The sequence below is a fragment of the Shewanella algicola genome (assembly GCF_014648035.1).
Lineage (GTDB): Bacteria > Pseudomonadota > Gammaproteobacteria > Enterobacterales > Shewanellaceae > Shewanella > Shewanella algicola.
In genome coordinates this window covers 1-50,775 of the sequence record NZ_BMQI01000036.1, presented here as the reverse complement: position 1 = coordinate 50,775, position 50,775 = coordinate 1, and the positions used below count along the sequence as shown (strand labels likewise).

At 43.5% G+C, this 50,775-nt stretch carries 43 protein-coding genes; 5 read left to right on the top strand and 38 right to left on the bottom strand.

Translation table 11 applies throughout. The annotated features are described in order from the left end of the window. Positions 1-22: 22 nt before the first annotated feature. Together IEY42_RS15140 and pmbA are read right to left on the bottom strand one after the other, a co-directional pair. Positions 23-1,015, bottom strand: coding sequence for a hypothetical protein (locus tag IEY42_RS15140; RefSeq protein ID WP_188926026.1), 993 nt, complete (start codon positions 1,013-1,015; stop codon positions 23-25). A 216-nt stretch (positions 1,016-1,231) separates the two neighbouring features. Beyond that, entirely contained in the window at positions 1,232-2,611 is a 1,380-nt protein-coding gene (gene pmbA, locus IEY42_RS15135; RefSeq protein ID WP_188926025.1) for a metalloprotease PmbA, read from the bottom strand. A gap of 147 nt (positions 2,612-2,758) precedes the next feature. Between pmbA and yjgA the strand changes: the two genes are divergently transcribed. The 4 genes from yjgA to IEY42_RS15115 all read left to right on the top strand — a co-directional run bounded on the left by yjgA (position 2,759) and on the right by IEY42_RS15115 (position 7,733). Continuing rightward, positions 2,759-3,292 (top strand): ribosome biogenesis factor YjgA, encoded by a 534-nt coding sequence (yjgA, locus tag IEY42_RS15130; protein ID WP_188926024.1) that lies wholly within the window; start codon positions 2,759-2,761, stop codon positions 3,290-3,292. Between the two features lie 47 nt (positions 3,293-3,339). Continuing rightward, entirely contained in the window at positions 3,340-5,817 is a 2,478-nt protein-coding gene (locus IEY42_RS15125) for an Ig-like domain-containing protein (RefSeq protein WP_188926023.1), read from the top strand. 213 nt (positions 5,818-6,030) lie between these two features. Continuing rightward, positions 6,031-6,432 (top strand): hypothetical protein, encoded by a 402-nt coding sequence (locus IEY42_RS15120; protein WP_188926022.1) that lies wholly within the window; start codon positions 6,031-6,033, stop codon positions 6,430-6,432. A 410-nt stretch (positions 6,433-6,842) separates the two neighbouring features. Then, positions 6,843-7,733 (top strand): LysR family transcriptional regulator, encoded by an 891-nt coding sequence (locus tag IEY42_RS15115; RefSeq protein ID WP_229780097.1) that lies wholly within the window; start codon positions 6,843-6,845, stop codon positions 7,731-7,733. Positions 7,734-7,794: 61 nt separating this feature from the next. Here IEY42_RS15115 and IEY42_RS15110 read toward each other — a convergent pair whose 3' ends face one another. Then, positions 7,795-8,187: a hypothetical protein gene (locus IEY42_RS15110; protein ID WP_188926021.1), complete on the bottom strand. Its 393-nt coding sequence runs from the start codon at positions 8,185-8,187 to the stop codon at positions 7,795-7,797. A 221-nt stretch (positions 8,188-8,408) separates the two neighbouring features. Between IEY42_RS15110 and IEY42_RS15105 the strand changes: the two genes are divergently transcribed. After that, positions 8,409-8,918 carry a hypothetical protein gene (locus IEY42_RS15105; RefSeq protein ID WP_188926020.1) on the top strand — a complete coding sequence of 170 codons (510 nt, stop codon included), beginning with the start codon at positions 8,409-8,411 and terminating at the stop codon, positions 8,916-8,918. Between the two features lie 153 nt (positions 8,919-9,071). On the opposite strand, the gene IEY42_RS15100 is transcribed toward IEY42_RS15105, so the two are convergent. The 35 genes from IEY42_RS15100 to IEY42_RS14930 all read right to left on the bottom strand — a co-directional run bounded on the left by IEY42_RS15100 (position 9,072) and on the right by IEY42_RS14930 (position 50,743). Continuing rightward, entirely contained in the window at positions 9,072-10,220 is a 1,149-nt protein-coding gene (locus tag IEY42_RS15100) for an ABC transporter permease (protein ID WP_188926019.1), read from the bottom strand. Beyond that, a complete protein-coding gene (locus IEY42_RS15095; RefSeq protein ID WP_188926030.1) occupies positions 10,220-11,389 on the bottom strand; it encodes an ABC transporter permease in 1,170 nt (389 codons plus the stop codon). Before IEY42_RS15095 ends, IEY42_RS15100 begins: the two co-directional genes overlap by 1 nt. 21 nt (positions 11,390-11,410) lie before the next feature. Next, positions 11,411-12,397 (bottom strand): HlyD family secretion protein, encoded by a 987-nt coding sequence (locus IEY42_RS15090; protein WP_188926018.1) that lies wholly within the window; start codon positions 12,395-12,397, stop codon positions 11,411-11,413. Beyond that, a complete protein-coding gene (locus IEY42_RS15085; protein WP_229780096.1) occupies positions 12,387-13,883 on the bottom strand; it encodes a TolC family protein in 1,497 nt (498 codons plus the stop codon). Before IEY42_RS15085 ends, IEY42_RS15090 begins: the two co-directional genes overlap by 11 nt. A 130-nt stretch (positions 13,884-14,013) precedes the next feature. Beyond that, positions 14,014-15,462: a metalloprotease TldD gene (gene tldD, locus IEY42_RS15080; protein ID WP_188926017.1), complete on the bottom strand. Its 1,449-nt coding sequence runs from the start codon at positions 15,460-15,462 to the stop codon at positions 14,014-14,016. Between the two features lie 58 nt (positions 15,463-15,520). Next, positions 15,521-16,357: a carbon-nitrogen hydrolase family protein gene (locus tag IEY42_RS15075; RefSeq protein ID WP_188926016.1), complete on the bottom strand. Its 837-nt coding sequence runs from the start codon at positions 16,355-16,357 to the stop codon at positions 15,521-15,523. After that, positions 16,281-20,438: a YhdP family protein gene (locus tag IEY42_RS15070; protein ID WP_188926015.1), complete on the bottom strand. Its 4,158-nt coding sequence runs from the start codon at positions 20,436-20,438 to the stop codon at positions 16,281-16,283. The genes IEY42_RS15075 and IEY42_RS15070 overlap by 77 nt, the downstream gene beginning before the upstream one ends. After that, positions 20,438-21,928, bottom strand: coding sequence for a ribonuclease G (gene rng / locus IEY42_RS15065; protein ID WP_188926014.1), 1,491 nt, complete (start codon positions 21,926-21,928; stop codon positions 20,438-20,440). Before rng ends, IEY42_RS15070 begins: the two co-directional genes overlap by 1 nt. A 90-nt stretch (positions 21,929-22,018) precedes the next feature. Then, positions 22,019-22,606 carry a Maf family protein gene (locus tag IEY42_RS15060; protein ID WP_188926013.1) on the bottom strand — a complete coding sequence of 196 codons (588 nt, stop codon included), beginning with the start codon at positions 22,604-22,606 and terminating at the stop codon, positions 22,019-22,021. Between the two features lie 46 nt (positions 22,607-22,652). Continuing rightward, the gene (gene mreD, locus IEY42_RS15055) at positions 22,653-23,144 is read right to left on the bottom strand and encodes a rod shape-determining protein MreD (protein ID WP_188926012.1); all 492 of its coding nucleotides are present in this window, start codon (positions 23,142-23,144) and stop codon (positions 22,653-22,655) included. Beyond that, positions 23,141-24,163, bottom strand: a complete 1,023-nt coding sequence (gene mreC / locus IEY42_RS15050; RefSeq protein ID WP_229780095.1) for a rod shape-determining protein MreC — start codon at positions 24,161-24,163, stop codon at positions 23,141-23,143. The genes mreD and mreC overlap by 4 nt, the downstream gene beginning before the upstream one ends. A gap of 61 nt (positions 24,164-24,224) precedes the next feature. After that, positions 24,225-25,274: a rod shape-determining protein gene (locus IEY42_RS15045; protein WP_188917049.1), complete on the bottom strand. Its 1,050-nt coding sequence runs from the start codon at positions 25,272-25,274 to the stop codon at positions 24,225-24,227. 193 nt (positions 25,275-25,467) lie between these two features. Further along, positions 25,468-30,051, bottom strand: coding sequence for a DUF6701 domain-containing protein (locus tag IEY42_RS15040; protein ID WP_188926011.1), 4,584 nt, complete (start codon positions 30,049-30,051; stop codon positions 25,468-25,470). Continuing rightward, positions 30,041-30,496 (bottom strand): MSHA biogenesis protein MshP, encoded by a 456-nt coding sequence (locus tag IEY42_RS15035; protein WP_188926010.1) that lies wholly within the window; start codon positions 30,494-30,496, stop codon positions 30,041-30,043. Before IEY42_RS15035 ends, IEY42_RS15040 begins: the two co-directional genes overlap by 11 nt. Beyond that, complete coding sequence (locus IEY42_RS15030) at positions 30,486-31,313, bottom strand: PilW family protein (RefSeq protein ID WP_188926009.1); 828 nt, start codon at positions 31,311-31,313, stop codon at positions 30,486-30,488. Before IEY42_RS15030 ends, IEY42_RS15035 begins: the two co-directional genes overlap by 11 nt. Next, positions 31,313-31,837, bottom strand: coding sequence for a type II secretion system protein (locus tag IEY42_RS15025; RefSeq protein WP_188926008.1), 525 nt, complete (start codon positions 31,835-31,837; stop codon positions 31,313-31,315). Before IEY42_RS15025 ends, IEY42_RS15030 begins: the two co-directional genes overlap by 1 nt. Next, positions 31,827-32,339: a type II secretion system protein gene (locus IEY42_RS15020; RefSeq protein ID WP_188926007.1), complete on the bottom strand. Its 513-nt coding sequence runs from the start codon at positions 32,337-32,339 to the stop codon at positions 31,827-31,829. Before IEY42_RS15020 ends, IEY42_RS15025 begins: the two co-directional genes overlap by 11 nt. Positions 32,340-32,531: 192 nt before the next feature. Beyond that, positions 32,532-33,044: a type II secretion system protein gene (locus IEY42_RS15015; RefSeq protein WP_188926006.1), complete on the bottom strand. Its 513-nt coding sequence runs from the start codon at positions 33,042-33,044 to the stop codon at positions 32,532-32,534. Positions 33,045-33,115: 71 nt separating this feature from the next. Further along, the gene (locus IEY42_RS15010) at positions 33,116-33,721 is read right to left on the bottom strand and encodes a pilin (RefSeq protein ID WP_188926005.1); all 606 of its coding nucleotides are present in this window, start codon (positions 33,719-33,721) and stop codon (positions 33,116-33,118) included. A 6-nt stretch (positions 33,722-33,727) separates the two neighbouring features. After that, complete coding sequence (locus IEY42_RS15005) at positions 33,728-33,871, bottom strand: hypothetical protein (RefSeq protein ID WP_188926004.1); 144 nt, start codon at positions 33,869-33,871, stop codon at positions 33,728-33,730. A 57-nt stretch (positions 33,872-33,928) separates the two neighbouring features. After that, complete coding sequence (locus IEY42_RS15000) at positions 33,929-34,513, bottom strand: hypothetical protein (protein WP_188926003.1); 585 nt, start codon at positions 34,511-34,513, stop codon at positions 33,929-33,931. A 32-nt stretch (positions 34,514-34,545) separates the two neighbouring features. After that, the gene (locus IEY42_RS14995; RefSeq protein WP_188926002.1) at positions 34,546-35,760 is read right to left on the bottom strand and encodes a type II secretion system F family protein; all 1,215 of its coding nucleotides are present in this window, start codon (positions 35,758-35,760) and stop codon (positions 34,546-34,548) included. Between the two features lie 2 nt (positions 35,761-35,762). Continuing rightward, a complete protein-coding gene (locus IEY42_RS14990; RefSeq protein WP_188926001.1) occupies positions 35,763-37,523 on the bottom strand; it encodes a GspE/PulE family protein in 1,761 nt (586 codons plus the stop codon). Then, positions 37,520-38,836, bottom strand: coding sequence for a tetratricopeptide repeat protein (locus IEY42_RS14985; protein WP_188926000.1), 1,317 nt, complete (start codon positions 38,834-38,836; stop codon positions 37,520-37,522). Before IEY42_RS14985 ends, IEY42_RS14990 begins: the two co-directional genes overlap by 4 nt. Then, positions 38,836-39,771, bottom strand: a complete 936-nt coding sequence (locus IEY42_RS14980) for an ExeA family protein (RefSeq protein ID WP_188925999.1) — start codon at positions 39,769-39,771, stop codon at positions 38,836-38,838. The genes IEY42_RS14985 and IEY42_RS14980 overlap by 1 nt, the downstream gene beginning before the upstream one ends. Before the next feature lie 29 nt (positions 39,772-39,800). Then, positions 39,801-41,459: a pilus (MSHA type) biogenesis protein MshL gene (gene mshL, locus IEY42_RS14975; RefSeq protein ID WP_188925998.1), complete on the bottom strand. Its 1,659-nt coding sequence runs from the start codon at positions 41,457-41,459 to the stop codon at positions 39,801-39,803. A gap of 13 nt (positions 41,460-41,472) precedes the next feature. Next, a complete protein-coding gene (locus tag IEY42_RS14970) occupies positions 41,473-41,781 on the bottom strand; it encodes a SctD/MshK family protein (protein ID WP_188926028.1) in 309 nt (102 codons plus the stop codon). Between the two features lie 4 nt (positions 41,782-41,785). Then, complete coding sequence (locus tag IEY42_RS14965; RefSeq protein WP_188925997.1) at positions 41,786-42,442, bottom strand: MSHA biogenesis protein MshJ; 657 nt, start codon at positions 42,440-42,442, stop codon at positions 41,786-41,788. Then, positions 42,439-43,059, bottom strand: a complete 621-nt coding sequence (locus IEY42_RS14960; protein ID WP_188925996.1) for a PilN family protein — start codon at positions 43,057-43,059, stop codon at positions 42,439-42,441. The genes IEY42_RS14965 and IEY42_RS14960 overlap by 4 nt, the downstream gene beginning before the upstream one ends. Continuing rightward, positions 43,056-43,937, bottom strand: a complete 882-nt coding sequence (locus IEY42_RS14955; protein ID WP_188925995.1) for a biogenesis protein MshI — start codon at positions 43,935-43,937, stop codon at positions 43,056-43,058. The genes IEY42_RS14960 and IEY42_RS14955 overlap by 4 nt, the downstream gene beginning before the upstream one ends. A gap of 307 nt (positions 43,938-44,244) precedes the next feature. Continuing rightward, complete coding sequence (gene csrD, locus IEY42_RS14950; RefSeq protein ID WP_188925994.1) at positions 44,245-46,152, bottom strand: RNase E specificity factor CsrD; 1,908 nt, start codon at positions 46,150-46,152, stop codon at positions 44,245-44,247. A 197-nt stretch (positions 46,153-46,349) separates the two neighbouring features. Next, a complete protein-coding gene (locus IEY42_RS14945; protein ID WP_188925993.1) occupies positions 46,350-47,597 on the bottom strand; it encodes a malic enzyme-like NAD(P)-binding protein in 1,248 nt (415 codons plus the stop codon). Between the two features lie 462 nt (positions 47,598-48,059). Then, complete coding sequence (gene rpmE / locus IEY42_RS14940) at positions 48,060-48,272, bottom strand: 50S ribosomal protein L31 (RefSeq protein ID WP_188925992.1); 213 nt, start codon at positions 48,270-48,272, stop codon at positions 48,060-48,062. Positions 48,273-48,636: 364 nt separating this feature from the next. After that, a complete protein-coding gene (locus IEY42_RS14935) occupies positions 48,637-49,926 on the bottom strand; it encodes a FimV/HubP family polar landmark protein (protein WP_188925991.1) in 1,290 nt (429 codons plus the stop codon). Between the two features lie 259 nt (positions 49,927-50,185). Beyond that, positions 50,186-50,743: a FimV/HubP family polar landmark protein gene (locus tag IEY42_RS14930; protein WP_229780092.1), complete on the bottom strand. Its 558-nt coding sequence runs from the start codon at positions 50,741-50,743 to the stop codon at positions 50,186-50,188. Between the last annotated feature and the right edge of the window lie 32 nt (positions 50,744-50,775).

Here is a 50,775-nt window from a genome sequence, read left to right as displayed (position 1 = left end):
CTTACCGCTCCCTGTTTTATTTTTATGAAAAACTGAGGCGACAACTATCCTGACACAGGGGGAGCAAGTTATTAAACAGCTGTGTTTGGGTTGTCGCATCTTTTACCGTAATACCATAATCATTAAATGACGTTGATTGATAGTCAGATACTGAAAATGCTGTAACATCATACAGATATTGAGTTTCTTGCTGGCTCGATATCGTCACATCAATGTTTTGAGTTTCAAGGCCATTGAATATTCGATAGTCTGCTGTTGATTCTAACGCAGCATAATTATCGGCTGTTGTTGTTGAATCAACACTGTCGATATTGATTTTAAGATCTCCGGCACCAAAGCTATTGCGGATAACCAATTTGTAAACAGTTTCAGTGGTGAAATCCATGCTGCCTGTAGTGTAAACTACATCTGTAGAGCCAGCTTCTGTTAAATAAACAATGTAATCTTCAGTGTCGAGGATCATTGAGTCACTGTAAGTACCATAACCCACAGAGCCTAACATTACCGCGTCATCAAAGTCTTGAGTATCAAGAGAGATATATGCATCAAATGTGCCTTCATCAGTGGCTACGTTGGCAATAAGCACCTGCATTTTACTGTATTCATAATCATCATCCGCGTTAAGATCGTCCATATCTTCACGGTTGTAATTAATGTCTAATAATTGTGGATCGGTATAATCACCATGGAGCACAAATAAGTGGTTATCATCGGCATTCATTTCCACAGTATCAGTGTAAATGGTTACGGTTTCGCCATCTTCATCCTGGCCGTAAACGTCTAAATCAGCACTGCCAGTGCTGTAGCCATAACGTGGCATAGCATCAGCAAAGTCAATTGCACTGTACGAATAGTCATCAAGTACTAACGATGTCGAAGTACTGTTAGGTGAGGCATTGTAATACTGTACATAAGCAACATCGCTGCTGCTATCTGAACTATCAGAACCACAACCGAACATCACAGTTCCAACCGCTGATATTAATATCAACTGGCCTAATTTCTTGTTAAACATAATTGCTCCATTAACCACTTAGCTACATTTGCAGTATTATGACTCTTTGTATGCGTAAACGACTGTCAAGAAAGGTAAAGTTGGTATATAAAACGTCAAGCTGGCTTAAATTGGTTATAAAAAAACCTCTTATCGGCCGATAAGAGGTTTTAAATTGTACAATCGAGTAAAAAAGTGGCAGAAAACTAGATTTAAGCCCTGCTATTTTGTAAAAACTTAGTTACCAGCAATTTTCATTTCGCTCAGTAAAATGCCACCGGTGCGAATCGATGAACGTAAGTCACGATCTTTACCTATGCCTTGAATCCCTTTAAACATATCTTTTAAGTTACCTGCAATGGTAATTTCTTCGACTGGGTAAAGTACTTCACCGTTTTCAACATAAAAACCCGCCGCACCACGTGAGTAATCTCCAGTGACACCATTAACGCCTTGACCCATCACTTCAGTCACAATCAAACCAGTGTTCATTGCTTTAACTAAATCATCGAAGGTTTGATTAGTATGACTTAGCGTCCAGTTGTAAATGCCACCTGCATGGCCAGTATTAGTCATGCCGAGTTTACGGGCTGAGTAACTGGTTAGCAGATAAGTCGCGAGTTGGCCATTGTCGATAATACGGCGCGACTGCGTTGCGACACCTTCACTGTCGTAATTTGCACTGGCCAATGCACCTAATAAATGCGGTTGCTCTTCAATGCTAAACCAGTCAGGAAATATTTGGGTGTTAAGTGCATCAAGCAAAAAACTCGACTTGCGGTAAATACTGCTACCACTAATTGCACCAATGAGATGACCCATAAGCCCTGTGGCGATTTCTGGTGCAAACAAGACTGGCATTTTAGCGGTCGCAATTTTACGCGCATCTAAACGACTTAAGGTTTTATTGGCAGCTTGTTGACCAACAGACTCTGGCGACAATAAGTCCTGGTATTTGCGGGCAACGGTATAATCATAATCACGCTGCATGTTGCCATCTGACTCTTCGCCAATGACCACACAACTTAAGCTGTAGCGCGAGCTGCAGTAACCGTTTAAAAAGCCATGGCTATTACCATAAACTTTAGCGGCAGTGTGCGCATTGGCTGAAGCACCATCCGAATTACGAATACGGCTATCAACAGACAAACTAGCAGCCTCAGCACGAATGGCCAATTGCGCTAACTCTTCAGCATCAATATCTTGTGGGTGATATAGCTGTAAATCACGAATATCTTGCGCCATTAACGCTGCATCAGCTAAACCACTAAAGGGATCTTCTGAGGTGTATTTAGCAATACCGTCTGCCGCTCTTACCGCTTCGCGGATAGCCTCTGGACTGAGGTCTGAAGTGGAAGAGTTACCTTTGCGACCGTCGCGAAAAATGGTAATGCCTAAGGCACCGTCTTTATTAAACTCGACAGTTTCGACTTCTTTTTCACGCGTCGACACCGATAAACCTTGCTGTTTACTAATGGCAACTTCTGCGGCAGTTGTGCCAAGTTGTTTAGCGTACTCTAATGCAACAGCGACAGCGTCTTTTAGTGCTGATAATTCAGAATCAATTCTTGGGGTTGTTTCACTGGCGCTAGGCGCTGAAGAAGGATGAGAAGCCACAAATTTACTCTTTAATTAGTCTAATTGTGGCTAGCATATCAAATAAAAAAGCCGATTGATAACCAAGTGCTTCTCTTGAATAAAATCTGCATATTCAATGCCAAATAAATGCTATCATTAGCCTATATTGACTCGAGGTTTAAGACTATGAAGATTGTTGGCGATTCTGAACACTTTCAGCAGCCCTATGATAACGATGACGATTACGTCAGCAGAACAGAATTTAAAAAAGAAAGCGAAGAAGCTCAAGCACTTGGCATGCGCTTGGTTGCGCTTAGTAAAACCCAATTAGATAAAATGGATTTAGATGAGTTTCTTTATGACGCTGTCTTAAAATCTAAACTCATTAAGCAAAAAACCGAAGCGTATCGCCGCCATTTGCAATACATCGGTAAGCTAATGCGTGGCTTTGATCACGAACCGATTCAAGCAGCACTAGATAAAGTATTGAATAAGAACAATAATGAAGCCGCTCAGTTACAAATCTTTGAAAAGATGCGCGAGCGCTTACTGACAAATGGTGACGATGAAGTCCAAAGTTTATTGGATCAGCATCCACAACTAGAGCGTCAAAAATTGCGTCAATTGATCCGCCAGGCAAATAAAGAATTAGCCAAAGGCCCAGAATCAAAGTCGTCTAAAGAATTGTTTAAATACTTACGTGCTGAGATAAAAGAGTAAACCCTATACTCAAAATAATCTGATTAATCGAAATAAGGATGTGGCTAATGCAGCTTGGAACAACGATACGTGCACTTTTTTTATCTCTTGCTTCAATATTGTTATTTACAGGTTGTAACGGTGCCTCAGATGACTCCGACTCAAATACATCAGATGACAGTTATAGTCTGTCGGTAAGCTACCAGGATGTTGTGAATGGCCAATGTGATGCCAGTACCGACAGTTTAGTCTTTGATCTCAACGACAGCATTTGTGCCGTAGCCAAACTGACATTAGGTAATGCTAACGTCAGTGGTGCGCTTATCGAGTTTAGTACCAGCAATGCCACATTAAGCAATGCATCTGTATTAACCGATACAAGCGGTATAGCGACCACCTTTATTAGCTCCACCAGCACAGAAGCCGGCACCTTAACGGCAACCTACACATCAGATGACGACAGTGTTAGTGACAGCCGTAATTACCAATTTAAAGAGTACAGCACCACAGCCCCTGTTGAAGCGCTAAACTTTACCGTGTCAATCAGTGACAGTAGTGGAGTGATTACCCGTTTTAATGTTGGCGACACAGTTCAGCTAAATGCCACGCTCACAGACAGCGAAAACCAGGGTATTGCCAATCAAATTGTGACCTTCAATGCTGGCAGCGCCACGCTAACTCCAACTACCGCACTCACTACAGACTCTGGTGTTGCAACGTTAAGCTTTACACCTACCAATTCAGAATTAGGGGCTAGCCTTCTTAGCGCCACTGCGGAATATGAAGACACAACATTAACCGCGACAAGTGCTTATGAAGTGCTTGCATCGACCGATGTTACGACTGACGGCACGGTAATGATGGGGTCTTATAATGACAGCGGCGAATTTGTTGAAAATCTATTATCGACAACCTTAACAGCTGATACAAATGGTAACTACACCATTAGCGCGGGCGGCTCATTTGGCGTAACCGCCACCCTAGTGACAGAAGCAGACGATGGCACGATTACTCGCTTACAAAGTCCAACCAGCATTAGCTTTAGTTCAGATTGTACCACCAACGACAATGCAACCTTAGACTCACCGGTCACCACCGTGTCAGGTTCAGCAAGCTCGACGTTTTCAGACACCAGTTGTAGTGGCAATAGTGAAAGCACTGACACCATTGTCGCCATTGCAACCGTTAATGACACGAGTTTAAGCGCGAGCTTACCTTTTACATTGGCACGCCAAACATTATCCAATATTAGTTTTGTGTCGGCAGACCCAACTCAAATCCGCATCAAAGGTTCTGGTGGCACAGATACAACAGAGTCTTCTTTGGTGACGTTCTTGGTAAGCAGCGCTAATGGTCAACCTGCTGCTCAACAAGAGGTTGAATTTAGCCTCGACACCACGGTTGGTGGATTACAATTTTCTAATGGCGACATTACAGATAGCAGCATCACTAATTCTGAAGGCGTCGTAAGTGTGCGAGTTCAAGCTGGTACTATCCCGACCCCAGTGCGCGTTATGGCATCAACTACCGATGCCGATACGGGTGACACCATTACCAGTCAATCAGAACAACTCACTGTCAATACCGGACTGCCACAGCAATTGGGCTTTAGTATCTCGGCCTCAAGCTCAAACCCAGAAGCGGGCGATTACAATGGCGAAGATGTCACGATTACAGTTTATGCATCAGACAGCTTTGGTAACCCAGCACCAGACGACACCACGGTTAACTTTACAACGGAAGGTGGTCAAATTGAGCCATCATGTAGCATCGTAAGCGGTACCTGTGCCGTCACCTGGACATCAGCATCACCACGGGTAACCGATCATCGCATCACCATTTTGGCTTATGCGCTTGGTCACGAAACCTTTTTCGATACCAATGGCAATAACGTGTTTGATAATGACGATGGCAGCGCTGTTGATGGCTGTTTAATTGGCACAACTTCTGTCGCCTGTAGGGGTAACGGCATGGATGTTGAAACCTATCAAGACAATGGCTTTGTTGATTTACCTGACGCCTTTAGAGATGACAATGAATCTGGCGTTCGCGATTCAGGTGAGGTGTATTTCAACACCAAATCAAGCAGCACCTATCAAGACGCTGATACTGTGTTTAACGGCCCTCAATGCCTGGGCAGTTTATGTGATAGCTCGGCTATGACAACGTATATCCGTAAAGCATTGGTATTAACCATGTCTGGGTCAACGGCCAACTTTACAGTAAGCCAAAATGGTTCAGTGATTAATGATTTTGATACTGACATTCAGGATATCGCCAATGGTGCCTCTGCGACATTTACTGTGGTACTCAGCGACAGTGCTGACCAAATATTACCGTCTGGCACAACCTTATCTGTGAGCAGCAGTGAGGGTGAATTAACATTCTCTGGATACACGGTACCCGACCGTAATTCAGCCGGTGGCACTTCAACATCATTCACAATAACCAATGATGACAACTCAGGTACTAGCCTCGTGACCTTAACAGCCACTACACCAAAAGGTGTCATGACTGAACTGAGCTTCTTTGTCACCTTGCTGTAACTCACCATCATTACCATAAACAAAAGCCTGCTGAATACGCAGGCTTTTTTGTGATTGGAATTTGTATATAAGTTGTTACAATGTCAACGAGAATACCGTAAACCTTTTACTGAGTATTTCAATCTATCATCTGCGTCACTCAATGATAAACAGGGCTAGTTTATTTATACGAGAAACAGGTAAACGTTTCTCGACGCATACTAAGGAACAATAATGCGCAAACTTTATGTACTTTCTACTTTAACCGCAGGCGTGCTACTAAGCGCTTGTGCAGCAAAGCCACCTATCGTGGCACAAAATAAGACTGTTGTAGTCAATGACCAAACGATTGTATTTGGTGGTATATACGACAAAGAAAAAAACAAACTGCAACTTATCGCCAATGGCGACGCCATTATGCAAGGTCGATTCCCGCCTATGACCCCAACCCAACACCTTAACGCCAAGTTAAATGGTATGGCTGTTAAAGGCGATTGCTATTTTGGTTCTGTTTTAGGCGATCAAGGTGGTGCTTTTGGAATTGTGGCCAGTATTGTTCAATCAACAAAAAATAGCACTGCTGACAAATGCGACATCTTTATCGATGGCGAGCAGAAAGAAACACTTTATTTTTAATCCGTAAACCCATTAAGCGCTAGCCCTGCTTACTTTGCGTTGAACAATATTGCACACCTGTGGTGCGTATTGTTTTCAACAAGGCACTGTTACGATTCAACTAACCAACAACTAAAATCACAAACCCATGTTTTTAAATGATTTTATAGTATGGTCTAATCTTTGCTGCAGTTATGTTTTAAAAGCTACCTTGGTATATACCCAATCGACTTAAATACAGTCATCTTAATATCATTAATCAATGAAATACTGGTTACGAGTAACCCGCGTCATAGGTAATCGCTCTGTACAATTGTTATTCGTATATAATCCGTAATACTGATGTAATGATGTTAATTGTGCTGCGATATTAATTGTGCAGCTATGTTACTCGTAAGAATGATACAAATAGCTTTGTTGTTGAGAATCAAATGATCCCTTTACATACCTCTATGCGCGGCCTACGTTGTTTTTGCGTTGCAGCAGAATGCTTAAGCTTTAAAGAAACAGCTAAAAAGCTGTACCTTACGCCGTCTGCAGTTAGCCACCAAATTAAGCAGCTAGAGGAAGCTCTCAATCAGCAATTATTTATTCGTCAAACTCGCTCAATAGCCCTAACAGAAGTGGGATCGCGTTTTTACCAGGCCATTGAGCCGGTAATGCAACAATTGGTCAATACCGTCAGCGAATTCAATCAATCAGACCGCATGCTCGAGATCAGTATTTCGATGCCAGAGTTTTTTGCCAGCGAACTGTTTATGCCTAAATTGATCGGCTGGTCATCTAAATACCCTAATATCAACCTCAAACTTGAAACCATAAAGTCGCGCACTGATACCATTAAGCACACCGACGTCTCTATTATGTTGTCAGGTAAACAACAAACCACAAACGACATTTATGATTTATTCCCCATCACCTATATACCAGCATGCAATCCACAACTTCACAGTGAATTAGCCTCACAGGGGTTTAACGCGTTAACTAAAGTGCCGTTAATACTGCATAAAGCCAGACCGTACGCCTGGCATCAATGGGCAGAAAGCGTGGGGCTTGATGGTTTTCAGCCTAAGCAAATCATTCAGTTAGACAGTATGTTCAGCGTTGCCCGCGCTGCAGAGCAAGGGTTAGGCGTAGCATTAATCCCGTTGCCCATCAGCCAAGCATGGTTTGACAATAAAACCCTTATTCCGCTATTTCGCCACCCGCTGTTCAGCCACGACCGTTATTATCTTGTGCGTCACACCAATGAACAGCAGGGCCCAGAAGTACAACTGCTTATCGATTGGATCCTTAAAAGCTTTCATGATGAAAGCCATTAACTCACCTAGATACTGAGCTAACCGGTAAAGCTAACAGGCTTTTTGCGCCACACTTGAGGTGTTAGCGACGGCCCTCTGCCTTTTCCATTCGCCAGGCTATATACGGAAATTGGAGCCAAAATGAAAAGTAGAAAAAGCTTAAGTACCAGTATGAAAAAACAAAATTGATGCCTAAGTCTTTGTATACCCCGAGCAGCAAATAATCGTAAATAAACAAAGGTAAGGTTAAATAAAACGCCAGCCAGCATGAGTTAATCACATGCTTCCCATCGCTCCAGTATTTTTTCAACGTAATTTTAGTGATAGGAATGTATAGCAAAGTCACAAGTGGCAATAAGGGTAATTTTATCCAAAACGGCCATTGTTGATAATAATCAGGCAGACCAATCAGATAAAAACTTAGCCAAGTAACAAAACTATAGCCAAGCAGTTTACCGTGTTGAAGTGTATTCATTGTTATCCTTAATCAATCTGCGCTTGGTGAGCCAATGTAATCTGTAAAAATTGTTTTTACACGGCTTAAGTTCACACCGGAAATGATTCGTTTAACACCTCATTATCTATAGGTGAATATTTTTAATCTATTAATGCGTTTTTTATCGTTTGTCGCCTGTATCGCTTTTTACTAAGGTTCAGTTGTAGCGCGGCGCTACGACATTTTAGAGGAGCAACATCATGAACAAGAACATCATTACAGGCCTAATCAGTGCCACATTATTACTGACCGCATCAGCAAGCGTTATGGCAGACCAAGGCCAACAAATCAGTAGCAATGCATACAAAATGGTACTTGTTGAAGATGTGCCCGGTGTTAACGCATTGCAAACCGGCCATGTAGAAGAAGGCTTAAACGCAACCTTAGCTGCGAGTAAATACACCGTGGACGACTATTCACGCAATGTGAATTTATGCGCCGGTTACGTACAAATGTCTAACATGGAAAAAGCACAAAAAGCATGCAGTGCTGCAGTAAAAAGCGCACGTTCTTTAGTGGCTGTTCCATCTATGTCTGTTCGTGCTTACGCTTACAACAACCGTGGCGTAATGAAATTAATGAACCACGATAACCTGGGCGCACTCGCTGACTTTAAACGCGCAGCTAAAGTAGATAACAGCAGCATTTACAAGCATAACCTAGCACGTTTAGAAGCCGCATTAAACACTGCACAAACTGGCACCTTATAATTAGCGTGACCTAGACACTGTAACGGTTTGCTTCGTTCAGCTAGTGAGAAATAGTCACATCTAAGTGAGTGTGATGCGATAGACAGGCCAATCATTGCGATGCCTGTCTTTTTACTTCGGCAACACTTAACTATGTTGAATGTGATCGCGCGTTTAACTTAACATCGCTTTAGCCTGTTTTTGCCTCGCAGCTACCCTCATGATTGCGATACACGCAAACACCGCAAATAATCCCCAAAGCTGCAGCCATTTAGGCATAACCGCTAACCACCCCGCACCAAGTTGATTGAGTTCTAGCATTCCCATAATGGCGGGTACAGCTGGAATGACTTGCGATATCATCACCAAAGGTTCAGGGATTAAGGCAATGGGCCATACAAATCCCGACACAAATAACACCGGCATCGACATCAATAAGTACACCTGAGTTGATAAGTCGCGCCGAGCAAATAAACTACTAAACACAATCCCCAACGCACCTGTGGCTAATAAAAATGGCAGCATAAATAAGCCGACTTCAATAATGGTTGCCGCAACACTGACCTGATACCAATAAAAGCAGTACCCCAAGTAAAAGCTACTGAACACACTATAAATCAGTAAAAATACACTTAAACGGGCAAACACCAATACGCCGGGGCTCACGTGTTGCCAATACCCAGGCCTACGCCATTGGCCTGCGCCTAAAATCCCAGTGCCAATTAATAACGTTTGATGCAATATCAGTAAAAAGAGACCGGGGATCACATAGGGTGTGTAACCTAGACTTGGGTTAAACGCAGGTACTGAGTTGATATTAATTGAGTTAACACTTTGCTGAGCCAATTGCGGGTTTTGCCCTCGGGCAAGCAAACCGATAAGTTGCACTTGTTTACTGGCATCTAAACCCGCAGCCACGAGCCCTTCTGCTACTGCTGAATAAATTAAAAAGTAACTGGCATCGCCACCATAGCTTAAGGTTGCGCCCTTACCTAACAATATATCACGCCTAAAATTGGCTGGGATCACCAATAAACCATGAGCCTTACCCTCGCTTATCCAGGTTTCAGCTTCATCAATGCTGCCAAGATTGGCTAAAATATGAATTTTAGCACTGGCATCGGCATGGCGAGTCACTAAACGGCTCAGCGATGAGTTGTCATGATCAACCACAACCACTTGTTGCTCGGTAGGTACTTGGTTTAAATACGGTAATGGATACAATACCGAATAAAACAACACGCCACCAAATAGGGTCACCATAATCGCCTTGTCGGCAAAAATAGCCTTAAACTCAGCAAGCATTAACTGCCAGAAGTTCATTAACTGACCTCCTGATTAACATCACTTGAGGTTAAATCAGTCTTTGGGACATCTTTGGCTTTATTGGCGAAAAACACAATGAAAGGCAGCAACAATAAAAAGCCCCAATAACCACTGATTTGCCCCAACACATGAGGTAATTCGACCCCATAACTAATCACGCTCACGTGAGAGTCTATATAATGACTCGACGGCATGATTAAGCGCCACCATTGGGCGAGAAAAGGCATATCATTCACCGGGAAGGTAATGCCCATAAATGCAAACGCTGGGGCGAATAATGCCGTGCAAAAGCTCACGCTACGAGCACTGTCACGCATTCCTGTAAATATCACCAATACCATTAACCACAACGCCATTAGCATTGCTAACTGCGCGAGCATTAAGTCACCCAATGCGCCTGCGGCTGGTAACCCTAAGTAATGATATAACCACAATAAGATGAACCCGCCATGCAGTAACATAATAGGGCTATAAAACAGAATCTTAGTAGCGATTAATGCCCAGATTTGTTTAGGAAAATAATAGCGCTTTTGGTATAGGACCAGCTCTTGATTGAGGCTATTAATAAACACCAGCATCGATAATAATTGCCATAATGCAATCAAAATGGGCGGCACTAAAAAGCCGACATAATTGTTATTACGATTAAATAATGCCGTGGTTTGATTGGTAATGGGGCTCAAACTAACATCGACGGTGGCTTTGTTAGCGCCATTAAGTAGCAAGCGTTGCTGGCCTATTTGGGTCAGTCCTTCTGCCAGGCTCAACTGTAACTGGCTTGACAACAATTTACCTACCAGCAAAAACTGACTGTTGTAGCGAATATCAATGGTGGGCTGTTGACCCGTCAGCAGATCTTTTTTTAGCTGATATGGTAACACCACCATGGCATAAACCTGAGTTTGGCGCATTGCCTCTATAGCTTGTGCTTCATTAGCATAGGATTGTGGCGCAATCACAGCGTTAGCAGCCAGCTGGCGAGTTAACATACGGCTAATTTGGCTGTTGTCGACATCAACAACCGCGACAGGGAGTTGCCGTGGTAGGCCTGCGCTGAACAACCACCATAATGCCAGCACACCAATAAGCGGAATATAGCTTATCAGGGCCAACTGCCATGGCGAGTGCCATAGGGCATTGAATTCTCGCTTAAATAATTCTGTCATCATTAAGCTTTTTACCCTGGCTTATTGTGTAAGCGAGTCGACACGAAACAATACCGACATCCCCACGCGCAAGTCTGCTATTGGCTGCTTTGGCGTTAACTCGACTTCGAAGGTGCGCATGTCAAAATCGTGACCGCTTTCGGTAGAGCGCCAAGTGGCAAAGTTGCCCATTACACTGATATGCGACACTTCAAACTCTATCTGTTGTTGTAATGCCGGGATCTCTAAAGCTAAGGTTTGCCCTTGTTTAAATTGGCTCAATTGATCTTCGCGCACCTGCATGACCGCCCAGGCATCATTCATATCAATAATACTCACCACCGGAAAACCGCTGGGTGCGAGCTCACCGGCTTGCAGTAATACGTCACTGACTTCAGCTTGTTTAGGTGAGCGCATTTGGCTGTCGGCTAATATGGCATTGACTTCTTTTACTGCCCCTTCGGCCATGAGAGTTTGCCCTGCAGCTGCGGCTTTTGTTTCACTACGAGCGCCTTCTTGTGCCATTTGGTACATGGCATAAGCGGCTTGTTCGGTATATTTAGCAGCTTGCCATTGGGTGTAGGCTTCATCGCGCTGTTGCCGTGCGACAACACCTTCTTCAAACAAATTCTCAACCCGTTGATAAGTTTTAATCCGTAACTCAGTGGCCGCTTTTGCTTTGCGCCATTGCTCTTGTGCGGCAGTGACTTCTTGTTGTCTTGCGCCATTATTGGCTTGCTGTTGTTGAGCGGTGGCGGCATCTAACCCACCCTGGGCTTGCATTAATTTGGCATCTAACTCTGGGCTACTAATGGAAAATAAAATATCGCCTTGAGCGACCTTATCACCTTTACGCACTAACACTTGTTCTACTCGGCCAGGTACTTTAGAGGAGATATTATATTCTCGCGCTTCAATTTGTCCCTGTAGCACTGTTGGCTTAGGCGTAAACGCCAACATGACGCCATAGCCCAGTAACAACAATAACAGCAGCAATGCGAATACTGCGATAACTCTGTTAGTTCGCATGTGAAGCTCCCTGAATTTCAATTCTATTAATATATTCGTCGACTTGACCACTCACCGCCATCACTTTGGCATACGCTTGCATATAGCGATACTTTGCTCCTAACTGCTTGGTTTTAACGGCGGTTAAATTCAGTTCCGCATCGACGCGATCAATGGAGGTTGATAAACCTTGGTTAAAGGCTAATTCGCGTAAACGTAGGTTTTCAGTGGCAAGCGCCAGTGAAGCATTCAGTGCTTCAACTTCTTCTTGAGCTTGCAGCATTTGCCGATAACTTTGATCAATTAGTAAGCTTAAATCTTGTTTCGTTTGCGCCTTGGTGTATCGCGCTTGCAATAAGGCACTTTTGGCCGCTAACACTTTACCACTGCGACCGTCGCGGCTTATTAGCGGAATGCTCACGCCTACGCCCACCATCCAGTCGGGTTCCATTTGTGCAAATAAACTGTCGTCTTCATACAGGGTGTAATTACCGTATAAATACACTGTTGGAAAATAGCCGCCTTTTTCTAAATCAACTAAGCCATTAGCTTGGGATTCTTTTGCTTCAAGCAATTTTAGTGCAGGGTGTTGGGTTAAGGTGAGCTGACTTAAACGCGATAAAGACGGTTGTTGCTTGAGCACAAATAATGGGGAGTTTGGGCTGACTGTTGGCACATGTAGCATCCGCGCAAGGGCGATTTCGGCCATTTCATACTGGCGCTTAGCTTTGCCTAAATCAACTTTGGCATTTTCAAGAGCCACTTGCGCATTTAAGCGTTCAACTTTGGCAATTTGTCCTTGTTGCTCGAGCTTTTCAGCATGTGAAACATGTAAGCTTAACGAGTCCACCAGCTGTTGTTGCGTGTCGGCCAAAGTGTGCGTTACCGACACCGCATAATAACGGTCAACTAATTGTAAAAATAACTCTCGGCTAGCTAATGCAAACTCTTGTTCTGACTCTGACACTTGTGCAGCATGAATCCCTTGTGCAGCCGTGATCCGCCCACCGGTGTAAATTGGCCACATGGCTTGTAAGCTGGCTCGGAACACATCTTGTTCAGTAAACGGCGTGACATACATTGAACTGGGGATGGTGGCTAATACTTCGGTAATCGCACTGGGTAATGCGCTAGCATCAAGCGAGGCAAGTGGGTTTAAATCTTGTAAGTCTAATTCAATCGGTTTTTCTAGTCGGGTATAGCTGCCCGCAATATTGAGCGAGGGATAGTTTAATGCATCGCCGGCATGTTCTTCAGCTTTAGCGCGGTTAACATGTTGGTTTTTAGCCTGTAGATGATCACTCACTTGCTGTAATTGTTGCCACGCCTGTGGAAACGAAAAAGGTTCTGCATAAGCAAAACCCGTAAAAGCGAGTGCGCTGACGCCTAGCGTGACGCCACTAAAAAAAGGTGCTGAGCATTTAAAGCATTGACCAATAAGACTCATTAAAATCACTATCACCTCTAGAGCTGTTGCTTTATTTCCAGGGTGGATTATACCCTGCATCTATATCTTTTATCCGCTAATCGTTGCGATCTATTGCACAGGTTGGTAAGAGGTTGCACCAATCTATAGCTGATTTAATGAGCTTAACTTACTATAACGCTCAGCATTAAGCTCATCCATTAACGATTAATTAGGCTGTGCCGCCTACGGTCAAACGGTCAATTTTTAGTGTTGGTTGCCCCACGCCAACCGGTACACTTTGGCCATCTTTACCACATACGCCCACGCCTTTATCTAACGCTAAATCATTACCGACCATTGAGATTAATCCCATGGCTTCTGGGCCGTTACCAATTAAGGTGGCGCCTTTAATGGCTTGAGTGACTTCGCCGTCTTCAATTAAGTATGCTTCAGAGGCTGAGAACACAAACTTACCTGAAGTAATATCGACTTGTCCGCCACCAAAGTTAGGCGCGTAAATGCCTTTCTTAACCGACTTAATGATGTCGGCAGGGTTAGAGTCGCCTGCATTCATATAGGTGTTGGTCATACGCGGCATAGGTAAATGTGCGTATGATTCGCGGCGACCATTACCGGTAGGCGCTTGGCCCATAAGACGTGCATTGAGCTTGTCTTGCATATAGCCTTTTAAAATACCGTTTTCGATTAAGGTGGTCTTTTGGGTTACAACCCCTTCATCATCAATGCTTAACGAGCCACGACGATTCTCCATGGTGCCGTCGTCTACCACTGTGACTAAGGTTGATGCCACTTGCTGACCAATTTTACCGCTAAATGCACTGCTGCCTTTACGGTTAAAATCACCTTCTAAACCATGACCTACGGCTTCATGCAATAACACCCCAGGCCAGCCATTACCCAGTACCACAGGCATTTCGCCAGCCGGTGCATCAATAGCATGAACATTAACCTGAGCCTGGCGCACGGCTTCACGGGCAAATTCAAAGCTCAGTGGTAAACCGGCGTCATCAGTGGCTAAAAATACACTGTAGTCATGACGGCCACCGCCACCGGCGCTGCCGCGTTCACGTTTGCCGTTGTCTTCTAAAATAACGCTGCAATTAAAACGCACTAATGGACGAATGTCGGCGGCTAATGTCCCATCACTGGCGGCAATTAATATCTCTTCGTACACGCCTGATAAACTGACCACAACTTGAATAATACGGCTGTCGAGGCTGCGAATATAAGCATCAGCCTGCTTAAGTAAGTCTATTTTTTTGACTTCGTCCATTGCCGCTATTGGGTCGGCGCTGTCATACAGTTTATGCGCAGCTTGACGCTTAAACGCCTGGACTTTGTGTTGCTCGCCCGCACTGGCAATGCCACGCGCCGCTTTAGCTGCGGCATCTAATGCAGCTGGGGTAATTTCATCGGCATAAGCAAAACCGGTTTTTTCTCCGGTAATCGCACGCACACCGACACCGCGTTCAATATGAAAACTACCTTCTTTTACAATGCCATCTTCTAATACCCACGACTCATGGCGGCAACCTTGAAAGTACAGGTCTGAAAAATCAATATTGTGTTGATGAATAGTCGTTAAGTAACCTTGTAGCCCGTCTAAGGTTAATCCATCTTGTAATAAGCTTTGCTCTACTTGGGTTAAAAATGGCATTCAAACTCTCTTTTATTAATAGCTAACGCATAGTGCGAATAAGGTCTTAAGCGCCCACTTAAACAGGGGTTAATTGCGGCGCAATGAAACGGTTATGGCCGATTATCGGCATTTGCTGACGTATACGTTGTAGCTCACTAAGCTCAACCTTGGCTTGTGCCCAACCGCACTCGGTGGCACGCTCAGCAATGACTCTGCCCCATGGGTCGACAATCATACTATGGCCCCAGGTTTCTCGGCTGCCTTGATTATGTTGACCCCATTGACCGGCACCCAATAAATAGCATTGAGTTTCAATGGCTCTGGCCTGTAATAATACTTGCCAATGCGCCTCTCCGGTCACTTTGGTAAAAGCCGATGGCAGTGCGATGTAATCCGCACCCGCAAGGCGCAATGCCCGAAATAAATCACCAAAGCGAATGTCGTAACAAATGGCAAGCCCCACTTTACCAAATGGCGTATCAACCACACATAAATGATCGCCTGGGTGAAATGTATCACTTTCACAGTAGGTTTTGGTGCCATCGGCAACATCGACATCGAATAAATGCAGTTTATCGTAATGACCTAGGGTGACGCCATGGTCATCAAAAAAATAACAGCGACTGAACACTCTGCCATCATCAGCGCGCATCGGTATGGTGCCTGCGATTAAGTACACGTGATATTGTTTAGCTAAATTGGCTAACGCAGTTTTAAGGTCGCTTTGATGTTCGCTACCGGCATATTGCAATTGTTGACTTTCATGGCCGCCAAACAGTAAGCAACATTCAGGCAGTACCACAAGTTGTGGCTCATCAATGTCGCGCGGTAATTGTTTAAGCTGCGAGTCGATAAACGCGAGGTTGGCTTGAACGTCGCGGCTGCTCTGGCATTGTAATAAGCTGATTTGCATATTGCGCTCCTTGTAGCGTCACGACATTGGTGATTGGTGTAGGTGCGTCAACAATTGACGCTTCGGCTGTAGGTTGTGCTTCAGGTGCTGGACTTTGTTGTTCCGTATCCTTCACTTTAACAGGCATATCCACAGCCCCATCGGTACCGGTTTCGTCAGGCTGCGGTAAAATCGCTTTGGGTATTTCGATTTCTTTACTCTTACGCTCTAACTCTTCAAGTTGCGGATTATCCATGGTACCAGTGACCCGAAAACGAATTTCTGAAATCACTTCAATGACAGGCTCCAATACTTTGGTTAACGCAAACGCCCCCAAACCTAAAGTCCATGCACTGGTGCTCAGCAAGACCACAGTAGGCACACTTGAAGCCAACTGCGGCACAAAACGAATGTCGTAATTAAGACTTTGAGTGGTTAAGTCTGTATAGCCTCTTACCTTCATATTACCGGCTATGGCATCCATTTCGGTGTTGGTGGTTTTTACCACCCCATTATCTATGTTTAAGTTACCAGTAAAGGTGTTGAAATACAGCCCTTGCCCAAACACGTCTGAGAAATCCAATGACAATTTACGCAGTAACGAATCTAAACTAAATAACGAAAATACCCTGGCACCTTTGTCACTGATTTCCGATAAATGACCTTTACCTAAACCAAACTGAATTTGGCCATTTAAAGTATCGAGCGAAAATAAGTAGGGTGCTGCATGCCATGATAATTGGCCACTAAGATCTAATGGCGCATTTTTTATGCCCGGGTTAATTCCTAATGTGGCTGATAGGTCTTCAAAATTGTCAGCCTGAACGGTCACATCAAACTCAGTATTATCGACACCCTTTATTACTGACCATAACCCATTTGCCTGCATAGATAAGGTTGGCTTGGTCAATGATAAGGTTTGAAATTGATATCCTTGTTCAGAGGGAACGCCTTGTAAAACAAGGTGCCCTAACGACAAGTCGTAAAGACTAAATTCGTCGACATCAATGGCCAATGTTGGCAATTGCGAGATTAAGCTTGTGTTACTTTGCGTCGATGATGGTTCACCGTGCAATGCGGTTTGTGGCGGCGGAGAAATACGCAGCTTTTTGGCCACCACTTTAATCCCTTGGTCTCGCCAATTTGAGTAAAAATCAATTCGGCCATCAAATTGCTCTGACCGTGCATTAAAGCGCCATACATATTCAGTCGGCTCAGCATCAAACTGTAATTGATCAAACGACTGCCCCAATGCGGTTAATTTAGCCACATTGGCATGAATACCCATCAATGGTGGAAATGATGTCGGGTTAACCGCTGCGGTCTGTTGAATGGCCATCGTTGGCACTTCGGTGTCGGTTAATATGCGATCTCGAACCGATGAGGCGATAACGTCTGGCGCAGCGGTTGAGCTAAAATGTTTAATGATGGGTAACCATTGCTCAAGCTTGACTTTAGGGAGATCTAAATGCAAGTGGCCATTTTGTTTTTGGAGTTTATCGCCTAATTTAAAATGACGCCCAACCATCACATCGTAAAATGCTAAGTGGCCACCATCCTCAGGATTAAAGCCACCCCAAAACTCAACATCTTGGCCCAACTTGATACTTAACGATGATTGTTTATTGTCGCCAATTAAGTCAGCACGAAGTTTTTTAGGCTCAACGGATGATTTTCTATAAGGGCTGGGTAAATCAAGGGCCACGCCGAGCAAATCTGAAGAGGCCGACATTTGTAAACTGTAACCGCTGGGGTCAAATATCATGGTGAGTGCCCCATCCCAATCTAACTTGCCACTGTATGTGCTACTCATTGGGTTATTGAGTTTGCTTGGCAAGGTGTCGAGATCCCAGCGGCCGCCCATATTGATGTTCAAGGCAAAATTTTGGTTTTGCTTACCTGTTTTAACATTAAACGTTAACGGTTGCTCAAACAGCTTCGCGCTAATATCTTTGGCTTCAATTAGCTGATTAACAAAACTCACCTGCCCAGTGACGTTGTTTAGTTGTAAACCTGGGGATGCAATATACACTGGGTTGTTGTCTAAATTCACCTGGCCTTTAATCAGCTGTTCACCGCCCTTGTAAAGTGGGATGGCTAAATCTAAATCGACCCCGATAGGCTGTTTTATTTGCACAACATTTAAAGTGGCGCCTACCGAACCTTTTAATGATGAGTTGTTAATCACTTCAGTGGCGGCTTGGGCATCTGCCGTTATTTCGGCCTCGACTTTTAATAACGATTCTTTACCCAACTGAGGGATAGAGACTCGGGCACCATCAACCACAACACCACCTAGCATGCCGTGGTCAATATGCAGATCCATTAAGGCATTTTCAAATAGTGCGGATAAGGTTAATTCACTCACAGCGGGCCAGTTAGGTTGAAACTTAAAATTACCTTGTTGCAAGATAAACTCAGCTTGAAATACACCACTGTTGTCATGATATGGAAAGTCACTGAGCGCACCGTGCCAAACAACCTGGGCTTGATCAATTTTACCTGCCTGTAAACCATTGTCGAGGTATGCCACTAGCTTAGGGCTCATGGCAATTAAGGACAAATAACGTTCAACTCGTGAGACATCATGCACGCTCACATCTGCCGCTAACGCAAGGTGTTTTGAAGAGCTAAAATCTAGGTTTACCCCAGCCTGTAACGCAATATCAGCATTGGTTAGATTGATATTAGCAATCGTGAGTCGCTTGTTTTCAACATCTAAACGCCCTTGAATAGCTGCACCTTGCAAGGCTAACGGTTGATTGGCATTATCACCAAAATCAAACTGATAAGCTTGCTGCGGCAAGCTAAAATCAAGTTGATTATTGGCCCAGGTTAATTGTAAATCAATAGGGTTTAACCCAGGAATGGTAGTATAAGGTTGCCATTGCAACTGCTGAATATCGGCGGTGGCAATTAACGGTTGCTGCGCTTGTTTATATAACCTTATTGGGCCAATGGTGCCTTGAGGGTTAAGCTGTTGCCAGGTATCAACTTGCTCTAAGCCTAAATCAGGGATCAGCGGTAGCATGGGTTTAAGTAATGGTGGAGTGATTTGATTGATATAACCAAACAAATCACCATTACGAGTGCCAAATGCCAGCTTTAATTGCGGCCAGGCTTGCTCGTTAGTTGATAAGCTTAAATCGTGGCTTTCAATTTTCCAGCCACCTTGTTCAGGTGTCCATTGCAACACCCCAGAATCAATCGCTATTTTTTGCTGACTTTCCGTATCGCGCCACTCTAACCAGCTCGGTTTAAACACTAATAAACCGTCTCGTATTTTGCGATTGGCAAAGGTCATCCACGCATCAAGGTTTATGACGCCTTGCAGCGCAATGTTGTTGGCATTTTTAGGGGTAATATGTTGTCGTGAAGCCCATTCACCAAGGTCTAATGATTCAGCCGACACATACAGTTGCCCAGTCACAGTGTCGGGCTGATAGCCATTACCACTGAGATCGATTTGTAATGTTAATTGTTCATGCTGAGACTCAAGCTGATCAACGTGGATCATGCCTTGTGCCTGATGACGATTAGGCGTGTTTAGCCACTCAAGTGTATCCACAAAAATAGGCCGATAGTCATTTTGGCTGCTGATTAATTGCAATGATGCATCAGTAATCGAAAAGTGTTCCAATTGCTCTAATAGCAAACCATAAAGCCAATCTAAATTGGCTTTAGTTTGGCTATTGTCACTGTTGTTATTGTCGGCAATTTGATCCAGATTTAACGCAACACTGATCCCGTCAAATACCACGGTTTCGACTTGTGGGCTGAGGGTAAACAGCGATTGCCAAAAGTCGAGTTTAATATCAACGTTTTTACTGATAACCGTTATCGGCAATGATTCTTGGGGCGGTAACGTTAAATTTTTAATGCTCAGTGCGGGGCCAAAAGCTTGCCACTCAGCACTTAAGGATTCAACTGAGACTTGCAGTTTATATTCATTATAAAGATAGTTAACTAGCTCTGTGCGCACTTCTGGTACATGAGGCAACAACCCGCGAATAAGGCTAACTGCCAGTGCAAAAAGCACCAGCGTAATCGCCAATATTTGCCAACAGATCCTGTTGATAGTCGCCGCCCGAGTTGTTGACACTACATCATCACCACATCATATTTACTTTGAATGTATAAGGGTTCGTTTTGCAAGCGAATACGCTTGCCGATATACACTTCGAGCTCAGCTAATAAATGCGATTCTTCGCCACTTAAACTCATGTAAACCGCGGGTGAGCAATACAGTAAAAACTCATCGGCTTTATAGGCTCGGTTTAAGCGAATAATCTCACGAAAGATTTCATACGACACGGTTTCAATGGTTTTCATGGTGCCAGTGCCTTGGCATGACGGACATTCGCCACACACTACATGTTCTAGGCTTTCGCGGGTGCGTTTGCGGGTCATTTCGACTAAACCTAGTCCCGAAAATCCACTCACACTGGTTTTAACTCGATCAAGGGCAAGTGCCGCGTTTAAGCTTTCGAGCACCCTTGCCTGATGCTCTTTATTGAGCATATCGATAAAGTCGATAATGATAATACCGCCAAGATTACGTAAACGCAGTTGGCGGGCAATGGCTTGCGTTGCTTCTAAATTGGTATTAAAAATGGTTTCTTCTAAATTACGGTGGCCAACAAATGCGCCGGTATTGATGTCGACGGTTGTCATGGCTTCGGTTTGGTCAATAATTAAATAACCACCCGATTTAAGCTCCACTTTACGCCCTAGCGCGCGCTGTACTTCATTTTCGACATCGTACAATTCAAAAATGGGTGCGGGGCCTGCGTAGTGCTCAATTTTGTCGGCAATTTCAGGCATAAATTCTTGAGCAAACTGTTGTAGCTCGGCATAAGTGCGGCGAGAATCCACTTGAATATGGTCAAGTTCAGTGCCAACAAAGTCGCGAATAATACGTACGGGTAATGCCAGGTCTTGATACAGTAACGTGGCACCTTTGCGTTTACGACGCTCGCTAACCTTAGCCCACACTCGGCGTAAAAATGCTGCATCTTGTGCCAGTTCGTCTTCGCCAATATTTTCTGCGGCGGTGCGGATAATAAAGCCACCATCATCATCAACATACGGTAAAGTGATGTTTTTAAGGCGTTGACGCTCTTCTTCGAGCTCAATACGTTGCGACACACCCACATGGCTTGAGCCCGGCATAAAGACTAAATAACGCGAGGGTAAGGTAATGTCAGTGGTGAGACGTGCGCCCTTGGTACCAAGCGGGTCTTTTACCACTTGCACCATGATATCCTGACCCTGGCGCACCAGTTCGGCAATATCGCGCACCACGAAATTGCCCTTTTCGACATCGGCAACACATTCGGTATGGGGAACAATATCGGAGGCATGTAAAAAAGCGGCTTTGTCTAAACCAATATCCACAAAGGCGGCTTGCATACCTGGCAGTACGCGGCTGATTTTACCTTTATAAATATTACCCACTAAACCACGCTTCATGCGGCGTTCAATGTGAACTTCTTGCAAAACGCCATGCTCTACTAATGCGACACGTGCTTCGGTTGGCGTGACATTAATCAGTAACTCGGTGCCTTTTTTACGCTGTGCTTTTATATTCATACCGTTCTAGGCCGCCTGTATTCAGGTCATGCTCCAATCGTAATGTTGACAGCACTTGTGCCACCGTATGAAATCGATTAAAGCAAAAGGTTAATTTTGCTGCATCATGCAGGCTAATAATTCTCGTGTTTCAACTAACGGTAAGCCCACAACAGCAGAATAACTGCCGCTAATAGACTTAACAAAACAGCCGCCCAATGCTTGAATGCCATATGCACCGGCTTTGTCCATAGGTTCACCTGAAGCAATATAAGCATCAATGTCGGCGGCTGATAACGCACAAAAACTGACATGCGTGCTGCAAAGGCGGGTCAATGTTTGCTGACCATCAGTAAGCGCAACTGCGGTCATCACTTCGTGGGTGTTGCCAGATAACATGGTTAACATGCGTTTGGCATCTTCTGCATCGACAGGCTTACCTAATATGGCTCCGTTGAGCACCACAATCGTGTCTGAACCCAGCACCTTTGGCTGGTTAAACTGTGCACTTAATATCAGCCCGGCCTCGGCTTTCTCTATCGCTAAGCGGCAAACATAATCCGCCGCTAACTCATTGGCTTTTGGGGTTTCATCTATATCAGGAGCCACAAGTTCAAAGTTAAATCCGGTGTAACTAAAACCGGCTTGTGCCAGTAATTCTTTTCTTCTTGGCGAGGTTGAGGCCAGTATCCAAGTCATGTTTATTCACTCTATTTAAGGTTATTCAATCGGGAAGTTAACCTAATTAACGTACTTTATATCGACGGCGCATATTGCGTAAAATCCAAAATACCCACCACCAAATAAATAAGCTCGAAATAGCAGGTAAAAACATGGAAAAATCAAATGGAGCAGCCCCGACCACCACAAATTGAACCCAAAATATCAATGCATGGTAGATACAAATTAATCCCGCTATAACTAATGACTGCTGCCAACGCGGATAGTTGCGTAAACGTTGACATAATAATACGACAATATAAATCACCAGCGACAGCGCCAATGAGCGAATACCGAGGGTCGCACCCAGTAACACGTCAAGCAGTACACCCAATATCCACGCAGTTAAAATGCTGTATCGATGAGGTAATGCCATAGCCCAATACACCAAAACCATTAATAACCAATCAGGGCGCCATGCCTCGACCATAGTCGGTAATGGCATGATTTGGAACATCATTCCGATAAAAAGCGTCAGCCATACCACTAAGCGGCCATTGGCGATGTGGGCACTCATCGGTTAACCTCATTGCTATTTGACTGAGTCGTCGGCGTGGTCAAAGCTTGATTCACATTTTGTATTGCTGGGTTATCAGCATCTGTGGCCGCGGGAGTGGTATTTCCTTGTGTCGCTTGCGACTGCTCCGCTTGAGCTTGTGGCACACCATTAACAGAAGCCTCGGTCGATACGCCGATTAAATTTGCAGGCAACGTGAAGGGTTTGGTTTCATCAGGCCAAATCAATAACACATAACGAATACGGTCCAACGCGGCTAATGGCTGAGCGTTAATCACCGCATAGCTTTGACCGTCGTCGCGAGATACGCTTATTACACGGGCCACTGGGTAGCCTTCAGGAAAGCGATTCCCCAGGCCTGAGGTCACTAATAAATCGCCAGCAATAATATCAGTACTTTTTGCCACATGGCGCAGTTCTATTTGATCAATATCACCCGTACCATTTGCAATGGCTCGTACATCGTTACGCGTCACACGCACCGGAATACCATGGGTGCTGTCTGACACCATCAACACACGACTAGTAAACTCGCTCACCTCAATCACCTGGCCGACAACGCCTTGAGCATCAACCACAGGCTGACCAACATAAACACCGGTTTGCGAGCCATGGTTTAACACCACAAATTGACGAAATGGATCGCTAGCAACTTCCATGACTTCTGCCACCACTTTACGAGAGTCCATATGCACAGGGGAGCCGAGTAAGGCGCGAAGACGTTCATTTTCTTGGCGGACATGTTCAAAGCGCTGCAAGCGTTCTGACATGACTAATTGTTGACGAAGTAGCTCTTTGTTTTGCACTTCGAGCATATTGCGTGTGGCAAATGCTTCGGCAGACCAATCCAATATCACACCAGGGACATTCGCTAAATATTGTAAAGGGCTTAATACAGAAGAGAGTGATTGGCGGATAGGGTCAAGGCGATCATTGGCGACAAGCAAAGCCACCGACAATAAAATTGCCAGTGTCAGTCTAAATTGATTAGAGACGCCACGAACGAAAATTGGTTTCATAAATTGTACGCGGCTTTATTGGCGCATTTGCTGGGTAATAAAGCCGCATTGCAGTTAATCATTAGTTCTCTTCAGAGAACAAATCACCACCGTGCATGTCAATCATTTCAAGCGCCTTGCCACCACCACGCGCCACACAAGTTAGCGGGTCGTCTGCAACCATTACCGGAATACCGGTTTCTTGCATCAGTAAACGGTCTAAGTCGCGCAATAATGCTCCACCGCCCGTTAATACCATGCCACGCTCAGAAATATCTGATGCTAATTCTGGTGGAGATTGCTCTAATGCCACCATCACAGCGCTAACAATACCCGATAAAGGCTCTTGCAGTGCTTCTAAAATTTCGTTGCTGTTTAGCGTGAAGCTTCTCGGTACACCTTCTGCAAGGTTACGACCACGGACTTCAATTTCGAGTACTTCTTCACCTGGATAAGCGGTACCGATAGTGTGTTTAATGCGCTCTGCTGTTGCTTCACCAATTAAGCTGCCGTAATTACGACGAACATAGTTGATAATGGCATCGTCAAACTTGTCGCCACCAATACGCACTGAAGATGAGTAAACGACGCCATTTAATGAAATGATTGCCACTTCGGTAGTACCACCACCAATATCAACAACCATAGAACCTGTCGCTTCTGAAACTGGCAAACCCGCACCAATTGCCGCCGCCATTGGCTCTTCAATAAGGTAAACTTCACGCGCACCAGCCCCCATGGCTGATTCGCGAATAGCACGACGTTCAACTTGTGTTGCACCCACTGGCACACACACAAGTACACGAGGGCTTGGGCGGAAGAAACTGTTGTTGTGCACTTGTTTAATGAAGTGCTGAAGCATTTTTTCTGTCACATAAAAATCGGCGATAACACCGTCTTTCATTGGACGAATAGCTTGAATATTGCCAGGCGTTCGGCCCAGCATTTGTTTTGCATCTGTACCGACTGCAGCAACTGACTTTGGCCCATTGCTATTGCGTTCGCCGCGAATGGCAACCACTGAGGGTTCGTTCAATACGATGCCTTCATCGCGAACATAAATAAGTGTGTTTGCCGTACCTAAATCGATCGATAGGTCGTTAGAAAAAATGCCGCGCAGCTTTTTGAACATGTATCAGGCCTGTATTCTGTGGAGTCAGAAGAAAGAAAAATCAGCTAACTTTATCAATGACACCCCTATTCTACAAGACCGAACAGGTTAACAATTGCTAATCTGGCGTTTTTTTTTATAAAAGCCTGTAAAAAAACGTTAAACGAGCAAATATAATCCTAAAAAGCGCAAAACTGACGCTTTATTATGCAGTTTATTGCCCGACCTCACGCCAATAAATGATCCGATCATGGCCTCGATAGCGTCCAAAAAAAGCACTCGCTCTTGGGTCATACAATACACTTGGACTTGTGTCGTCCCAATTCCAATACCACTTGAGCCAATCATCAACTTGTAATGGCGCTGTCACTTGACCACGATATGCATCAGAACCTGTGTTTTGCCATAATAAAGTGAGTTGACCAGCGCTCACCGTACTGCCGCCATCACTGCGAATAACCGTTTGGTTTGACGCCAATACTGGATCGTAGATCTCTGTGCCATTAAGTGGATCGATGACTTGGCTACAACTGTCACTGGTATTGGTTATCCACCCCGCTCCATTCCAATATTGTGCATAGGTAGGCATGCGTAATATTTCAGTTTCTGGGCCAAAGGTATTGTCCATAACGATTCGGCCGTGACGAAAATCTTGTGTCGATATCAGTTTTGCATTGCAAGTACCGTTGTCGGCACAAATATCACTGCTATCAGCGCGCATATCCGGCGCGTTAACAAATGAAATGTCTGCGTCGTTATCAGCAACCTGCACACCAATATCTAATTGACCAAAAGGCCCATCAACACCTGGCGCAAGGGTACGGCTCAGGTTCGCTTGATACGTGATACCCACACTCGCCTCACCTAAACTCCATGAACTCGCATCAATAGGTAAAGTGCTTAAGCGGTTGCTTAAATCAACGCCATCGTTAAGGTTCTCTCCCACTAAACTGGCTGTGGCTTTAGCAAAAGCGCCCTGATAGTTTTGGGTAATATTTGCCGCAATATTATAAGCCGTTAAGGTCAATGTTAAATCAAAAGGTTGATCCATATAGGTAAAAACACCGCAACTTGCCAACACGCTGGAACTGGTAACGGCAAAGCTGTCAGGTACAAAGCGGCCGATATTGACTGATTCAGCAAGCGGAATATCGTAAAAGCTCGAACCCAAATACGTGCTTGGGGGATTGGCGGTAAACTTAAATACGCCCACTTCGGTTACCGATTGAGTCACCGTATTGCTGTTAGTGGTTTGCGCAACATGATTGTATTTCGTGTTGCCAACGTCACCTAACACACCGCCCGATGGCGCAACCAATTGATGCCCTAAAACAATGTCATCATGGGCATAATTGGGGGTGTTGATGTTATCGCAATAGTCAGTATCCGCGTCAGACTGCCACGCTTTACCTTGAATGATTAAATCAAACGTTTCGCCCGCTTTTTTGTATACATCACAACTGCTGTTACCTGCAGAGCACTCTGCAACGCTGTCTTTAGGTGTGATGCATAACCCAACGGGAAAGCTCACAAATGAATCAGAACCTAACATCACCAATCCGGCTTCATCGCCAGTACCTGTGTATTGAACATCGAGTTGTATATTGCCTGCATCAGGATAGTTAACATCAATATTCGCCGTACCTGTTGAATCAAAATCTAACGCTATGGTGGTGCCAGTTGAGCTTTGTTTGCCCACAGTAATGTCGTTCACAGTAACGGATTGGCCATTGATTGGCATTGTAGGATCCAGATATGTACTCCAAAAACTGACATCTTTGCTCGTGTCTGCAAATGTAGGCACACATTGTAAGGATTCATCTGAGGTTTTAACGGCACTGATTGAAATATTGCCCGTGGTTTTGTTTGCTAACTTGTCTGGCACATCAAAAATAAACCCACTGTCGGCAAAGGCTAAATCACAGTTTGCAGCCGTTGCAGAGCTACCATTAATTCGGCAAAGCGTTTCACTAAACGCTTTAGTACTCGGCGTTGAACCTGAAACACCCAAAGTTACCGTGCCAACGATGTTATGTCTTAATTGTAAATCTGCTTTTTCCCCACCAGAGAATGTAACAACATTATCACCAACCCAACCACCATTAGTCACGCTTGCAGGTGTTAGCGTTGCGGTAACACTGCTATTAACCGTCTCGGTACACTCTGCATTAGCACAAGCTTTAATCGACAGTGTTTTGGGTGCGCAGGTAATTCCTTGACCAGAGTATGAATACTCAAAGTGATCGATTTGTACCCCTATAGGATTGGATTTTAGAGCACATATTTCGACATTATCAATTTCATGAATATTCGTTGACCCGCCAGTAGAGCCAGTTAATGACAATAAAAAACTCTCAGGTAAAGCGGCTTGGTTAGTGAAAGAAGTGGCATCGAATTCAGAAATAATTTCAACAAAGCCATCACCAGTATCACGCTCAACTTTCACTAACGATTGACTGGCAATTTGCGAGTCAACAGTAATACGATAACGGTGAGCAGGTGAGTTGTTATTGTTATTGTTATCAACGGTTGGCGATAAGCAACTACTTGTATTGGTTGTACCGTCATTACACGAACCATGTAAATAAGGATAACCTGTTGTACCAGAACCAGAGCCCCTAATGGCAACAGACTGTTGACGACGTCCAGGTCCGTTAGGGCCACCTTCGGTTGAAAAATTACCGTATTCGTCAATACCAAAACCTAACCAGCCGCCAGCAAAACCATTTTGATTTGAACGAGCACCATAACCTAACGGTCCACCATACGCGCCTGCTTGAGGTGTAATGGTGCTATCTGACAACACAAAAGCAATACCATCTGCTCGACTTCCCCCATAAGCATAATGATCGAATTCGATGGTGACGAAATTGTCTGCTGCAGGGAATAATCGTTGGTAAGTCGAAGAGGTTGCTTGATTTTTTTGTGCCTGAGTCACTTGTAAACGATTACTCACAATAGATGGCGTAAAACCACCTCGACTATTGGAAACAATCCAATCATCCCCAAGATCTGTGCGGTCAAAATTATCCGTAAAACATTGGAATACTGGCTCAATACTTTCAAAAGCAACGAAACTGTAATTCTCCCAACGATGTTTACGATCACGATCTTTATAAGTATCTTCATCAACAACCATACTTACCGTGTCGTTAGTTAGCTTACAACGGCGGAGCCAGCCGCCATCAGTTCCTAAGCGACTATTCTTTCCTGCAACTAATGTGGGGGGGTCAGTAAAGCCTTCTAACGTTGTGGTGATTCCACATTGATATTCAATATCTTTGGTGCCACTGGCGGTAAACGTTTGTGCTTGACCAAAGTGATAATTTGTTTCAACACCATTTAAGACCATGGTACCGCTTGCCGAGGTTAACGATAAATAGCCAATGGTTTCATTTGCAATTTGATTGTTATTTAAATCTCCCGGCAGGCATTGTTTATTATTTCTATCGTAAACTTCAGACGCATCTAACGCCAGTTGTAACATTGAACCGCTTGATTGTGATGTACTGGTAAACCAACAATGATTATTTTGAGTTTGTATTTGGTTTAGCACCACATTTTGAGTCGAAGGCAAATCGACCGAAGTATAAGGTGAATTAGACCCAAATAAGGCCTGATCATAATCAACCGAGCCGGCAATTAGCTTGATGTCATTTGGCAGGTCATAGCTACCTGCAGTAACTGCAATCCAATGTATTTCCGGCATTTCAATAGATTTAACATAGCGGTTACTGGGTGAAGCAGGCTCTTTTTTAGACCAAGTAAAACCTTGATTAGAAACACTATCAAGGAATACCGATGCTGGGCCATCACTGTTATCGTCTTCGATGGTCGGCATTAAGAAAATTAACGGGGTGACATCATCAGGAAAAGCACTGTCAAACGTAATGCTTCCATTGGACGCTTTACCGTATTGAATATGAAATTCTGTTTCTGTTGGTGTGGTATCCGTTACTGAGGATGTCGTATTCATTTCAAGGTAACGTGACGATACTCGTCCCTTAATCGCAGAGCTAGCGTTTAATTTTAACCTTTCATTACTGTAAACATTTGCAGTGACATCAGATGTTCCAGTCAAATTTATATTATTATAGCCAATGATTTTTAGATCGAATAAAGCTGTTGCATTAACGGTCGTGCTATTCAAATTAATATCATTCTTAACGAAAATTCTTACATCACCATTTAATACAACATTAGAATTACTATTAAGGGTTAAAGATTCAATAAAGTAATCCCCCTCATTAAGCACTAATGTTGCACCACTACCTATCTCTATCGATGTAAAGCGGTATTCAGAAAGGCTTGTCGACATAGTTAAAGTGCAAGCTGAATATAAACTCACACTATTAAATTGGCTATTCCCATCCTCCCCTAAAGTGAAATTATCATTTGTATTACAGTAGCCAATGCTTCCACCAACACCAGAACTTGCCTTAAATGCGTTGTCTCCGGTTAAATCGAGTCCAATTAAATCAATACCCGTTACTGTACAGGTACCATTCACCCCTAATGAATCATTACAGCTGTCACTTGGGATACTAGAGCTATTAAGGGAGCAAAAGGATAAAACACCACCGACAACACCATTAATTTTGGCACTGTTATAAAGTGTTAGTTGTGGATCTGTAATGCCAGTACAAGCTAAGGGATCTGGACTGCCATATTGGTGATGGCCTTGTGCAACATTAGCCCAAGTGACTGACTCATCGATAACACCAAAAGCAAAAGTGTTACTTGCAAAGAGTAAAACACTCAAAGCAAACAAAGCTTTTTGTAGTCGTTTAATTCCCACGGGCTTCTACCTCCACTTGGCGACTGACTCGTAAACACGTTGAGCTACTCGAGTCTCCAGCACAATCACCCGTTTCGCATACCGCTAAACTATTAATTCTATATTGAGTCACACCACTGACACTGGCAGTATTACAGCTAATGCTCACGCTACAACGATGAAATCCAACCGCGTTACTCGGTGGCGTCCAAGTTGAAGCCACATCGCTACACGTTGCAGCACTGCCATCGAGCGGAAATAGCTGTGCTAAAGCGGCATCAGCGCCACTGTTAGCACTAAACAATGCTCGAGTGCCCCACACTTCCATATTCACCGACTCATCAGCATCGCCAACAATGCGGATTAAACTGGCTGCAATAACAAACATCACCGTAATCACAAAAATACCGATGATTAATGCGCTGCCGCGTTGAGAATGTTGAGCGAACTGATACTTAGGGAACATTCATCACCTGCACTTGATGTTGATATTGAAACGTCTCACCATTAACCGCAAACAGTGGCTGTAAATGCACAATGGCGTTAGTCACTAAGCTCGCTGGAGTTAAAATAATTGCAGGATTGGTACTTAAGTTATTCGCTACATTTTGGGCCATTAACACCCCTGAACCCATTGTTGTTGGCGTGGGTTGAGTGGCCTGATAACCATAGTTTTGATAAAGCCGCAATTCAACCGAACTCGCAGAGGTAACAAAGCAATAGCTTAACGGGCTATCGGCAACATATAAGCGCCTTAATGGTGAAGCCTCAGTAAATCGCACCGACTGGGTCAAGGTGATGGTTAGTAAGTCGCTCGCTTCAGCCACACTTTGCACAGTAAATCGTTTTGCCGTTGTCCCTTGAGGGTTATATACCTCAGCATTGGTTAACGGATAAATCAACGTCGACTGCCCTGCACTAATCGGCCTAATGCTTTTGATCGCGGTAAGGCTATTTCGCGAAGTCTCAGGTACAAATGGTGCGTCAAGGTATGAGGTACTGGCCGAAATGGGCAGTAATTCAATGCATTGATAACTGCCATCTGTGGCATTAAGCACTCGGATACTGTTAGGCACCGCACGACGAATGTCTCTGGTCATGCGTTCTATTCCAAAGCGGCTCTGACTCAACACTTGATCGACCGCACTGGATTCAACAAAAATACGGGTACCAAAAATCACAAAACTACTGACACCAACAATCACAATGCCCAAAATCAAAATCACAGTCACCATTTCGATTAAGGTAAATCCAGCTGTTTTTGCTCGTGAATAGTGCGCCATTAGTAGTTGCTCCTTACCGTTTGGTAAGTAATCACTTCATTGCTGGGTGTAGTGACATCTACAGTAATCAGTTTTGCAGCTTGCGTAGTATCAAGATAACTCACCGTAACAGCTAATTTAAAGCCGGAGTAAGTCTGTGCATAGGTTTGGCTTGAGTCGAGCATATTGCTGGTTTCATTCAGCCCATGGTAATCGTCAACATCATTAAACGCATCACGGCTTTCACCGTCATTACCCATTGATGTCGAACATGTTAACCCAGCGCCAGAATTACAGGCTGGGACACCGCCATTGGCATTGGTGTTTTGATCATAACGTTTACCCCAAATCTCATTCATTACCGAATGAGCAAGCTCTGCCGATCTCACTCTTTGTAAGGTAGCAGCGGCCTTGTCTGCCTGAGGGAATAGCATGCTGGTCAACATGACGATTGCAACGCCAATGACCATCATGCCAATCACTAATTCGATTAAGGTAAAACCCTTAGTGCGCAGAGTGTGATGACGCTGCAGCTTATTGAGCATAAATATACCCCTCTGACTCCACCGCGATAGCTAAGGTTTCATCTGCCACCGCATTAAAGCAATGGCCAGAACACGCAGGAGAAATCATTCGCCCAAGGCTGTCAAACGTAATTGAAAACACCTGGCTAGCATCACTGGCTAGGGTGATATAAGCATTAGCACTAAAGCTTTGCGGCTGCTCCTCACGAAACACATCGCTGCAACTGTTGCCAATGCGGTCATTAAAGTAACGCAAGGTATAACCACTGGCACTGACATCGAGTTGATAACATTGATCGGTATTTTGAATGGCTTTTAACTGTACGTGCCTTAACTCGCTAATAAACTCATTACGTAGGGTGTAAGCACTGTAGGATGAAGCAGAAAATAGGCGCGGTAACACCGCCACGGCAATAATACCAATCAAGATAATGGTGGTAACTAATTCAACGAGGGTAAAACCAAGTTGAACCTTGCGCTGCTGACTCACGTAGATGATACCCTCTATTTCGCCGCTAAACATTTTGACACTGAGCCGAACTAAACCATAAGAGTGTCAGAGACTTATACTAGCTGATTCAGTATGGCAAAAACAGTCAATATTGTCTGCTTATTTGTGTATTAGCCTTGTTAGCCATTGAAGCAAAGCTGATTTTTATTGATAAAAACTCAAAAAAAAACCTGCCGAAGCAGGTTTTAATAATTAGGTAATATATTAGCACTTATCAGGATCTGTTTCTGCTACATACTCAGGTAAAGCAGTAGCGCTTGAAGCCTCTGTGTAAGTTAGCTTACAGTCTGCTGGTGCACCAGCTTGCCAAATTTCAACACTTGCAGCAGAACCTGAAGCTGCTGCAGTTGCTTTAATAATCCAATCTGCAGTTCCAGTAGTCGCTGTACCATCTGCACCTTCAGCAAATGTTACATCTAAAGCTTCTTCTAAATCATCTTGAGTAGCTTGGATATAACCGTAAGCAATATTCAAATCTTCACTACCAGATCCAATATCTAGAGTTTCTGTTTCCTCGCCTTCTTTACCAGCTAAGGCAGCTTTTGAATACACTAAGGTATTTCCACCTTGAATTGCCGCTTTCATGCCACTTAACGCAGATACTCGCGCATCGCCTTGTAAGTTAATAAACTTAGGCGCTGCAGTGACCGCTAAAATGCCGAGAATAATGATCACAACCACTAATTCGATTAATGTAAAACCTTGTTGCTTTTGCATATAAAAATACCTCTATTAATATAAATCTCTATCCATTGATAAATGGATCAATCGATTGGGTGGTTAATAAATTAGTTGTTGCTAAAAGCAACTACTTGTCCAGTACCTGGGTTGTATGTCACGCCTTTAGCACCGGCAGTTGTTAAATCTGGTGTTGGTGTAGCCACACCACTTGTTTGATCTAAAGCGAGTGAGGCGACTTGATGATATACACATACATCAAGGTTGTTTACGGTTGCGCCATCAATACTGGTTGAAGAGCCACCTGAGCCACCTTGCACACTCACGATATAACGTACATCGCTTGCATCTTGATTAACTAATACGTTTCTTGGCGCATTTTGTAATACCGAGTCAAACACCTCTTGGCATCGAGTGGTAGTCATCGCTGTTGCACTGGTATTGGTTGTGCCCGTTGGGAAACCAAAACGCGAGTCTAAAGAGATGGTTGTGCCATCGAGAACCACACTCGTGTTACGACGACCATCCACTTCCCACTGTGCACGCACAAAGCTTACTGCTGTCGCTAAACCACCTGCAACACCGTCTACGCTGGCGTCTTCTGCGTCGTCAGTTACATTTAAAAAGCGAGGAATAGCGGTTGCCGCTAATAGTCCCAAAATCACAATCACAATGACCAACTCGATTAATGAAAAACCTTGTTGTTTAACTTTCATAATACCTCACTCATTTAAATGTATTTGCAACAAAAATAACACTCTTGCTGCTACTCTTGTTGCTAATCTTGTTGCTAATCTTTTTGCTAATCTTTTTGCTAATCTTTTTGCTAATCTTTTTGCTAGTCTTTTTGCTAATAGTGCTGCCATAACTTGTCAGATATTAGCAGCTTATTAAAATTTTAACACCTAGGGTAGACTTTTTTACTACTCAGCCGCTAAATAAATGATTCTGCCGGTTTGTAACTGATAGCTTAGACTGGCTTGATTTGCAGAAGTAAAACGACAAACTTTATCTTCTGCTTGATAAACCACCGTTAACCCTAGCTCATTTACGTCTATTGCCAGCAATTGCTGCCATAGCTGTCTACAACCGTCTTCATCATAGGTTTCAACCAAAGGCCAACCGTTAGATGACAATTGAATCCAATTATTAGTGCCGACTAACTCAGCTTCGGTATTGTCTATTTGCGCTGAAGCGTCCAATCGTCCATTTTTTGACGATTCCGCATTATTATTGGACTTATCTTGTGTAAGCACATTTGGTGCCACATCGTACCAAGACAACAACATCTTGTTCGGTCTTCCTGAAGCTAACCATTGGCTGCGTACCATAGCTAAGACATTTAAAAGCCGATTATGTTCAAAGGCCAAACCTTGGCTAGTTAAATTTGGCGCAGTGTTGACATAGCGGCCACCTAAGATACCCACCAAAATAATCAACACCACGATTGCTATCAACTTGCCATAGACTTTAAGTAAGTCATCATCGGCTTTTTGCTGATTTAACATACTGTTACCCAATAAGCCAAAGGCCCTGTAATTTAACCACCTTTAACCACTTTTAGCATGTCCCACATAGGTAGATAGATACCTAGCGCAAGAATAAGTACGATAACCGCGACAAATCCGATTAAAATAGGCTCTAATTTTGCGGTAAGATTTTTTAAGTCGTAATCAACCTCGCCTTCATAAAAATCTGCCGCATCATTTAGTAACTGATCGATTTGACCGGTTTCTTCACCAACAGCCACCATTTGCAACACTAAAGGCGTAAACAAATGGCTACTATTTGAAACCCTTAGCATTGACTCACCAGATTCAATACCACGGCGCATACCCACAATTTTGTCATGCATATAAGCGTTATCAACTGCATCAGCAACCAAGCTTAATGCTTGAGTCATTGGCACGCCAGCACTGAGCATCATTGAAAAGCTACGGCAATAGCGCGACAAAGTAGAACGCTCAATAATCGATCCCACCACAGGAATATGTAACTTCCATAAATCCCATTGCTTTTGGCCTTTGTCGGTATGGTGCCAATAACGGATCCCAACAATGACCCCAATTAACACCACCAGCATATGCGGCCAATAATTAACAAATAGATTAGAGGTGCTGATGAGGATTTTAGTGGCCCAGGGTAAATCGGCCCCAAAGCGCGAAAACATATCAGCAAATTTGGGGATCACCATAATATTGAGGATCACCATCGCGATGGTAATCGCAATAAGAACGAAGATAGGGTAACGCATTGCTGCTTTAATACGGCGGCGAGTTTCTTGCTCGCGCTCAATATAATGCGACAACTGAATAAATGCATCTTCCAATTTACCGGTGTTTTCACCCACATGGATCATCGACACAAACAATGAATCAAACACATCGGGGTGTTGGTTCATTGCGGAAGATAATGGTCTGCCCGAGGTTAACTGCTCAGAGATATCATCTAACGCATGTTTCATTCGATGCGAATGTGTGGTCTCAGACAAGCCTGCAATGGCGCGTAAAATAGGAATACCTGAACGCGTTAACGAGTACATTTGCCGGGTAAAAATTTGCAACTCTTCTAATGAGACTCGGTTCTGAAACAATGCCATTGAAAACGATTGTTTAGTCTTAACCTCATTTAACTCTAACGGGATAATGCCGCGCGACAATAATAAATCTGCTGCAGCGCTTTCATCGGCTGACTCCACTTGAGCAGTCACAGCCTTTCCCTGAGCGTTACGTCCTCGATATTGATACGTTGGCATCGTTATGCCCCAAGGCCTGATTGACTAGTAATATCAACTGATAAAGCAACAGCTGACTCGCTGACATCTTCAACTAATTTGGCGACTTCTTCTAACGTGGTAGTGCCTTGAAATAAATACTCCATGGCCGACTGCGCTAACGGAATAAAGTTTGGGCTGCGCAATGCGGCGCGGGCAAAGTCTTGCGGATTACCGGTACGCATGGCGTCGATCATGTTTTCATCGAGCTCTAATATTTCAAAAATACCAATTCGGCCACGATAACCAGAACCATTACAGGTTTGACAACCACTGCCCACTTTAAAGGTCGCAGTTGTCATGTCTTTTTTGGTCACACTCTCAAGCCAGCTGCGCTCTGATGCATTAGGCTGGTACGCCACGGCGCAGTTTTGACATACACGGCGAACCAATCGCTGCGCAATAATCACTCTAAGTGCGCTGGCAACTAAATAGCTGGCAGCTCCCATGTCGAGTAATCTCAAAGCACTGGTTACCGCGTCATTAGTATGCAGTGTTGATAACACAAAGTGACCGGTTAACGCACCTCGTAAACCAATTTCAACCGTTTCTTGGTCACGCATCTCACCCACCATGATGATATCGGGATCTTGACGCAAAGTGGTACGCAACACATTGGAAAAGTTTAAACCAATTTTATGATTAACTTGCACCTGGTTAATACGCGGTAATTGATATTCCACCGGGTCTTCAACGGTAATGATCTTTCTGTCGGGCGTGTTTAACTCGCTAAGAATACCGTACAGCGTTGTGGTTTTACCGCTACCCGTTGGCCCGGTCACCAATAACATTCCGTGAGGGCGCTTAATTTGTTTACGGATCCGCGCCACAATATGCGGTGGCATACCGGTTTCATCTAAGGTGCGCAGCCCTGTGGTTTGGTCTAACAAACGCATTACCACTGATTCGCCATGGTAAATGGGCATGGTCGACATACGCACATCGATTTTATGACCTTTAATTTCAATATGAAAACGGCCATCTTGCGGCATACGTTTTTCAGAAATATCTAAACCAGCCATTAACTTGAGGCGCAATACCAGGGCGGCAGCAATATTGACTTCACCAAGGGTATTTTCGTGCAACTGACCATCAATACGCTGACGAATACGCAATACTTTTTCACCCGGCTCGATATGAATATCCGACGCACGCATTTGCACCGCATCTTCAAAAATAGACTGTAATAACTTAACCACCGTGGTTTCATTATCACTGTCGCCTTCTGTTAAGCCATTAAGGTCGAACATGTCATCAGCGGCATATTCTTCTTCAAGCTTGCCGGCAATTTCAGCAATTTGTCCTGTACGGCGATATAAGTTATCAAACGCATCTAATAATTGTTGCTCGGGCGCCACCGCAAGCATCAATTGCTTAGGAGCGACCAAGATTTCTAAATTATCAATGGCTTGCAAATCAGCAGGGTCACTCATGGCAATCAGCACATGGTCAGGACCGCTTTCAACCACTAAGGCACGATAACGGCGTGCTTGCACCTCAGGTAAAATATTAACCACTTCGGCAGGGATTGGCCGACGACTAATGTCCAAATAAGGTAAATTTAACTGCTGAGACAAAAACTTAAGCAGTTGAACTTCGGTAATGTATTTTAAGTCGATTAACGTACGACCCAGTTTTTTACCACTATTACGTTGTTCGGTCAGTGCTTGTTGTAATTGCGTTTCGCTAATAATCAACTCTTGTACTAGAAGGTCACCTAAGCGCATCTTCAATTTAGGTTTCATCGTGTTTCTCCTAGTTGAGCCAATCTGTTTTCAATAAAGTCCATCGCTGAGGTTGATAATCCTTCATAACTTAATGCAGAGCGATAAGCCTGAGCCGCTGGAATATATTTTTGTTGGGAATCTAATGCATAACCCAGGCCCATCCACCAGCGTGCTTGGGTCGATTCGGCTTGTAATAATTGACGATACGCTTGTTCAGCTAACACAAAATCTTGTGTATTTTGGGCTAATTCAGTTTGCGCGACCCACTTGTCACGCGCCCAACTAGAATTGTCGGGGATCATCGCTAAGGTTGTTTGGGCACTGTCAAAGGATTTTGTTTCAGTTTGAAGTCGCGACAAAATCACATAAAACTCCCACTCTTGCGGAAACATACTAATACCACTTTCTAACAAGCGCATAGCGGTTGTGGTGTTGTTTTGTCCGTAATAAATCGCCACCAGTTGCTTACGCGCTTTGTGTAAGCTCGGCTGTAAAATAATGGCTTCTAAATAAAAACTGGCGGCTTCTTCTAACCGTTGTGCATTTTCAGCATCGGTTGCCTTGCGATATTGTAACTGCGCCATCTCGGCTTTGCTTATCACCACTTCTTTTACCGTCATAGCATTTGAAGATGAGGTTTGCGCTATTTTAGAGTTAGGTTGAGGGGCGTTAACCGACGAGGCTACCGGTTGAACCGTAGGCGTGTCTTTCGCCACGATAGGTGTTTCAACCACCTTGGCAACCTGAACAACATCTTCTGTAGCGGGTTGGCTTGTTACCGCTAACGTGAGCTCGGCATCATCGGTACTGGTTGTTTGCTCAATGGGTTCTTGAGCCTGAATAGAGGCCGTTGCTGGCGCTAGCGCTGCTGTTGAAGATGCATCAACTGCAGAAGTACCTTCTGCACGTGGTGAAGCAATATCGGGCTCAGCATTATCACTCAAGCTCGATTGTTGCTTGGCGAGTAACGTAGTGTTATTGCTGGGTTGGACATCAGTGCTTTGTGGCTCAACGTCGCGAGTAATTTGAGTTGTTGTGTCGTCGGTTATTGTTAATGGCTCATCTGCATTACTAGCCATCAATGACGATTCTGCTGTGGGCGCAGTTTGTTGATACATTGACACCCCATACCAAATGGCTGGGATGCATAAAAGCACGCACACCACAGTAGCAATTAAAGGCAAACGAGATTTTTCGGTAGGATAATATTGAACTTGCGGACGAACAAACTCACCCTTCGGCTGAGAAGGTGCATTGTCAGGCCCTGGTTTATCAGCCCCTGGTTGTTGGCGCTGCTCTAAATCGCGCAGCATTTTTATTATCACACTCATTAATGCTCACTTATCCATGTTAACCAATCACCGCTGACATCCGTTAATCCTATCGTTAGCATGAGTACTAATAACATGATAATAACTAGCATGCTTGAACGTGAAAAGCCTGACCGTTCAGTTAAATTTATATCTTCAGTATCTCTTATGGCTGCACGACAATGCTTGGTTTGCACTTTTTGAGCGCCTTCGCCATAACACAACAATAAACTTTTGTGAGCCAAGATATTTACCAGCCGAGGGATCCCTCTAGCCGCTTTCGCCAACAACTTAATATCGCTCACGCTAAATAACTGAGGGCCTTGATAATCCGCAGTGACCAATCGATATTGAATATAGGCCTGAATTTCATCCCAACTCAATGGCCGTAAATGGTAACTAAAGGTAATTCGCTGGCGTAGCTGCCTAAATTTAGCTTGAGCCAATCGCTCATCTAGCTCTTGCTGACCAAATAACACCACTTGCAACAGCTTACGGCTTTCGGTTTCTAAGTTGGTAAATAACCGTAATGCTTCAATACTGTCGTCGGGTAATGCTTGCGCTTCATCCAGCACTAACAAGACATGAAACCCTTGATGATTTAGCTCCAGCAACCGCTCATGGATCAGTCGTGTTAATTGCTGTTGATCGATTTTATTAGGTAAATTTAGCCCTAATTCACCTGCCACAGCAAAACGTAATTCTTTTGGAGACAAATAGGGGTTAGGCAAGTAGGCACAATGATATTGAGCAGGTAAATCATTAAGTAGTTTGCGACATATTAATGTTTTACCTGTGCCTACCTCGCCAGTCACCTTAATAAAACCTTCGCCCGTTTCTAAAGCGGTTTGCAACACCTGCAAAGCTTCTACATGGGGGGCTAACCCAAAAAAGAAGCTTGTGTTAGGGGTAAGCGTAAATGGTAACTGCCCCATGCCAAAGTGCTGCAAATACATAATGAATTAAGTTCCGTTATTGGCCATCATTAGTTAGATGGGTACCAACGCTCAATTAATTCTTGTGAACGCTTTAACTCATCTCGCCATGTATTCGCGCCAACCACTGTAGGCTTAAGTAAAATGATTAATTCTGTTTTTTGCTTTGACTTAGTGCGGCTGGTGAATGCTTGTCCTAAAAATGGAATATCACCCAATAAAGGCACTTTCGATTCGGTTTCAATGTTTTCACTCTTCATTAAACCACCAATAACAACGACATCACCCGATGCTGCACGAATAATGGTATCAGACTCGCGAATTTCACTTTGCGCGAGAGGCAGCTCTAATGTTGAATCACTGATTTCAATGGTTTTGGTTTGTTCTTCAACATCGATCACCGACGGATGAACATGCAAAAGCACATTGCCGTTTTCATCAATTTGTGGAGTTACATCAAGCGCAATACCTGAGAAAAACGGAGTCAACTCGACATCTGGAGTCGTTACGGTTGTGGTAGAAGACACTGTCGTTGTCGACACATCAGTCACAAAATACTCATCAGTACCGACTTTAATGACCGCTTTTTGGTTATTAGACGCGGTGACACGTGGACTAGACAAGACATCGACATCACCTTGCGTATCGAGCAAGTTAATCATGGTACTAAAGTCTGTACCTTGAAAATTGATTGACGTTACTCCGCCAATAATCGATGAAATGGTATTATTTAAACCTTGTCCTGCTGAGGTGCTAAAATCAATATCCGTGTTACCCACATGACCTAAGACGTTTTCCCACTGAATACCTTGTTGATAATCATCAGATAAAGTGACTTCTAAAATTTTTGCCTCTAGGATCACTTGGCGTTGTAAATGACTTTCTGCCGTTTTCAAAAAACTGCGAACCTGGCGTAATTCATTAGGGTAAGCCCGAATCGTCACTAACCCGGCCTGAGGAGTAACAACCACCTGACGCCCGCCTCCTGTATCACCAATAATTGACACTAATGTTGATTGCAGCTCACCCCAAAAATCCGTTTTAGTGGTTGAACTGATAAAAGTACCGTTGGTCTTTTCATTATTACTTGAATTGTTATTACTGCTACTCGTACTACTGCTAGAGCTATTATTGCTATTACTACTGCTGCTATTTGAGTTGTCATTATCATCCGAAATACGGCCAGAGCTTACTGACGTTAACGACAAGCCTTCGCGTTGCATATACAGGTAGTTTAACGGGATGGTTTCAGTGCGCATGCCTGAGGGGAACACTCTTAAAATCCGCCCTTGACGGCTGACTTCATAGCCATAAATGTCTTCTACAACCTGTAACGCTTCAGACAAAGTAACCGCTTTTAACGATAATGAAATCGTGCCAGTGACATCCGGATGAACGGCAACACTAAGCGGTGAATCTTTTACAAGACTCGGGAAAAACACTCTGGCTTCAACATCATTAGCTGACACATCAAAACGGCGCTCTGCTGGTAATGCTCTTGCTGACCCTAATACATTATTACTATTTAACTCACGCTGAACTGCTGCAGGCATCGTTGCTGGCGGTGGCGTTGTATTGGCATTAGTTTGCGATTGTTGGATTGATTCCGACAATGTGGATTTAGCGTTTTGTGGTTCAGGTCTATCTGTCGTTTGACAAGCAATCAAGCACAGTGACATCAGAGGGGTAACATATTTAATTACTTTCATTTTTATTCTAATCCTATCGCTCTGTTATCGACTGAAAAAGCTGAAGCTTTCTGCCATCTGACAAAGTTACATTATCCTGACCGATTGAAGATACGGTTAATCCATTGTTGACAGTATCACCCACAGCCACAATTTTGTTGTTGATAACGGCATAAGCATGCTGACCATTCACAATACTGTTGAGCATCAAGCTTTGTTGAGTGATGTTTTGGGGCGTAGTCGCAACGGCATACCCTTGACCCGGTAATGTTGGGTCACGCAAGCTTTGCGCATTCACGCTCGCCACGACCAATAGACTCGTTGCAATAAAAGCCAATGCCATAGAGTTAATTCTGTTTAGCAACACTAATAAAGTCCTTATTCACACTAAGTGTGTAAAGTTCTAATTCAACTAACGCTTTTGGGTGAGTCTCGACACGATAATCCATGCGCTTCCAATACAGTTTATCGGGCATGTTTTCTACGGCAGAAACAAAATCTAAAATAGCAAAATAATCACCTTGTAAAACCAGCTTAATACCATGGCTATATAAGTTAACCTGGCTATTATCGCCCATATTTAATAACGGGGTCGGCGCGATAGAAGCAAAAGATTGCAGGGTCACACCTTTTACATTACCCAGTAAATTAGCGAGCACCATTGGCATATAATCCGCTGGCACCATATCAACCATTTGCGCGTCTAATTCGGCATCAATAGCTGACATTTGTTCGCTGACTAACTGCAAACGTTGTTGGTAATCTTTGTCTGGGTCAAGCTGCAAACGTTGTTGGTATAAGTCTATCTGTTGCAGTGATATGTCGTTTTCTTGCTGTAATCCATTCAATTGATTTTGTGTCGATTGCTGTTGTTTCCAAATTGACTCTAATGGTAAATACAGCAGCATTCCAATCACCACGACACTGGCAAGAGAGATTAATAACCGTTCGCGCTGGCTGAGTTGGTTAAATTTTTCTGACCAGATTGCCCATTTTTGCTTCATTGTGAGGGCTCCATATCTGAAGGTTTACTCGTAAGTTTGAACATTAATGGCTGGGTATTACCGCGGTCCATGCTCATTGCCGAAAAAGCATATCCTTTTAAGGTAGCGGTATTTTTTAGCTTATCAATCCATAATGGAATGCTTTGCGGTGTGCGACCAAACCCTTCAAATTGAATGCGTTGTGGAGCATTATCTTGTTGTTCAATACTAATATGACTCAACCATACATTGGCGTCAGCCACTGCAGCTAAGTCCGTTAATAAAGGGGAGTAACCTTGGCTAATTAAGTTTTTACGCTGACTCAGCTCATCTTTTAAACGCTGTTTAAGTGCTAAACGTTGTTCTTCTAATTCGACTTGGTCGGCTAAGGCGGTATTGGGTTTACGTGCAGCAATTTGAGCTTCTAATTGCTTTTTTTCAGCATTTAATTGAGCTTTTTTATTGTTAGCTTGTTGCTGTAAAGTCTGTAACTCGCTTTGTTGCCATAAACCAAAACCATAAAAACCAATACTGACAACAACCAACAACACTAACACCTGCATTAAGCGTGATAACGTCAATCGCTGCTTTTGTGGTAATAAGTCGGCGCTGTATAAATTTATGCTGGTTTTGATCACGCTTCACCTCGCGCTATTTCTTGCAACGCTAACTGAGCTAATAAACCGCTAACCCCATCATGATTGACTGCGTTTACTGTTTGATTAAAATTAGCAGCCACTAACTTGGCTAGCGACGGGCTGTCACCATCAGAGGCAATCGTAATTGAAGCCACAGGCGCCTGGCGTAGCTGACTTTCAAAATAGTCCATTGAACGTTGGATCTCTAAGCTTAAGTTATCAGCAATGCTGTTTTGTAACTCTTGGAATGTTGCCTTGTTCAGTTGGTTAAAGCCACGGACACGGCGCTGCATTAACACCTCTCCCGCTTTAACCGCCATGAGTAGCAACTCTTCTTGTGGGGCATGTGCAACGAGCATATGTGCCATGCTGTCATTAGGCAATATATGACGCAGCACTAACTCTTCGACTGTGATCCCTGCAATGCTGAAACCACTCGCTTCGCATGCCGCAACCAATTGCATCAGTAAATCATGACTGGTAACAACAACACTGACTTTAGCGCTAGGGATGAGACTTGATTCAAAATAGTCTAAGTGGATATTGGCGACCGGCTCTGACACCATGTCTTTCACTGCCCAAATTAATGCCTGGGCAATTTCAGACGATTCAACATTAGGTTTGTCGGCTTGTAACATTTGGTAGTGCGAAAAAGACAGTACGAGTTGTAAGCTAGCTTTGCCACACAGAGCTTTAAGCTCCTCAAATGCTTGCTTCCAATCATGTTTGATTATGGGTATTTGTTTAACAACTTGAGTCGACTCGGCAGTTTCGTCATAACAAACCCACAAGGCATTGTCGGTAATAAATACACCAACATCTCCTGCTGTTTGGGATGATTGCCAAAAGGCCAATTTACTCAAAAAACCATTGCTCATTACGCGTCCCATGCACACTAAAGTGATCACTATTTTAGGTTATTGGCTTTAAATATGATGAAGAAACAAATAAGTCTGTTTAGCCTCAAAAAAACCATTAATAAAGATACTTGTTAGTATTGCCCCGTTTAATTTTATGACTTTTTAGCCGGATCGTTGCCAAGATTAGGCTCCTGATACAACACACGGCTAATGTTTTAATTTTGTTAGCAATTACAATATAGCATACCTCGTTAAAATAGAATGCAATTGCTTCGCAAACAAGGGCTATTCACTCAAAACCACGTAAATAGGCTATTTTTCAAGCTTACGCCTCTGTAATTTGGGCTAAATACTCACCTTGAGCAGCACTTACCCCTAAAATCTTTAAGGTTTGCCATTCCTCAAAACTCTCCACACCTTCAGCAATGACCTTCACTTCAGCCCGGTAGAGCCCACCAATTAAGCTTCGAATAAATAATTGATTCTCTGAGCGTTGATGTACTTGGCGAACAATTGAACGATGCAACTTAACTAAATCGAAGTGGAACTCTTGAATATAATGGGTGCCAACTACATGTTGACCGACATGATCCACAGCGAGCTTTGCCCCCATTTTGCGTAACATATCGAGTGATTTCACTAAAGCCAGGTTTTTTTGATGTTTCACGATAATGTCTTCGGACACTTCAAAAATAAGTCGCGCCGCTAGCGGTCGGTGCTCTAACAGAGTTGACTGTAGCCAGCGCACAAAAGCGCGGCTCACTAAAGTGTCTAAACTGAGATTAATACAATAGGTGGCATCATTTTTTGGCATTAGGGTAAATAACACTTGTTCGAGTATTTGCCGTTCTATCTGTGGCATTAAGCCACACTTGTTTGCCATTGGGATAAATAAAGTGGCACGTACATCCTTGCCTTGATGGTCACGAGCACGGCTGAAAACCTCATAATGCAAAATGCTGTTATCACTGTCTACCACCGCCTGCTGTAAGGTAAAAAAACGTTTGCTGACAAGCGCATTTTCTAAAAAGCTTCGCCAACGAACTGAGCCTTTTGCAATCTCTTCATCAACGGCTCCCTTATCATACATAAACCAGTTGTTAACCTGCTGTAACTGCGCTGCACGAAGGGCCATTTCGGCCTCATCGATCAATTGCACCTGCAAATCTCCGGCTTTAAAAAATGCACTCCCTAGGTGTAAAAAGTTTTCTGGATTACCTATGCCATAAAAAGGTAAGGCCAAGCAGGCTTTCAGCACTCGCTGCGCCAACTGATCCGCCTCGGCTAACGAGAGCTGAGGCACCACTATCACCAATTGCTGGTAACTTCTTCTGGCAAAAATACTGTCTTCGTATTGTGCGAGTACCGCGGTGATGGCTTCTGTTGTTAGGGTTAGCATCGCGGTTAAATCGCTCTCACCCAATTTATCTTCAACTAAGTCAACATCGTCAAACTCAATCAACATAAGCACCCCATGGGCAATCATTTTTTGATTATGACTTAATGCATCTAGGCGGTTTTGAAAAAAGATACCGTTGCCAATTTGAGTTTGTTTATCTAAAAATGTGTCTTTACGAATAAATTGGTCTAAGCGACCGCGTTCTTTATGGGCGTCATCTAAATCGGTAAGGAGTTTAGTCAACGCCCGGTTAATCAAACGAGGTTTGCCATTGGTTGGCACCTGCGCAGCTTGGGTTAGATTACCCTCTAAAATTAACTTGCTGCGCTGAGCAAGCTGTTCAATGCCATCGAGTTCACGCGAATACCAACGATGGCCGAAACGCACAAACAGGCCAATAGCAATAAAGCCAATAAGCAAAATAATGACTTCTGACCAACCTAAATGATACAGAGCAAATGGCGCAGGCAAGGTTAACGACAAACTTAAACCATGACCCAACTGACGTTGATATAGGGTTAAACTGCTCTTGGGCAGAATAGGATTGTCTTTATGAAGTTGATATATAACTTGTTTATCGTGAGTCAATGTAAAATCGACGGCATTATAAGCTGACAATAAAGGCGGCAACCAGGTGGCAAACTGACTATTACCATGTTGCTTATGATGCGCGACCAACATGGTTTCTAATTCGGTCACTTTTTGCTGCTGAAAGCTGTAAGTGAGCTGGATAAAACTCATCACTGCGCTCAGAAGAAACACAAACGCGACGGCAGCTAACGACAATAACCAAAAGCTTGTGAGTTTTTTTGTAAGGATCTTAGTGAGTTGCATTTATCCGCTATCCTGCTGGATTTATTATTATGTTCTAGCTCAATTAAATCCGTATCAGTATAACGATTGTGCTCTATAAGTTCACTAATCGTTTATCTACAAACCCAATCACATTATTTATTACCCGTCGCCAATCGTTAGATAATACAAAGGGGCTTAAGCCCCTTTGTATTACATCGTCAATATATCAGAAAACTTTACACGTTATATTCTGTCGGTAACGTGGTGATTTTGGCTACACCTGAGTCAATTGCGGCTTGCGATACTGCGCGAGCGACATTAGGCAATAACCTTGGGTCCATGGGTTTAGGCAACACATACTCTGCACCGAAGCTCATAGAGCTCACTTTAGGATACGCCGCTAATACCTCTGCAGGTACCGGCTCTTTAGCTAAATTGGCAATGGCATATACCGCTGCTAATTTCATTTCATCGTTAATCACTTGAGCACGCACATCTAATGCGCCTCTAAAAATAAACGGGAAACACAATACGTTATTCACCTGATTTGGGTAATCGCTTCGGCCTGTTCCCATAATCAGATCATTACGAATAGCGTGAGCTAATTCAGGTTTAATTTCAGGGTCGGGGTTTGAGCAAGCAAAAATAACCGGATTAGGTGCCATTAATGCAATATCATCCGCAGTTAATAAATCTGCACCCGACAAACCTAAAAACACATCAGCGTCTTTAATCACATCTTGTAAAGTGCGCTTGTCTGTATTGTTAGCAAACAATGCTTTGTATTCATTTAAATCTTCACGGCGAGTATGAATAACCCCTTGTCTGTCGAGCATATAAACATTTTCGCGCAGGGCACCACACTTCACAAACATGCTCATGCATGCAATCGCAGCAGCCCCGGCACCTAAACATACAAATACTGCTTCATCAATTTTTTTGCCTTGGATTTCTAATGCATTGATCATACCCGCAGCGGTCACAATGGCAGTGCCATGCTGATCATCATGAAACACAGGGATGTTACAGCGTTTAATTAATTCTCGCTCAATTTCAAAGCATTCAGGTGCTTTAATATCTTCTAAATTAATCCCCCCAAATGTGTCGGCGATGGCTTCCACGGTATTGATGAAATCTTCAGTAGTGCGGTGCTTAACTTCGATATCGATTGAGTCAATATTGGCAAAGCGTTTAAACAAAAGTGACTTACCTTCCATAACGGGTTTTGATGCCAAAGGGCCTAAATTACCCAAGCCTAAAATGGCGGTACCGTTAGTAATGACAGCAACAGTGTTACCTTTATTAGTATAGCGATAAGCGTTTTCAGGATTAGAAGCAATCTCTCTCACCGGCTCTGCAACTCCCGGGCTATAGGCGAGTGCAAGGTCATGGCTAGATTGAGCAGGTTTAGTCAGGCACACAGCCGTTTTACCTGGTACTGGGAATTCATGATAATCGAGTGCTTGTTGACGAATATCCGACATTTTATATTTCCTGAAATACGCTATGTAGTAAAATTGTGACTCACACCTCAAATACCATTGATTATGCTAAGTCACCGAAAGTTTTGTAACGATACGCTATTACAGGGTCGATAGAAATCAAAAACTCAACCATAGGATGTGTTGGGCGCTGTAAATGGGGCTAAGTTTTGTTATTCAAATTAAGCGAACATGAATATATATAAATCAAAGAGTTAAAAATGTAGGAAAATAACAAGATTTACCGCTCATAAAGCGTTTTCGCCACGTTATTTGTTATTTATTTTGCTTAAATAACAATAAAGAAACATTGAGGCTTTTTTTAATTGTTTACAGCAAAAAAATAAGTTTTCACTATTAAAAAATCAATTGAGCGGTTGTGCTGACACCGACCGGAGTATCGCCAATGGCGACTAAAAACAAAAAAGGCGCCAAAGGCGCCTTTTGAAGTCAATTGCAGTGCAATTACTTCTTGCCAAGCATACCAAAACGCTTGTTGAACTTGTCGATACGACCACCAGTGTCAACAACTTTCTGAGTGCCAGTGTAGAATGGGTGACATGCACCACATACGTCCAAGTGTAAGTCTTTACCTACAGTTGAATTTACTTTGATAACGTTACCACAAGTACAAGTTGCAGTGATTTCAGCGTAATTTGGGTGAATACCAGTTTTCATTTGGAGTACCTTAAATTGAAGGCCATGTCGCTATCACAACCCGAAGTTGGACACCACATGCAGTTAATAACAATATGTTTTAGGCGCGAGATAATACAGTGTCGGTTCAGTTCAGACAAGTAGAATTTATAAGCATTACTATAATTAACCCGAGCTTGGGATACTAAACGCCTTTCAAACAGCCCTTTGCCTTGCTAACTACGTTGAATCGACTTGCAATAGGCTAGCTATTGACGCGTCAATTGGCCTTGTTAGCAGAACAAATTGACAAGCTTGAAAGCGATAATAGGTAACATGTTGATTTTAAACAACATAATTTCACCCCCTCATCCCGAACTCAGGTTAAGTAAACTTTGATTGAGCTTTAGGGTTGTCTTTGCTGTTGCTCAAATGCTTCATAAGTTAACCTGTCTTTTGTCGCATCTTGGTACTGCTGCAAGATAGCCTCTGACGGGCAAACTAGAGCACTATCAGCCATTAACAAATAAATCTTATTATTCGCGAATGCTTGCGGATTGGCATCAAAAATCGCCAACATGGTGCCATAAACATTAGTGTGCAATTGTTTTTGATTACGCACTGCAACGCGCCATAAATTATCTTCAGGACGTTTATCAATAACACATAACGATGAGTCACTCAGTGACATCTCATCGACGGTGCCGGCCATTTCATCAGCGTTTACAACCACGTTTGTATCGATACTGGTATCAACAATGCTCTCTGCAATGTTATCGGCAATGGCTATTGGAGTGCTTTTTTCAACTGGCGCAATCTCTTGAGTACTGGCTAACAATGCAGGCTTTACCTCAGTGGTTGATGCTAATACACTGTCTGTGGTGTCTGTGATTACTGTAGGTAGGCTCGGTGTCTTGGCGACAACCGCAGTTGTTTTACCTTGTTGGCTGGCCACTAATTTATCAAAGGTCACTCTGTCGGCCTTAACATTTTGGTACTTAACCAATATATCTGCAGGTGGACAACGTAGCGAACTGTCTAATTGCAACATGCTAATGTTGCCTTGATAAAAAGCTTGAGGATTAGACTCGTACAATGCCAACATTGCTCCGTAAATATTAGAGTTCCATTGCTTACGATACCTAACCGCAATTTTCCATAACGAGTCATCTGGTTGCTTAAGAATATTACACCCTTCTAGCAACTCTTGGGTTTGGGCTAATACTGGAGTGGAGTCGACAACTCGACTGACTGAAGTTGTAGAAGCTGGAATCGAAGATGAAGGTAACTTCATTTTTTTGATTGCGACAGGGTGGTGATTACTCACTTGTAAGACTGGGCTAAATAGCGGAACGGGTGAATATTGTTGCCACTTGGCATTTCGATACTCAGACACAATGAGCGCAGCGTCAGGATCGCGAAGTTGCTCCTTGCCATTGAGTACAAATACGTCGTTACCCTGGCGTTCTACGTCTAATTTTTCTAATACGATATTATCTTGATATATTTGACGCAAATAAAAAGTTAATCTAGATAAATCATGATGTTCGGTTACTACATTGACCGTTAGCGTAGGTAATTTCCCACGTTCAAAAGCTGCAGTATCTATACTTATATGGCTGACTTCAGCAACGACAGCTGAAACCTGCCCTACCGCCATGAATGCCAATATGACTAGCAACTTTACGCCTTTCATCCAATCATCCTTCACTTAGCAAAGCTTTAAGACAGCGTCTATAACGCTGAAAATCCATTTATTATATTCTTTATTATTGTTTGTAATTATCTATTTAATATTGTTGCGTTATTTATGCACTAACTTTATTTTTTCTAAGCAACCAGTATTAAAGCAAACAACTATATAAATTAACATTCATTGCTGCAACCAATTACTGACATACCTGAGTAATTACTCAAGCTTTATTTAACTTTGTCACACTTAATCGCATATAGTTCTAATGAGCGGCATGTTTAGCTTCGATGACTTGAAACACTTTTTTATCGACTATTTTATTATCGTATTGGGCCAATATTTCCGGTGACGGACAGTTCAATGGTGCATTTTTAAGTAGTAAATGAATCTTCTGTTTTGAGAATGCCAGCATATTCGCTTCAAAAATCGCTAACATCGCACCATAAACGCTGGTGTCCCATTGCCCTTTATAACGCTCCGCAATACGCCACAGGGTATCTGAATCCTCTTTTATTAGTCGGCAATTTACAGGTATTTGATGTCGTAAAGTGGGTTCGTTGGCGACATCAACTTGCTCAGTATTATCGCTCGTTGCACCCACGCGTGTAGGTGAAGGTTTATTGGCAATAACCGATGGCATTGATGTTGTTGGCGCTTTTGCTAACTGAGCGCTATTAAATGACAAAGGCGCGTCAAACAATGCCAACACGGCTAATAAAACAGCTCCATCAGGACGGTTTAATGTCACCACTAATTGGGCCTGAGTATCGGTAATGATATGCTGACCACCAGGGCGACCGCATGAATGCTTAAATTTCAATCAAGCTAGCAAAACCAGCTCTTAATACATCT

Bases quoted from the DNA above. Each gene is read 5' to 3' on its own strand.
- IEY42_RS15140 (WP_188926026.1), bottom strand. From the start codon at position 1,015: ATGTTTAACAAGAAATTAGGCCAGTTGATATTAATATCAGCGGTTGGA.
- yjgA (WP_188926024.1), top strand. From the start codon at position 2,759: ATGAAGATTGTTGGCGATTCTGAACACTTTCAGCAGCCCTATGATAAC.
- IEY42_RS15125 (WP_188926023.1), top strand. From the start codon at position 3,340: ATGCAGCTTGGAACAACGATACGTGCACTTTTTTTATCTCTTGCTTCA.
- IEY42_RS15120 (WP_188926022.1), top strand. From the start codon at position 6,031: ATGCGCAAACTTTATGTACTTTCTACTTTAACCGCAGGCGTGCTACTA.
- IEY42_RS15115 (WP_229780097.1), top strand. From the start codon at position 6,843: ATGATCCCTTTACATACCTCTATGCGCGGCCTACGTTGTTTTTGCGTT.
- IEY42_RS15110 (WP_188926021.1), bottom strand. From the start codon at position 8,187: ATGAATACACTTCAACACGGTAAACTGCTTGGCTATAGTTTTGTTACT.
- IEY42_RS15105 (WP_188926020.1), top strand. From the start codon at position 8,409: ATGAACAAGAACATCATTACAGGCCTAATCAGTGCCACATTATTACTG.
- IEY42_RS15100 (WP_188926019.1), bottom strand. From the start codon at position 10,220: ATGAACTTCTGGCAGTTAATGCTTGCTGAGTTTAAGGCTATTTTTGCC.
- IEY42_RS15095 (WP_188926030.1), bottom strand. From the start codon at position 11,389: ATGACAGAATTATTTAAGCGAGAATTCAATGCCCTATGGCACTCGCCA.
- IEY42_RS15090 (WP_188926018.1), bottom strand. From the start codon at position 12,397: ATGCGAACTAACAGAGTTATCGCAGTATTCGCATTGCTGCTGTTATTG.
- IEY42_RS15085 (WP_229780096.1), bottom strand. From the start codon at position 13,883: ATGCAGGGTATAATCCACCCTGGAAATAAAGCAACAGCTCTAGAGGTG.
- tldD (WP_188926017.1), bottom strand. From the start codon at position 15,462: ATGCCATTTTTAACCCAAGTAGAGCAAAGCTTATTACAAGATGGATTA.
- IEY42_RS15075 (WP_188926016.1), bottom strand. From the start codon at position 16,357: ATGCAAATCAGCTTATTACAATGCCAGAGCAGCCGCGACGTTCAAGCC.
- rng (WP_188926014.1), bottom strand. From the start codon at position 21,928: ATGAATATAAAAGCACAGCGTAAAAAAGGCACCGAGTTACTGATTAAT.
- IEY42_RS15060 (WP_188926013.1), bottom strand. From the start codon at position 22,606: ATGACTTGGATACTGGCCTCAACCTCGCCAAGAAGAAAAGAATTACTG.
- mreD (WP_188926012.1), bottom strand. From the start codon at position 23,144: ATGAGTGCCCACATCGCCAATGGCCGCTTAGTGGTATGGCTGACGCTT.
- mreC (WP_229780095.1), bottom strand. From the start codon at position 24,163: ATGAAACCAATTTTCGTTCGTGGCGTCTCTAATCAATTTAGACTGACA.
- IEY42_RS15045 (WP_188917049.1), bottom strand. From the start codon at position 25,274: ATGTTCAAAAAGCTGCGCGGCATTTTTTCTAACGACCTATCGATCGAT.
- IEY42_RS15035 (WP_188926010.1), bottom strand. From the start codon at position 30,496: ATGTTCCCTAAGTATCAGTTCGCTCAACATTCTCAACGCGGCAGCGCA.
- IEY42_RS15030 (WP_188926009.1), bottom strand. From the start codon at position 31,313: ATGGCGCACTATTCACGAGCAAAAACAGCTGGATTTACCTTAATCGAA.
- IEY42_RS15025 (WP_188926008.1), bottom strand. From the start codon at position 31,837: ATGCTCAATAAGCTGCAGCGTCATCACACTCTGCGCACTAAGGGTTTT.
- IEY42_RS15020 (WP_188926007.1), bottom strand. From the start codon at position 32,339: ATGTTTAGCGGCGAAATAGAGGGTATCATCTACGTGAGTCAGCAGCGC.
- IEY42_RS15015 (WP_188926006.1), bottom strand. From the start codon at position 33,044: ATGCAAAAGCAACAAGGTTTTACATTAATCGAATTAGTGGTTGTGATC.
- IEY42_RS15010 (WP_188926005.1), bottom strand. From the start codon at position 33,721: ATGAAAGTTAAACAACAAGGTTTTTCATTAATCGAGTTGGTCATTGTG.
- IEY42_RS15005 (WP_188926004.1), bottom strand. From the start codon at position 33,871: ATGGCAGCACTATTAGCAAAAAGACTAGCAAAAAGATTAGCAAAAAGA.
- IEY42_RS15000 (WP_188926003.1), bottom strand. From the start codon at position 34,513: ATGTTAAATCAGCAAAAAGCCGATGATGACTTACTTAAAGTCTATGGC.
- IEY42_RS14995 (WP_188926002.1), bottom strand. From the start codon at position 35,760: ATGCCAACGTATCAATATCGAGGACGTAACGCTCAGGGAAAGGCTGTG.
- IEY42_RS14990 (WP_188926001.1), bottom strand. From the start codon at position 37,523: ATGAAACCTAAATTGAAGATGCGCTTAGGTGACCTTCTAGTACAAGAG.
- IEY42_RS14985 (WP_188926000.1), bottom strand. From the start codon at position 38,836: ATGAGTGTGATAATAAAAATGCTGCGCGATTTAGAGCAGCGCCAACAA.
- IEY42_RS14980 (WP_188925999.1), bottom strand. From the start codon at position 39,771: ATGTATTTGCAGCACTTTGGCATGGGGCAGTTACCATTTACGCTTACC.
- mshL (WP_188925998.1), bottom strand. From the start codon at position 41,459: ATGAAAGTAATTAAATATGTTACCCCTCTGATGTCACTGTGCTTGATT.
- IEY42_RS14970 (WP_188926028.1), bottom strand. From the start codon at position 41,781: ATGGCATTGGCTTTTATTGCAACGAGTCTATTGGTCGTGGCGAGCGTG.
- IEY42_RS14965 (WP_188925997.1), bottom strand. From the start codon at position 42,442: ATGAAGCAAAAATGGGCAATCTGGTCAGAAAAATTTAACCAACTCAGC.
- IEY42_RS14955 (WP_188925995.1), bottom strand. From the start codon at position 43,937: ATGAGCAATGGTTTTTTGAGTAAATTGGCCTTTTGGCAATCATCCCAA.
- csrD (WP_188925994.1), bottom strand. From the start codon at position 46,152: ATGCAACTCACTAAGATCCTTACAAAAAAACTCACAAGCTTTTGGTTA.
- IEY42_RS14945 (WP_188925993.1), bottom strand. From the start codon at position 47,597: ATGTCGGATATTCGTCAACAAGCACTCGATTATCATGAATTCCCAGTA.
- rpmE (WP_188925992.1), bottom strand. From the start codon at position 48,272: ATGAAAACTGGTATTCACCCAAATTACGCTGAAATCACTGCAACTTGT.
- IEY42_RS14935 (WP_188925991.1), bottom strand. From the start codon at position 49,926: ATGAAAGGCGTAAAGTTGCTAGTCATATTGGCATTCATGGCGGTAGGG.